The organism is Methanoculleus nereidis, assembly GCF_032944295.1.
GTDB classification, from domain to species: domain Archaea; phylum Halobacteriota; class Methanomicrobia; order Methanomicrobiales; family Methanoculleaceae; genus Methanoculleus; species Methanoculleus nereidis.
Genome location: NZ_JABFFQ010000001.1, coordinates 610480 through 664286, shown reverse-complemented (window position 1 = coordinate 664286; position 53807 = coordinate 610480). Strand labels below are relative to the sequence as shown.

The 53807-nt window shown below is 63.1% G+C and carries 60 protein-coding genes and 2 tRNA genes (2 of these 62 only partly in view); 32 read left to right on the top strand and 30 right to left on the bottom strand.

Annotated elements, in window-relative coordinates:
* Both HL657_RS03555 and cbiT read right to left on the bottom strand, forming a co-directional pair.
* Window positions 1–366: the 5' portion of a cobalt-factor II C(20)-methyltransferase gene (locus HL657_RS03555; protein ID WP_317295446.1), read on the bottom strand. 252 nt of this gene lie to the left of the window's left edge; the window shows 366 of its 618 coding nt (coding positions 1–366); it begins with the start codon at window positions 364–366; its stop codon lies off the left edge, out of view.
* Complete coding sequence (gene cbiT, locus HL657_RS03550; RefSeq protein ID WP_317295445.1) at window positions 357–887, bottom strand: precorrin-6Y C5,15-methyltransferase (decarboxylating) subunit CbiT; 531 nt, start codon at window positions 885–887, stop codon at window positions 357–359. Before cbiT ends, HL657_RS03555 begins: the two co-directional genes overlap by 10 nt.
* A gap of 188 nt (window positions 888–1075) precedes the next feature.
* On the opposite strand from cbiT, the gene HL657_RS03545 reads away from it, so the two are divergent.
* Window positions 1076–1252, top strand: a complete 177-nt coding sequence (locus HL657_RS03545) for a 4Fe-4S binding protein (RefSeq protein WP_301677028.1) — start codon at window positions 1076–1078, stop codon at window positions 1250–1252.
* Window positions 1242–2438, top strand: coding sequence for an NAD(P)/FAD-dependent oxidoreductase (locus HL657_RS03540; protein ID WP_317295444.1), 1197 nt, complete (start codon window positions 1242–1244; stop codon window positions 2436–2438). Before HL657_RS03545 ends, HL657_RS03540 begins: the two co-directional genes overlap by 11 nt.
* On the opposite strand, the gene HL657_RS03535 is transcribed toward HL657_RS03540, so the two are convergent.
* On the bottom strand, window positions 2430–3095 hold the full coding sequence (locus HL657_RS03535) for a potassium channel family protein (RefSeq protein ID WP_317295443.1): 666 nt from the start codon (window positions 3093–3095) through the stop codon (window positions 2430–2432). The two genes, HL657_RS03540 and HL657_RS03535, sit on opposite strands and share 9 nt — an antisense overlap.
* A gap of 53 nt (window positions 3096–3148) precedes the next feature.
* Between HL657_RS03535 and rnhB the strand changes: the two genes are divergently transcribed.
* Together rnhB and HL657_RS03525 are read left to right on the top strand one after the other, a co-directional pair.
* Entirely contained in the window at window positions 3149–3778 is a 630-nt protein-coding gene (gene rnhB / locus HL657_RS03530) for a ribonuclease HII (protein ID WP_317295442.1), read from the top strand.
* Window positions 3779–3817: 39 nt separating this feature from the next.
* Entirely contained in the window at window positions 3818–5149 is a 1332-nt protein-coding gene (locus HL657_RS03525; protein WP_317295441.1) for a site-2 protease family protein, read from the top strand.
* Between the two features lie 464 nt (window positions 5150–5613).
* Here HL657_RS03525 and HL657_RS03520 read toward each other — a convergent pair whose 3' ends face one another.
* From HL657_RS03520 to HL657_RS03470, 11 genes are all read right to left on the bottom strand, one after another.
* Window positions 5614–6705, bottom strand: a complete 1092-nt coding sequence (locus HL657_RS03520) for an SPFH domain-containing protein (protein WP_317295440.1) — start codon at window positions 6703–6705, stop codon at window positions 5614–5616.
* A 1-nt stretch (window position 6706) separates the two neighbouring features.
* Window positions 6707–7165, bottom strand: a complete 459-nt coding sequence (locus HL657_RS03515; RefSeq protein WP_317295439.1) for an NfeD family protein — start codon at window positions 7163–7165, stop codon at window positions 6707–6709.
* 50 nt (window positions 7166–7215) lie between these two features.
* The gene (locus HL657_RS03510; protein ID WP_317295438.1) at window positions 7216–7827 is read right to left on the bottom strand and encodes a hypothetical protein; all 612 of its coding nucleotides are present in this window, start codon (window positions 7825–7827) and stop codon (window positions 7216–7218) included.
* Window positions 7828–7858: 31 nt separating this feature from the next.
* Window positions 7859–8833: a phosphatase PAP2 family protein gene (locus HL657_RS03505; protein ID WP_317295437.1), complete on the bottom strand. Its 975-nt coding sequence runs from the start codon at window positions 8831–8833 to the stop codon at window positions 7859–7861.
* On the bottom strand, window positions 8830–9045 hold the full coding sequence (locus tag HL657_RS03500; RefSeq protein WP_317295436.1) for a hypothetical protein: 216 nt from the start codon (window positions 9043–9045) through the stop codon (window positions 8830–8832). Before HL657_RS03500 ends, HL657_RS03505 begins: the two co-directional genes overlap by 4 nt.
* Window positions 9046–9105: 60 nt before the next feature.
* Window positions 9106–10284: a hypothetical protein gene (locus HL657_RS03495; RefSeq protein ID WP_317295435.1), complete on the bottom strand. Its 1179-nt coding sequence runs from the start codon at window positions 10282–10284 to the stop codon at window positions 9106–9108.
* Window positions 10285–10532: 248 nt separating this feature from the next.
* On the bottom strand, window positions 10533–10787 hold the full coding sequence (locus HL657_RS03490) for a DUF3303 domain-containing protein (protein WP_317295615.1): 255 nt from the start codon (window positions 10785–10787) through the stop codon (window positions 10533–10535).
* A gap of 81 nt (window positions 10788–10868) precedes the next feature.
* Window positions 10869–12062 (bottom strand): ABC transporter permease, encoded by a 1194-nt coding sequence (locus HL657_RS03485; protein WP_317295434.1) that lies wholly within the window; start codon window positions 12060–12062, stop codon window positions 10869–10871.
* Window positions 12063–12074: 12 nt separating this feature from the next.
* Complete coding sequence (locus HL657_RS03480) at window positions 12075–13274, bottom strand: ABC transporter permease (protein ID WP_317295433.1); 1200 nt, start codon at window positions 13272–13274, stop codon at window positions 12075–12077.
* A complete protein-coding gene (locus tag HL657_RS03475; RefSeq protein WP_317295432.1) occupies window positions 13274–13948 on the bottom strand; it encodes an ABC transporter ATP-binding protein in 675 nt (224 codons plus the stop codon). Before HL657_RS03475 ends, HL657_RS03480 begins: the two co-directional genes overlap by 1 nt.
* On the bottom strand, window positions 13945–15081 hold the full coding sequence (locus HL657_RS03470) for a COG1361 S-layer family protein (protein ID WP_317295431.1): 1137 nt from the start codon (window positions 15079–15081) through the stop codon (window positions 13945–13947). Before HL657_RS03470 ends, HL657_RS03475 begins: the two co-directional genes overlap by 4 nt.
* 129 nt (window positions 15082–15210) lie before the next feature.
* Here HL657_RS03470 and HL657_RS03465 point away from each other — a divergent pair, with 129 nt between their 5' ends.
* On the top strand, window positions 15211–16833 hold the full coding sequence (locus tag HL657_RS03465) for a putative manganese-dependent inorganic diphosphatase (protein WP_317295430.1): 1623 nt from the start codon (window positions 15211–15213) through the stop codon (window positions 16831–16833).
* A 16-nt stretch (window positions 16834–16849) separates the two neighbouring features.
* Here the strand turns inward: HL657_RS03465 and HL657_RS03460 are convergent, their stop codons facing one another.
* Both HL657_RS03460 and HL657_RS03455 read right to left on the bottom strand, forming a co-directional pair.
* Complete coding sequence (locus HL657_RS03460; RefSeq protein WP_317295429.1) at window positions 16850–18175, bottom strand: NAD(P)/FAD-dependent oxidoreductase; 1326 nt, start codon at window positions 18173–18175, stop codon at window positions 16850–16852.
* Window positions 18176–18184: 9 nt separating this feature from the next.
* A complete protein-coding gene (locus tag HL657_RS03455) occupies window positions 18185–19153 on the bottom strand; it encodes a hypothetical protein (RefSeq protein ID WP_317295428.1) in 969 nt (322 codons plus the stop codon).
* 284 nt (window positions 19154–19437) lie between these two features.
* On the opposite strand from HL657_RS03455, the gene HL657_RS03450 reads away from it, so the two are divergent.
* Window positions 19438–20184, top strand: coding sequence for a DUF128 domain-containing protein (locus HL657_RS03450; RefSeq protein ID WP_317295427.1), 747 nt, complete (start codon window positions 19438–19440; stop codon window positions 20182–20184).
* Here HL657_RS03450 and HL657_RS03445 read toward each other — a convergent pair.
* The gene (locus HL657_RS03445) at window positions 20178–20969 is read right to left on the bottom strand and encodes a TrmB family transcriptional regulator (RefSeq protein ID WP_317295426.1); all 792 of its coding nucleotides are present in this window, start codon (window positions 20967–20969) and stop codon (window positions 20178–20180) included. The two genes, HL657_RS03450 and HL657_RS03445, sit on opposite strands and share 7 nt — an antisense overlap.
* Before the next feature lie 64 nt (window positions 20970–21033).
* Here HL657_RS03445 and HL657_RS03440 point away from each other — a divergent pair, with 64 nt between their 5' ends.
* Window positions 21034–22320, top strand: a complete 1287-nt coding sequence (locus HL657_RS03440; RefSeq protein WP_317295425.1) for a COG1361 S-layer family protein — start codon at window positions 21034–21036, stop codon at window positions 22318–22320.
* Entirely contained in the window at window positions 22317–23039 is a 723-nt protein-coding gene (locus HL657_RS03435; protein ID WP_317295424.1) for a glucose-6-phosphate isomerase family protein, read from the top strand. Before HL657_RS03440 ends, HL657_RS03435 begins: the two co-directional genes overlap by 4 nt.
* A 449-nt stretch (window positions 23040–23488) precedes the next feature.
* Here the strand turns inward: HL657_RS03435 and HL657_RS03430 are convergent, their stop codons facing one another.
* Entirely contained in the window at window positions 23489–24382 is an 894-nt protein-coding gene (locus tag HL657_RS03430; RefSeq protein WP_317295423.1) for a TIGR00269 family protein, read from the bottom strand.
* 49 nt (window positions 24383–24431) lie between these two features.
* Here HL657_RS03430 and HL657_RS03425 point away from each other — a divergent pair, with 49 nt between their 5' ends.
* From HL657_RS03425 to thiL, 3 genes are read left to right on the top strand one after another with little or no spacing between them, the layout of a single operon-like run.
* Complete coding sequence (locus tag HL657_RS03425) at window positions 24432–25289, top strand: RIO1 family regulatory kinase/ATPase domain-containing protein (RefSeq protein WP_317295422.1); 858 nt, start codon at window positions 24432–24434, stop codon at window positions 25287–25289.
* Window positions 25286–27235: a DUF460 domain-containing protein gene (locus HL657_RS03420; RefSeq protein ID WP_317295421.1), complete on the top strand. Its 1950-nt coding sequence runs from the start codon at window positions 25286–25288 to the stop codon at window positions 27233–27235. The genes HL657_RS03425 and HL657_RS03420 overlap by 4 nt, the downstream gene beginning before the upstream one ends.
* Window positions 27228–28094 carry a thiamine-phosphate kinase gene (gene thiL / locus HL657_RS03415; RefSeq protein ID WP_317295420.1) on the top strand — a complete coding sequence of 289 codons (867 nt, stop codon included), beginning with the start codon at window positions 27228–27230 and terminating at the stop codon, window positions 28092–28094. Before HL657_RS03420 ends, thiL begins: the two co-directional genes overlap by 8 nt.
* Window positions 28095–28223: 129 nt before the next feature.
* Here thiL and HL657_RS03410 read toward each other — a convergent pair whose 3' ends face one another.
* Complete coding sequence (locus HL657_RS03410; protein ID WP_317295419.1) at window positions 28224–29009, bottom strand: YhfC family intramembrane metalloprotease; 786 nt, start codon at window positions 29007–29009, stop codon at window positions 28224–28226.
* A 68-nt stretch (window positions 29010–29077) separates the two neighbouring features.
* Between HL657_RS03410 and HL657_RS03405 the strand changes: the two genes are divergently transcribed.
* Window positions 29078–30184, top strand: coding sequence for an acyltransferase family protein (locus HL657_RS03405; RefSeq protein WP_317295418.1), 1107 nt, complete (start codon window positions 29078–29080; stop codon window positions 30182–30184).
* On the opposite strand, the gene HL657_RS03400 is transcribed toward HL657_RS03405, so the two are convergent.
* Window positions 30156–30479, bottom strand: coding sequence for a C-GCAxxG-C-C family protein (locus HL657_RS03400; protein WP_317295417.1), 324 nt, complete (start codon window positions 30477–30479; stop codon window positions 30156–30158). The two genes, HL657_RS03405 and HL657_RS03400, sit on opposite strands and share 29 nt — an antisense overlap.
* A gap of 11 nt (window positions 30480–30490) precedes the next feature.
* On the opposite strand from HL657_RS03400, the gene HL657_RS03395 reads away from it, so the two are divergent.
* On the top strand, window positions 30491–32269 hold the full coding sequence (locus HL657_RS03395) for a CotH kinase family protein (RefSeq protein WP_317295416.1): 1779 nt from the start codon (window positions 30491–30493) through the stop codon (window positions 32267–32269).
* Window positions 32270–32663: 394 nt separating this feature from the next.
* On the opposite strand, the gene HL657_RS03390 is transcribed toward HL657_RS03395, so the two are convergent.
* The 4 genes from HL657_RS03390 to HL657_RS03375 all read right to left on the bottom strand — a co-directional run bounded on the left by HL657_RS03390 (window position 32664) and on the right by HL657_RS03375 (window position 35032).
* Window positions 32664–32735, bottom strand: a tRNA-Ala gene (locus HL657_RS03390).
* A 22-nt stretch (window positions 32736–32757) separates the two neighbouring features.
* Entirely contained in the window at window positions 32758–33771 is a 1014-nt protein-coding gene (locus HL657_RS03385; protein WP_011843316.1) for a transcription initiation factor IIB, read from the bottom strand.
* Window positions 33772–34109: 338 nt separating this feature from the next.
* Window positions 34110–34754 (bottom strand): histidinol phosphate phosphatase domain-containing protein, encoded by a 645-nt coding sequence (locus HL657_RS03380; RefSeq protein ID WP_317295415.1) that lies wholly within the window; start codon window positions 34752–34754, stop codon window positions 34110–34112.
* A 5-nt stretch (window positions 34755–34759) separates the two neighbouring features.
* Window positions 34760–35032 carry a signal recognition particle subunit SRP19/SEC65 family protein gene (locus HL657_RS03375; protein ID WP_317295414.1) on the bottom strand — a complete coding sequence of 91 codons (273 nt, stop codon included), beginning with the start codon at window positions 35030–35032 and terminating at the stop codon, window positions 34760–34762.
* 55 nt (window positions 35033–35087) lie between these two features.
* On the opposite strand from HL657_RS03375, the gene hypB reads away from it, so the two are divergent.
* Window positions 35088–35735 carry a hydrogenase nickel incorporation protein HypB gene (gene hypB, locus HL657_RS03370; RefSeq protein WP_317295413.1) on the top strand — a complete coding sequence of 216 codons (648 nt, stop codon included), beginning with the start codon at window positions 35088–35090 and terminating at the stop codon, window positions 35733–35735.
* 105 nt (window positions 35736–35840) lie between these two features.
* Window positions 35841–36218, top strand: a complete 378-nt coding sequence (locus tag HL657_RS03365; protein ID WP_317295412.1) for a 30S ribosomal protein S8e — start codon at window positions 35841–35843, stop codon at window positions 36216–36218.
* Between the two features lie 11 nt (window positions 36219–36229).
* Here the strand turns inward: HL657_RS03365 and HL657_RS03360 are convergent, their stop codons facing one another.
* Both HL657_RS03360 and HL657_RS03355 read right to left on the bottom strand, forming a co-directional pair.
* Window positions 36230–36568, bottom strand: a complete 339-nt coding sequence (locus tag HL657_RS03360) for a DsrE family protein (RefSeq protein WP_317295411.1) — start codon at window positions 36566–36568, stop codon at window positions 36230–36232.
* Window positions 36565–38004, bottom strand: coding sequence for a bifunctional metallophosphatase/5'-nucleotidase (locus HL657_RS03355; protein WP_317295410.1), 1440 nt, complete (start codon window positions 38002–38004; stop codon window positions 36565–36567). Before HL657_RS03355 ends, HL657_RS03360 begins: the two co-directional genes overlap by 4 nt.
* An 89-nt stretch (window positions 38005–38093) precedes the next feature.
* On the opposite strand from HL657_RS03355, the gene HL657_RS03350 reads away from it, so the two are divergent.
* Window positions 38094–38516: a hypothetical protein gene (locus HL657_RS03350; protein ID WP_317295409.1), complete on the top strand. Its 423-nt coding sequence runs from the start codon at window positions 38094–38096 to the stop codon at window positions 38514–38516.
* Window positions 38513–38980 (top strand): DUF2240 family protein, encoded by a 468-nt coding sequence (locus tag HL657_RS03345; RefSeq protein WP_317295408.1) that lies wholly within the window; start codon window positions 38513–38515, stop codon window positions 38978–38980. The genes HL657_RS03350 and HL657_RS03345 overlap by 4 nt, the downstream gene beginning before the upstream one ends.
* A gap of 34 nt (window positions 38981–39014) precedes the next feature.
* Here HL657_RS03345 and tsaA read toward each other — a convergent pair whose 3' ends face one another.
* The gene (tsaA, locus tag HL657_RS03340; protein ID WP_317295407.1) at window positions 39015–39536 is read right to left on the bottom strand and encodes a tRNA (N6-threonylcarbamoyladenosine(37)-N6)-methyltransferase TrmO; all 522 of its coding nucleotides are present in this window, start codon (window positions 39534–39536) and stop codon (window positions 39015–39017) included.
* A 153-nt stretch (window positions 39537–39689) separates the two neighbouring features.
* Between tsaA and HL657_RS03335 the strand changes: the two genes are divergently transcribed.
* On the top strand, window positions 39690–40688 hold the full coding sequence (locus HL657_RS03335) for a radical SAM protein (RefSeq protein ID WP_317295406.1): 999 nt from the start codon (window positions 39690–39692) through the stop codon (window positions 40686–40688).
* Between the two features lie 80 nt (window positions 40689–40768).
* Here HL657_RS03335 and HL657_RS03330 read toward each other — a convergent pair whose 3' ends face one another.
* Both HL657_RS03330 and infB read right to left on the bottom strand, forming a co-directional pair.
* Window positions 40769–41167 (bottom strand): 30S ribosomal protein S6e, encoded by a 399-nt coding sequence (locus tag HL657_RS03330; protein WP_317295405.1) that lies wholly within the window; start codon window positions 41165–41167, stop codon window positions 40769–40771.
* A 116-nt stretch (window positions 41168–41283) separates the two neighbouring features.
* The gene (gene infB, locus HL657_RS03325) at window positions 41284–43065 is read right to left on the bottom strand and encodes a translation initiation factor IF-2 (protein WP_317295404.1); all 1782 of its coding nucleotides are present in this window, start codon (window positions 43063–43065) and stop codon (window positions 41284–41286) included.
* A gap of 363 nt (window positions 43066–43428) precedes the next feature.
* Here infB and HL657_RS03320 point away from each other — a divergent pair.
* The 14 genes from HL657_RS03320 to HL657_RS03255 all read left to right on the top strand — a co-directional run bounded on the left by HL657_RS03320 (window position 43429) and on the right by HL657_RS03255 (window position 53091).
* Window positions 43429–43501, top strand: a tRNA-His gene (locus tag HL657_RS03320).
* Between the two features lie 379 nt (window positions 43502–43880).
* Window positions 43881–44003: a hypothetical protein gene (locus HL657_RS03315; protein WP_317295403.1), complete on the top strand. Its 123-nt coding sequence runs from the start codon at window positions 43881–43883 to the stop codon at window positions 44001–44003.
* A complete protein-coding gene (locus HL657_RS03310) occupies window positions 44000–44257 on the top strand; it encodes a type II toxin-antitoxin system HicA family toxin (RefSeq protein WP_317295402.1) in 258 nt (85 codons plus the stop codon). The genes HL657_RS03315 and HL657_RS03310 overlap by 4 nt, the downstream gene beginning before the upstream one ends.
* On the top strand, window positions 44247–44501 hold the full coding sequence (locus tag HL657_RS03305) for a type II toxin-antitoxin system HicB family antitoxin (protein ID WP_067078521.1): 255 nt from the start codon (window positions 44247–44249) through the stop codon (window positions 44499–44501). Before HL657_RS03310 ends, HL657_RS03305 begins: the two co-directional genes overlap by 11 nt.
* A 174-nt stretch (window positions 44502–44675) precedes the next feature.
* A complete protein-coding gene (locus HL657_RS03300; protein WP_317295401.1) occupies window positions 44676–44954 on the top strand; it encodes a hypothetical protein in 279 nt (92 codons plus the stop codon).
* Window positions 44955–45005: 51 nt separating this feature from the next.
* Entirely contained in the window at window positions 45006–45128 is a 123-nt protein-coding gene (locus HL657_RS03295) for a hypothetical protein (RefSeq protein WP_317295400.1), read from the top strand.
* 96 nt (window positions 45129–45224) lie between these two features.
* Window positions 45225–46613: an Nramp family divalent metal transporter gene (locus tag HL657_RS03290; RefSeq protein ID WP_317295399.1), complete on the top strand. Its 1389-nt coding sequence runs from the start codon at window positions 45225–45227 to the stop codon at window positions 46611–46613.
* Window positions 46614–46652: 39 nt separating this feature from the next.
* Window positions 46653–46838 carry a hypothetical protein gene (locus HL657_RS03285; protein ID WP_317295398.1) on the top strand — a complete coding sequence of 62 codons (186 nt, stop codon included), beginning with the start codon at window positions 46653–46655 and terminating at the stop codon, window positions 46836–46838.
* Window positions 46839–47048: 210 nt separating this feature from the next.
* On the top strand, window positions 47049–48044 hold the full coding sequence (locus HL657_RS03280) for a TIGR03885 family FMN-dependent LLM class oxidoreductase (protein WP_317295397.1): 996 nt from the start codon (window positions 47049–47051) through the stop codon (window positions 48042–48044).
* Window positions 48045–48086: 42 nt separating this feature from the next.
* Complete coding sequence (locus HL657_RS03275; RefSeq protein ID WP_317295396.1) at window positions 48087–49058, top strand: TIGR03885 family FMN-dependent LLM class oxidoreductase; 972 nt, start codon at window positions 48087–48089, stop codon at window positions 49056–49058.
* Window positions 49059–49062: 4 nt separating this feature from the next.
* Entirely contained in the window at window positions 49063–50979 is a 1917-nt protein-coding gene (locus HL657_RS03270; protein WP_317295395.1) for a glycoside hydrolase family 15 protein, read from the top strand.
* An 86-nt stretch (window positions 50980–51065) separates the two neighbouring features.
* Window positions 51066–52370, top strand: coding sequence for a serpin family protein (locus tag HL657_RS03265; protein WP_317295394.1), 1305 nt, complete (start codon window positions 51066–51068; stop codon window positions 52368–52370).
* Between the two features lie 75 nt (window positions 52371–52445).
* Window positions 52446–52739, top strand: coding sequence for a nucleotidyltransferase family protein (locus HL657_RS03260; protein ID WP_317295393.1), 294 nt, complete (start codon window positions 52446–52448; stop codon window positions 52737–52739).
* Window positions 52732–53091, top strand: a complete 360-nt coding sequence (locus HL657_RS03255; protein ID WP_048112727.1) for a HepT-like ribonuclease domain-containing protein — start codon at window positions 52732–52734, stop codon at window positions 53089–53091. The genes HL657_RS03260 and HL657_RS03255 overlap by 8 nt, the downstream gene beginning before the upstream one ends.
* A gap of 75 nt (window positions 53092–53166) precedes the next feature.
* On the opposite strand, the gene HL657_RS03250 is transcribed toward HL657_RS03255, so the two are convergent.
* On the bottom strand, window positions 53167–53807 hold the 3' portion of the coding sequence (locus tag HL657_RS03250) for a TrmB family transcriptional regulator (RefSeq protein WP_301676731.1). 112 nt of this gene lie beyond the right edge of the window; only the last 641 of its 753 coding nucleotides appear in the window; the start codon falls outside the window, past its right edge; its stop codon occupies window positions 53167–53169.

Here is a 53807-nt window from a genome sequence, read left to right as displayed (position 1 = left end):
CGCGGTGATGGAGCTGATCCCGGGCTCGGTCGCAAACGCGACTTCCGGGTAGCGGGCAGCGATCACCTCGCAGAGCCGTGAAAAGGTCGAGTAGAAGTTCGGGTCCCCGATGATCCCGAAGACCGCGAGACCATCCATTGCGTGCGGCGCAATCCGGTCGGCGTTCTCCTCCAGGCACTTGCGGATGTAGTCCTCGTCGTTCGTCATCGGAAAGTTGAGGACGACGGCGTCGGGCCGGTACGACCTTACCAGGTCGTAGGCGAGGTTTCCCGGGACAAAGACCGCCGCAGCTTCGGAAAGGAGCCTGACCGCCCGCAGGGTCAGGAGTTCCGGGTCGCCGGGACCGAGCCCCACGCCTACGAGCATCCGGCACCCCCGACGACGATGTAGACGGGGTTTATGGGTTTGAACATCACTCCGCCGGCGATCCCGGCCGACCGGGAGACCTGAAGGTGGACGGCCTCCTCAAAGATCCCGAGGCGCTGCATGCTCGCTATCGCCTCATGAAGCGTCCCGACCATAACCGCGTTCACGACGATCCTCCCCCGCACCCGATCGGCGAGGAGGTCAAGGACCTCCGGCAGGCGGCCGGACCCCCCGACAAAGGCGGCGTCGAGCGCCCCCAGATCCGGGAGGATATCCACCGCGTCGCCCTCGAAGAATTCGACGTTTTCAGCGTCGGCGCGAGCGGCCTCGGCCCGGGCATAGGCGACCGCCTCCGATCGCCGGTCGATCGCGTAGACCCATTCCGCAACCCTTGAAGCAGCGATGGCGATCTTCCCGGTCCCGCACCCGACATCGGCCACCCGGTCGCCCGGGCGGATGCCGAGTTTCGCGAGCGAAACGGCCATGACTTCGTCCTGCGTAGGTCCACCCTTCAGTCCCATAGCATCCCCATTAACCAGATAAATTTGTGCTAACTCCTATTTAATGGAGCAGTGAGCCGTCTCGCCGCCCGGGCCGGGGCAGCACGGGACGACGGGCCGCCAGTCATGCGTCCAGGCGGATATGCCGGTGCAGCAACTGCTGCGAGGAGCATAAAGGTTTTTGCGACGACGACGACATTATGAGTACAATGCTCAGGATAAACCGAGACAAGTGTGGATATTGCGGCACCTGCGTTGCAGTCTGTCCCGAGGACGCGCTCGAGCTGATCGACGCCTACCTCAGCCTTGAGCGGGAGTGCATCGGCTGCGGGATCTGCGCGCGGGCGTGCCCGCTTGGAGCACTGGAGGTCGTCCATGAAGAGTAACTACGACATTCTCGTCATCGGAGGCGGCCCCGCCGGCGCTCTTGCCGCGAAGACGGCGGCGAAAGCCGGGAACTCGGTCTGCCTCATCGAGAAGCGTCCCGCCATCGGCACGCCCGTCCGGTGTGCGGAGGGGATCGGCAAAGAACTCCTGAAGGAATATATCAAGCCCGACCCCCGCTGGATATCCGCCGATATCGAGAGTGCCCGGATCATTGCCCCGAACGGCACCGCCATCAGGCTCGACCAGGACAGAGCCGGAAGCGAGGTCGGTTACGTCCTCGACCGGAAGGTCTTTGACCGTGAACTCGTCTGGCAGGCGGCCGAGGCCGGGGCGGACGTGATCGTCAAGACCCGGGCGACCGCACCGATCATGGAGAACGGGGCGGTCCGGGGCGCGAAGGTGCTTTCGGCCGGGACACCGGCCGATATCCGGGCCGAAGTGGTCATCGCCGCCGACGGCACGGAGGCGCAGTTCGCCCGCCGGGCCGGGCTCGAGACCGTCGTGCCCCTCCGTGAGATGATGAGCTGCGCACAATACCTGATGACCGACATCGATATCGACGCAGGCTCGACGGACTTCTACCTGGGCAACGAGATCGCACCCGAAGGTTACCTCTGGATCTTCCCGAAAGGTGACCGGACGGCAAACGTCGGGATCGGCATCACGGGCAGGAAGAGCCGCGACGGGTCCCGGGCGAAGGACTACCTGGACCGGTTTGTCGCGAAGAGCTTCCCAAACGGCAAGACGATCGAGGCGATCGCGGGCGGCGTCCCGGTCTGCCGGCCGCTCGCCTGCACGGTCGCCGACGGCCTTCTCGTCGCCGGCGACGCGGCAAGGGTTGTCGACCCCATCACCGGCGGCGGGATCGGGAACGCCATGTACACCGGAAGGCTCGCCGGCGAGGTGGCTTCAACGTGCATCGAGGCGGGCAACTGCTCAAAGGAGTCCCTGATGCCTTATGACACCGAATGGCGTGCATCCCGGATGGGCACGATTCTTGAGCGGAATTACAAGGTCAAAGAGTACTTCATCACCCTCGACGATACGAAACTCAACACCCTCGCGGACTCGATTGCAAGCATCAGCTTCAGTGAGTTCTCGGTCGCGGCACTCATCAGGGAACTGATCAAGCGCAACCCGAAGATGCTCCTCGAGCTGAAAGCGCTCAAAGACACTCTAGCCTGACCGTATCAGCTGTTTGTTGAGTGTCTTCAAGGTCTCCGCTTCCGCCTCCTTTTTTGTGAACACCGTGATGACGTCGCCGGGCCGGATACGGACGGTGCCGCTCGGGATGATGAGATCGCCCCCGGCACGCCGGATAGCGATGAAGACGAAGTCCCGGACCTCGAGATCCCGGATCTCGTGATCGACGATGGGCGCGCCCTCTTCGGCGACGATCTCGAAGATGGTGCCGCCGGGAATCGAGGCAACCTGCTGGAGGTTCGGGCTTTTTGCCCAGTAGTAAAGACGGGTCGCCACCAGCTCGTCGGGATTCTCGCTGATCCTCACCCCAACCTCGTTAAAGAGGTCGGAGTGCTCCTTCTGGTTCACAATCGAGACGACGTTTCCAACGTTGTAGCGTTTCGCAAGCCAGCAGGTCATCAGGTTCACGGCATCGTCGCTCGTGGTGGCGACCAGGGCGTCGGCTCGGTCAATCCCAGCGTCCTGTAGCACCGATTTGTCGGTTGCGTTCCCGGTTATGGCGAGAACATCGTAGTGCTCCAGGATATCGCTCGCACGTTCTTCGTCCTGGTCGATCACCACCACAGAGTCGCCTGCGTTCACGGCAATTGCAGTCAGGTTCCGCCCAATTCCGCCAAGGCCGACGATGATCGTGTACATCCATCTGGATTCAATCGTCTGCATTGAAATACCTTGCGAATAAACCAGAGGATGTGATCTGCGGGGTAGATGAAGCGGGGAAGGGTTCAGTAATCGGTCCGATGGTAGTCGCCGCCGTCGGATGCCGGGCGACCGAGGACCTTGCGGCTCTCCCCATCCGGGACTCAAAAGCCCTCCGGCCGAAACAACGCGAGGTGCTTTACGAGGCCCTCTTCCGCGATTTTTCGATCGCCATCGTAACCATCGATGCCGCCGGAATCGACGAAGCCCGGAGCAGGATAACCATGAACGAGTGTGTGGCCGAGCTCCACGCCGAGGCGCTTATGGGGCTTCAGCCGGAGTGTGCCTACGTGGACGCCTGTGACGTGAACGCGGAACGCTACGGCCGGACGGTCGCCTCCCATCTCGATTTCCCCTGTGAGATCGTCGCCGAACACCGGGCGGACGCCCGGCACAAGATCGTCGGCGCGGCGAGCGTCGTCGCGAAGGTCACCCGCGACCGGGCGATCCGGGAACTTGAGCAGCAGTACGGGAAGATCGGGAGCGGCTACCCCTCCGACCCGACGACCATCGAGTTCCTCCGAAGTTACATCCATGACTACGGGAGCCCGCCGCCCTGCGCCCGCCGGACCTGGAAGACGGTGACGAACCTCTACCAGAAGACGATGCGGGATTTCTCATAACGCGGAAGATTTTAACCTCCCGCGCGCCAACCGTGAGTGATGAACTGGCTCCAGATACTCCTCCTTCTCGTCGCGGCATACCTCCTGATTGCCTACTATATCCGCGACCGGGGGCTGTTTCGCGATCACGTCATGTTCTTCGGCCCCATCCTCGCCATCAAGACTGACCGGGTCGGTTTCTTCGACTGGTTCCGGAAGTTTAAGACCCCGCTCCGGGCCTACGCGACGCTCGGGGTCGTCATGGTCGTGGTGGTCTCGGCCTTCATGACGCTCGCCCTGATCCTTGCCGTCCCCCAGTATCTGGTGCATACCCCGGAGCCGACCGGAATCTATGATCCGAGAAACATCCTCGCGATACCCGGGGTCAACCAGGCGATACCGATCACCGCGGCCGTCATCCTTGGCCTCCTCTTCACGATCGTCATCCACGAGTTCGGCCACGCGATCCTCGCCCGGGTCGAGGATATGCGGGTGCGGAGCATGGGCCTTCTCATCGCCGTCGTCCCGATAGGGGCGTTCGTCGAACCCGACGAGGAAGACGTCGAGGCGGCCAGGGGGATGCCAAAGATTCGGATGTTCGGCGCTGGAATCACGAACAACATCGTCATGGGCCTCGCCTGCTTTGCGGTGATGTTCCTCCTCGTGGGAATGGCGACGCCTCTTGCCGTCCCGCTCGTCCAGGGGGTCTACCAGGACTACCCGGCTGCCGACGTGGGGCTCCCCGGCTATTCAGTCATCACGGGCATCAACGGTGTTCCCGTGACCAGCCAGGAAGAGGTGTCGGCAATGATGGAGGGGACGCAGCCGGGAGATACGGTCACGGTGACGGCCGAAAAAGACGGGGTCGAGAGCACCTACACGCTCACCCTCTCGGAGTGGCCGGAAGCCCTCGCCGATGACCGGGACTCCGGATTCATGGGGGTCTATTACTACAGCGCACCCGCGGTGAAGGAGCATATCGGAAACATCGCGGACCTCGGCCTTCTCGCGCCGCTCTACCTGACGATAGCCCCGATCGACGCCTTCATCCAGGGCAACACCCAGCAGCTTGCGATCCTGCTCACCAACACCCCCGAGCAGATGGCCTGGGAGGAGCCGTTCCCCCTCTTCTGGGGCACGGTCCACCTTCTCTTCTGGACCGGGTGGTTCAATCTACTGGTCGGGATGTTCAATGCCATCCCGGTCGTTCCGCTCGACGGCGGTTACATGATGAAGGAAGGGGTGGAGCGGTTCTTCGAGCGCCGGGGCTGGTCTCAATATGCGCAACGGGTCGTCGCTTCGATCAGCGGCTTTGTGACGGTGATGCTGATCCTTCTCATCACGATGCCGATGATCGTCGCGGCGATGCGGTTCGTGCTGACGATGGGGTAACTACCCTCTATTTTCCCGTCAGGACAGCGGCACTATCGCGACCGGGCATGGACCGCGGCCAGGACAATTCAGGCTGAGTGAACTACCCCGCCCTGAAGGGCGCGGCTTCCTGCTTCATCGAACTTGCCTCGAAAAGGGCTTACGCGATCTCCACAGGCGTTGATTATTCTGTTTGTGCAGTCCCTGCCCTACAGCAAATTGTACATTCCGGTTGCTTGGTTCTCGCAACACAGATATTGTCTATTAGCAGAAATGAGGAGAAAAAAACTATCGTCTCGAAACGTATTTCAGGAAGGGCGGCTCCGCTTTCATCCCCACCCTGAAGGGTGGGGTCTTCCCGCTCCGCCCCCTTCACCCCCGCAAGATAAAAATGTGAGAGCCGGCCGATAGCAGCCGGGTGAACGATCGGCCGATCGAGACGGCCTGAAGGCTTTTGCAGGCAGGAGTGCAGGAAGTTCGAGGCCTTACAGCCCCTCGTCCTCCCCCATCCCGATCAGGTCCCGCGACTTCTTCTGCATCTCCACGTCGATGTCGGTCTCGATGCTCTTTACCGCCTCCTCTGCGGTCCGGACCACATCCCGGCCCGGGACCTCCCCAAGGATATCCTCCGGCGGCAGTTCCGTCCCTTCCGGAACCTCCGGGGCCTCGGCGGTGGCGCCGAGGTACTCCGCGGCCTGCTTGACGACGCTCGAGAGCTCGAACGGGAATATGATCTTCGTCGCCTGGCCCTCGGCCATCTGCTTCAGGGCGTCGAGCGAGAGGACCGTGATCGCCCGCTTATCAAGCGGCCGGGCGCCGACCGAGAGGATGCGCAGCCCCTGCGCCTCGCCCTGAGCCTGCAGGATCCTTGATAGCCGTTCGCCCTCGGCCCGGAGAATCTTGCTCTGCCGTTCACCCTCGGCCTCGAGGATGATGCTCTGCCGGCTCCCCTCCGCCCGAAGGATCGCCGCCCGCTTTTCGCCGTCCGCACGGAGGATCGCCGCACGCCGCTCACGCTCGGCCGCGGTCTGCTCGGTCATCGCCTGCTTGACCGCACCCACCGGGTCGACCTCCTTGATCTCCACCCGCTCGACTTTGACGCCCCAGGCGTCGGTCTCCCGGTCCAGGATGTCACGGAGACGGGCGTTGATGACATCCCGGTTGTAGAGGACCTCGTCGAGTTCCATGTCGCCGATGATCCCGCGCAGGCTCGTCTGCGCCAGCGCCACCGTCGCCGACCGGTAGTTCATCACCTCAAAGTAGGCCTTCTCGGGATCGATAACCCGGACGTAGACGATCGCATCGACGTTCGTCGGGGAGTTATCCTTCGTGATCACCTCCTGCCGCGGGACGTCCATCACCTCTGTGCGGAGGTCGAGTTTCTTGACCACCGTGATCAGCGGGACAACCCACCGAAAGCCGGGATTCATCCTCCCGACGTAGCGTCCCAGGCGGATCTGGAGGCCCTGTTCGTAGGGCTGTACGATCACCACACCACGGGCAAAGATGATGATGATGACGATGATAAGAAAGACCGTGATGAGCCCGGTCCATGGGATTTGTCCGGTTAAAAGCATTTTACATAACCTCCTTCACGACGACGTGTACCCCTTCGGAGCGCACGACGATAACCCTTCTCCCGGCTGGGATACTCCCGGACTCGGAACGGGCGCTCCATTCCATGCCCCCGAGCTGCACCTTCCCTGCAAGTGTCTCCGGATCGATCGGGGCGACCACCATCCCCTCGAGGCCGACGAGCGAGTCCCGGGAGAGAGTCGTCGGCGGCTCCCGGCCGGGTGTGAGGCGGCCATAGAGCCAGACGGTAACCGAAGCTGCACCAATTGCCGCGAGAACCCCGACGATGAGGCCGGTGGGGGAACTGAGGATATCGATGCCGAGGAGGAGGAGGACCCCGAGGATGATCAGGACAGTCGCAGGGACGGCGATGAAGAACCCGGGCTGGTAGACCTCCACCAGGAGCAGCACCGCCCCGAGCACGATCAGAATCCAGCCGAGAGCGATCCCCTCTGCAAGCATAGAGAGTGAGTCGGCTTTCGGCTATAAAAGCATGCTGAGTGGATGCTACTTCACCCGAGGTTCATCACCGGCGTGATCCGCGGCGGCACATGCCGCTCCACCGTGAAAGGGACGGCCCCGGGCGGGACGATGCGGATCAGGAACTTCTCGCCGGGCGCAAGTGAACGTGCGGGGTAGAGGAGCAGGTCGAACCGCTCCCCGGGTTCGAGGAGGGTGTCGCCGTCCACCTGCCGGAACGGAATCATGTGCTCCGTTCCGACGATCATCCAGTTCCCGGGCCATACCGGCGTCTCCGCAGTCCTCGCGAGGCGTTCGGCCCCGTCCCGGGTGGCAATCTCGACCACAGCCCGGCTCCATATCGACGCCCCCCATATCGCCGACGAAGAGGCGAACGCTGCAGGAGACCGATCCCATCCGTAACGGGTCGGACCGACTGAGATGAGGTCGACGCCGTCGACGGTTCCGCCCGCGAGCGCGTAGCCGTAGACCTCGCCGGAGACCATCAGGCATCCCCCGGTCTCCTCGAAGGCGGAATAAACGAAGCCCGCCGGGTGGCCGGGGGGAGCATTCAGGGCGTGGACCGCAAACACGGCAACCATGACCGCCACGATGCAGAGGATGATCCCTTCGAGCACCGTGAGACCGCCGTCAGCCGGGTCCACACAGGATTTTGCGCGCAGGGAGTGTATACCCCTACGCTCCGCCCCGGAGCGTATTTGCGCAGGCGAAGACCGCCGGAGCGCCGAACGAGACCCAGGCACCGGCGACGGCGGCCCGGAGGTACTGGAGGATGTAAGCAGCCGCAGCGGGGTCCTGGGGGACGAAGAGCCCGAGCCCGTACCAGATCGCCCCGGTGACCGCGATCCCGAAGATGTAGCGGAGCAGGCGGACGGACCCCCTCTCGACGGCGCACATGCTTCCACGGTGGCGCTCTGCCGCCGCACCGGCCGCAAACCCAAATAAAAGCCCCGATGCCGTGACGGCGTCCCGGAGGAAGAGCGGGCGGATGGGCTCCCCCGACCGCTCAAGCGCCCCGGCCGTCCAGAACGCGGGGACCTCCCAGTTCCCGAGAGCCGCGAGAGCGGCAAAGGAGGCCAGAGCCAGGGCGAGGGAGCCTGCGAACGCAACGAGCACCTGCCGGGAGAGCGGGAGGGCGGCGACCCGGCGGCCCACAGGTTCCTCGAGAGCAAGGAATCCGAGGAGGACGGCGGCACCGACCACCCAGCCCGCGATGACGTCGGCCGGGAAGTGGACCCCGAGAACGACCCGTGATCCACCGATAAGGAATGCCATCACGGCCGCGAAGACCCAGAACCACGCGCGCCGGGCGTCAAAGGCGAGCAAACCCCAGAGCGCCACCGCCCCTTGCGCATGCGCGGACGGCAGCCCGAACGACGGGTAACTCCCGAACGCCCTGACTTCCGGGCTCACCCAGTAGGGACGGGGGAGGTGGAACGCGACTTTGAGCGCCTCGTTGAGCCCGCCCGATATCCCCATGAGGAGACCGAGACGGAGGCCGAGGCGCGGGTCCCAGCACCAGTAAAAGATCGGGATGACGAGCAGGTAGAACTCCGGTTGTCCGAGGAACGAGAAGAACTGCATCGGGATCTCGAGCCACGGCGCCTGAGTCTGGAGCGCCTGAATGAAGGCGATCTGGGGATCGGTCATGTCCCCCACCCGATCTCAACGTTCGCGAGCAGCCGGGGCATCGCCTCCGCGATCCCGCTGATGATGATCTCCCGGTGCTCGCTCCAGGTCATCTCCTCGGCGAGCGCCGTGTAGACTGCAGTCGTAGAGGCAGGGCTTACCACCGCGATGATCGGTGTGACCGCGATCAGGGTGAACTCGACAAACCCGGCGGCCTCCGCCATCAGGTCCATCCCGGATCACCGCACCCCGGTTATCATATGAGCCCCATGGGAGGGGGACGCATAGGTACTTTACGGTCTCTCAGCCATGCCGGTTTCGGGAACGTGGACTGCAGGAAATGCGTCGAGGAGTTCCCGCGTCAGTTCGGCCCCGATCGACGGCTGGACGGATTCAAGCCAGAGGAAGAACCCGGCCATGTGGGGAGTCCGCCGGCTCTCGAACTTGAACCCGCCTGCCTTGCTCGGCACCATCTTGAGGTATTCCTTCTTGTTACGCGTCCGCAGATAGATGATCGGCCGGTATTCCGGGATGTTTACCGCCAGGATGACCTTTGAGAACTGCTTCTGGATCGAATCCGGGTCGTAGGTCTTTCCCTTGATACGGATGGGATACCGGGCATCAAGCATCCGGAGAGCGGATGGGTAGAGCCCCCCGAAGAGGACCTTCTTTACAATCGGCGGGATCTCGTCGGGGGTGCCGAGTTCGCCGATGCCTTTCTTTGAGGTGACGGCAGCGATGATGCTCTGCATCCGTTCGTCGTGCAATTTCTTGTAGTCGAACGGCCGGCGCGGGGGGATATCGGTTATCGAGACCAATTTTTCGTGCCGGATCTTCCGGACCGGGCTCCGCTTCAGGTCCCGGGGGCGGATCAGGGCCTTTAAGTCCTCACAGGTGGGGGTGGTGAGGAGGGCATTATCAGGCTCCTTGAGGAGACGGCGAACGACGGCCGTCCGGGATATGTCGACCGAGGAGATGAGGAGGAACGGCACGGTCGGCTGCCCGTAGAGGTAGCCGAAGAGCTGTTTCTTGTAGTGAATCTCCGCCTCGAACTCTTTTAAGTCGGCAGGAGAGGTGATGATCTCACCAAACGTCAGTGCCCCGGTGTGGTCGACGAGCATCATGTCGACTTCGGCGAGGTCCTGGCCGTTTCCCCGGACCTTGATATCCCCGATGTTCGAGTAGAAGAGCCCGTTCTGGCCGAGTTGCGCACGCCGGACCTTTCCTGGCCCGTCGGCTCCCCGGGCCACGACGGAGAGGATGAGGTCGGTCTTGAGCGAGAGGTCGAGGATCATCTCATAAACGATCGCCTCGAACCACCGCCCTTCGGCGGTCCGCATCTCGGGGATATCCTCGGAGAAGAGCTTTTTTCGATCCGCAGGGCGCAGGTGGCGCAGCGCTCTCATGATGATCGCCCGCGTCGGCTGGAGCGAGCTGAAGTTTTTGTCGAGCCACGTAATCATCTGCAACATTCGTTTCACACAGCTGGGTATTGCTATCGTATTGGGGACCGGATGGGGGTCGGAGCACTTCCTGACAGGGAAGTCTATCATCCTATAAGTGCTCATAGAGTTTCCGGTCTCCTGCACTATGAAATTACGCATGGTCTCACCGCCGCGAGGGGGTTCACCACGCCCGGCCTCGCGGCAGGGTTAGGAAGGGGGCGAACTCGAACAGGGTGGGAAAAGAGTGGGGTTCCGGTGTCGGGCAGAGCCCGGGATCAGACCGCCTTGATCGCTTCGTCGAGCGTCATTGCCGGCACGACGTGGGCAACGCCGTACGAACTGAACGGCGCGGTGATCTTTAAGATGGAGCGCTCGTCCGGCGCCTCGAAGATGGCAACCGACATGTGCCTCCCGATGAGGAGGTAGCGCTGGAGGACATTCACATCCGAGGGGAACTTAAAGTGCTTCCAGAGTTCCAGAACCTGGTGCGCGTGCTCCGGTTCGAACTGATACCACAGGACAAACAACATCGTCTTCACCGACTTCCCCATATCACCTCAGGTATAAATATCCTGCACCGGGGGGCGGCCACCCACCCCCGGACGAGCCCGTCACTCGTAGCGGAGCGCCTCGATGGGGTTTAACTGCGCCGCTTTCCACGAGGGGTAGAACCCGGCGACGACACTTGTTCCGATGCCGAAGGCCATCGCAAAGGCGACATAGCCGATTACCACGGAGATGGGGATGGCGGCCTCTCCCGAGACAGCGAAGTCGGCGAAGAGGTCCCCTACGGAGGCTGAGGCGTAGTAGGCGACCACCGAACTGATGGTGCCGCCGATGATGCTCCCCAGGATCCCGAGGATCAGGCTCTCGTAGAGGAACATCCGCAAAACCTCACGTTTCCGCGCCCCGATGCTCCGCATCAGCCCGATCTCCGCCGTCCTCTCCGTGACCGATATGATCATGACGTTTAAGATGCTCACGCTCGCGACAAGGAGCGATACCCCGCCGATACCGAGGAGGAAGATGTTCATGGCGTCGATGGTCTCGTAGTAGATCTCCAGGATCTCGCGTGAGTCCAGGATGTCCACGACCTCTCTCCTGCGGTTGATCTGCTGGTCGATGGCGGCCTTAACGTCCTCGATTGCGGAGAGATCGCTGACCTTCACGACGACCCGGCTGTAGTCCTGGTCCCCGTGCCGCTCCGTGTACCAGTCCTCCGTGACGATGACGGCGTAATCGGGGTTGATGTCGATGCCCATCCCCCGCTCCGCCGCGATCCCCACAACGCGGATGCTCTCGCCCCCGACCTCGATGCGGCTCCCCGGGTGAAGGTCGAATTCATCGGCAAGGAGCGAGCCCACCATCACCCCCGAAGACCTTCCCTGGGGGTAGAGGCCCGCCTCCCGCTCGAGCAGGAAGGGGATATCGGCTGCGGGCATGGCGTGTATCGTCACGTAGCCGCTCGTATCCCGCACCCGCAACCGATCTGATGCGACGATCATGGGGACGACGCGGTGCTGTCCGGCGGCCTTCTCTATCAGCCCCACGTTCCTCGTGGAGATGCTCGCCGTAAGGGTGTTCCGGGGGTCGAACGGGTCGCCGCTCGATGCTGCGAGGTGGGGGGTGACGAGAACGGTGTCGCTCACGTCCGAGACCATACCCCCGATAAGCGTCGAGAGACTGCTGCCCATGATGCCGAGGGAGGCGATGGCGACGACACCGATGATGATGCCGACCGTTGCGAGGACCGAACGGACTTTGTGCCGCCTGAGGTTACGCATCGCGAGCTCGATGAAGAACATGCCCTGCCACCCCTATTTCTGCCTCATCGCATCGACCGGAGCGAGCTGCGAAGCTCTCCACGCCGGGTAGAACCCGGCGGCGATACTTGTTCCGATACCGAACGCCATCCCGAAGACGATGAACCCGACCGCGCTCTGGTCGAAGACCGTGAAGTTCTCGCCGAAGGTCGTCCCGGTCGTGGCGACCTCGATCGCGACGACGCTGATCAGGTAACCGAAGATGGTGCTCAGAACGCCGCCGAAGACGCTTCCGATGAGTCCGAGGATCACCGCTTCGTACAGGAACATCCGGAGGATCTCCCGTCGCAACGCCCCGATGCTCCTCATGACACCGATCTCCCGGATGCGCTCGGTCACCGAGATGTACATGACGTTTAAGATGTTGACGGCGGCGATGACGAGGGCAATCCCGCCGATGCCAAGGAGGAATACCGTAATCTGGTCGTAGATCTCCTCGTACTGCCCGAGCATCTCCCGCGAGTCAGATACGTCGACCACCTCCTCGCGCCGGTTGATCCGGCTCTCGACGGCGTCCTTTACGGCGTCGATCTCGTCGACGTCGCCTACCCGGACGATGACCAGCGGGTAGGCGTCCTTCGCCCCGAAGTGGCTCTCGTACCAGCCTTCGGGAACGACGATCGCATAATCCGGGTTGATATCGAACCCCATCCCCCGTTCCGCAAGCACGCCCGCCACCCGGATGTCCTCGCCCCCGATCGCGATCCTCGAACCCGGGGCTATGCCATACTCCCGGGCCAGGTGGATCCCGACGAGCGCGGCCCCCTGGTTCTGCCGGAGGTGCTGCCCCTCCGCGATCTCGAGCAGGATAGGGATATCGTCCGGTGCGAGCCCGATGATCTGGGCATACCCGCTCTCGCCGCGGCCGAACTCAACCTCGTCCGCTCCCTGGAGCACCGGGATCGTCCGGTGCGGGTTTGCCGCCCGCCGGATCTCCTCGACCTCGCGGGCGGGGATGGCGGCGTCCACGACCGTCCGCGGATCTCCGGCAAAGGTCCCGCCGAACGCGGTGTGCGGCGTGATCACGACGGTGTCCCCGACGTCGGTGATGATGTTCGCGGCGAGGAGGTTGATGCTGTTGCCCATGACGCCCATGGAAGCGATGGCGACGACGCCGATGACGATCCCGATGATCGATAGGCCTGAGCGTACCCAGTGCCTCCGCAGGTTCCTGACCGCGAACGAGAAGAACACTATGCCAGCCTCCCGTCGACGATCCGGATCGTGCGGCGGGCGTATGCGGCGACGTTGGGGTCATGGGTCACCATGATGACCGTCTTGCCCTCTCTGTTCTCCTCCGCGAGAATCTCCATGATCGCCGTCCCGGTCTTCGTGTCCAGGTTCCCGGTCGGCTCGTCACAGAGGAGGAGGTCGGGGTCGTTGACGAGCGCCCGGGCGATCGCGACACGCTGCTGCTCGCCGCCCGAGAGCTCGCCCGGCCTGTGGGTAAAGAGAGCGTCGTTGAGGTTCATCGCCCGCATGACCTCGACCGCCCGGCGCCGGCTCTCCTCCCGGTCGGTGGTGAGGATGAGGGGAAACTCGACGTTCTCGACCGCCGAGAGCAGCGGGATGAGGTTGAACTGCTGGAAGACGAACCCGATGCGATCGCGCCGGAGCCGGGTGAGGTCGTCGTCGTTCAGTTGCGAGATCTCCTGCCCGGAGAGGTAGATCTTCCCGGCTGTAGGAACGTCGAGACAGCCCATCATGTTCAGGAGCGTCGACTTCCCCGACCCCGAGGGCCCCATCACGGCGATGAACTCGCCCGGATCGACGGTGAGGGAGACACGGTCGAGCGCCACGACGTCGCCTGCCGGGAGGGGATAGATCTTGCTGACCTCCTCGAACCGGAGGATGGGCTCGCCGCTCATCGCCGCCTCCGGATATACCAGAGGGCCGCGAGGCCGGCGGCGATGGCGACCAGCGCCACAGCGGCAATGGCTGTAACGGGTAGCCCGGCATCGGGGCCCTCCTCCGCGGTGCGGTTTTCGAGCGAGATCGGCCGCTCGACGGAGTAGGGGTTGCCGTCGTTGTCCCGGTACTCGATGACGAGCGGGATCTCCTCCACGCCGGCACCGGCTCGGAACGTCACCTCGAACGTCGAGATGTCGTCGGGATCGAGCGTTCCAACGACGTAGACCCGGAACGGGTCGACGGGCGTCGCCGGAGCCCCGGGGGTGATCAGCACCGACCGCGCGGGTTCAAGCCCCGCGTTCATGACATCGCCCGTCGCCCGGTAGATCTCTCCCTCAACCGCGACCTCGACGTTGGTGATGACGGGGTCTGCCTGCCGCTTGTCCTCGCCGAACGCGACCGGCAGCACGAGGTCAGCGGTGTGGGTGTTGATCCCGTTGCGCCAGACCACCCGGAACGTGATGTTCATCTCTGCGGCGGGGGTCAGGTTGAAGGCGACCGTTCCGGACGCATCGGGTTCCAGGGTCCCGATGAACGCGCTACCCGGCGTGACGGAGAAGTTCGCGCCCTCGGGGATCACCTGGACGCCGGACGCGGCGTTCGGCCGTGGGTTGCCGACCTGGACGGCGATGGCGGCCTCCCTCCCGGCAGCGAAGGCGTCCGGTCTATCGGCCACCGACGCCTCAAGCGGGGTACCGTCGACCAGGACCGGGACCGGGTGGCCGAGGGTCCCGTTCTCCCGGAGGTCAAGGGAGAAACGGGGGTAGTAAGTCCCGTCGGGAGCGTCCGCACGGACGGCGAAGGTGAATGTCCGGTTGAGGCCCGCCCCGAGATCCCCGACCGAAAGGTAGGGTTCACCCGTCGGGACGACACCGTCCCCGTAGAGGCGGGCCCCGCCGAGCGGGACGGTCGAGGGGCCGGTATTCCACACGGTGACCGTGACGGTCCCCGCGTCGCCCGGCATCAGGACCGCCGGGTCGACCGCAACGGACGTCACCGTCACGTCTCCCGGGGCTCCCGTTGCCGGGGAGACGAGGAGGCATGCCAGGATGAGCAGGGCCAAAACAGACCAGGGGCGATCGGATCCCACGCAGGAGAATGGAGAGAGCCTCTACTTCAACGTTACCCCGCACCGCCCGGGGACCGGCATAAAACCTTTGACGGCAGAGGACGATACCTCTGGAGACAACCGTTCCCCCTTCGGGGATCCGAGGAGAGCATGGGACAGAACAAGATCGTTATCATCGGCCACAAGCAGCCCGACACCGACAGCATCTGCAGCGTCATCGGCTACGCCGAGCTCCGCAATCGTGCCGAGCCTGGAAAATATATCCCCGCCCGGTGCGGAGAGGTAAGCCCGGAGGCGAAGTTTGCACTCGAGACGTTCGGCGTTGAGGCACCGGCCTACGTAGCAAGCGTCGAACCCACCGTATCGGACATACCGCTCGACACCCGGAGCGTCCGCCAGGACGTCCCGACGGTCGACGTCGCCGCCCTGATGGATACCTACGACATGCGGAACATGCCGATCACGGACGGGGACGAGACCCTGGTTGGCCTCGTCAGCGAGTACGGCCTCGCCCGGGCATACGTCCGGAAGAATCCACGGGAGCAACTCTCCCTCATCCCGATGCCGCTCGAGACCCTCGCCCGCATCCTCGACGCCCGGATCGTCGTCCCGGCGCGCGAGACGCTCGGGGAAGGCCGGGTCTACACCGTCATCGACGCCCTGCACGTCACCCTCTCGCGGATGACGCCCGACGATATCGCGATCGTCGGGGACAACGAACCCGCCCAGCTTGCCCTGATATCGGCGGGGGTCGCCGCGCTCATCATCGCCGAAGGAGCGCCGGTGGGCGAGCGGGTGATCGACGCCGCGCGGGCGAGGGGCGCCTCGGTGCTCTCGACGACGCTCGACGCGTTCAGCGTCGGCAAGATGATCAGCCTCTCCCTCCCCGCGAGCATGATCATGGAGACCGACGTCCCCACCGTCCGTATGGAGGATTCGCTCGAGTATGCAAAGAGCGTCGTCTCGAACTCCAAGTTCAGGACGGCCTGCGTCGTCGGGGAAGGGGGAAGGCATATCGGGCTCGTATCCCGGACGACGCTGATGCAGGAGGTTCAGAAGTCGGTGATCCTCCTCGACCACAACGAGTATTCCCAGGCCGTGGACGGGATCGAGCAGGCGGATATCCTCGAGATCATCGACCACCACCGTCTCGGCGCGATCTCGACCTTAAAACCGGTGCGATTCCTCAACGATCCCGTAGGATCGACCTCGACGATTGTGGCGAACAAGTTCGTCGAGGCCTGCGTGGAGCCCACGCCGTCGACCGCCGGGCTCCTTCTCTCGGGGATCCTCTCGGATACGATGGTGATGAAACTCTCGACGACCACCCCGGCGGATATCCGGGCGGCCGACTACCTCGCGGGTATCGCCGGGGTCGACCCGGCCGAGTACGGGCCGGAACTGATCCGGAAGGGCATGGATCTCGATGCGCTCCCGAAGGAAGAACTCCTCACCCGGGACATGAAGCGCTACAATCTCTTTGGGCGGAGCATCATGGTCTCGCAGGTGATGACGTCGTCGTTTTCGTTCGCAGAGACCCATGCCGACGAGATCCGGGCCGAACTCGACCATCTCCGGACGACGATGGGGGTCGACTGCTTCTTCGCCCTCTTCACGAATGTCTTTAGTAACGCAAGCGACCTCTTCGCCGCCGGGGACGAGGGCTGCATCACCAAACTGGAACTGCGGGATCAACCCGTCCGGCTCGACGGCGTCATGTCCCGCAAAAAGGATTTCATCCCGAAGTTCGGGCAGATGTTCCGGCAGCTTTAGGGCCGCCGGGACGAACTCACTCGTTCTTCTTTTTGAACATCCCCGCAGCGTAGCGGGCGAGCCCGTAGACACCGTCGGTCGAGGGATGGACCTCGACAATCTCGTCGAAATCGTCAACGGTGATGCCCCGCTTCATCAGGTAGCCTATGTAGGAGAGGAGAATCGACGCGCCGGGGACGGCGGCGGCCGCCCCGATGAGCCGGCCGGTTCCGGGATCGACCCGAACCTGGGCAAGTCCCGCCCATCCGCCCGCAACATCCCAGAATGAACCGGGACCCGCGGGAGCGGGGGCCGAGAGGGTGATGCCTCCGTCGCCTTCACCGGTCGCGGCAAAGGCGTAATCGTAGCGGAGGCTCATCGCCTGCGGAATGCCCTCGTAACTCATTACTGTATCGCGGCCGAGGATGTTCTCGGCCGCCACCACACCCTCCCTCCGGGCCGCGGGGGTGAGGTAGGGCGGGCCGATGACGTCGCCGGCGGCGTAGACCCCCGGAACACTCGTGCGCATCCTCGAGTCGACGACGACGGCGCCGTCCGGCCCCATCCTGAGCCCCTGAAGTGATTCCGATCGGGGAACGAGCCCGGTGGCGAGCAGGACGGCATCGGCCTCGAGTTCCTCGCCGTCGGCGAGCATGACCGAGCGGACCCTCCCTGCACCCTCGATGCCTGCGACGGCGGCCTGCTCACGGACGCCAACCCCGGTGAGATCCCGCAACGCAGCGGAGCGCATTTTCGGATCGAGATCGCCAAGCAGCGCGTGCCGGGTAACGATCTTGACGTCAGACCCGAACGCCGCGAATATGTGGGCGAACTCCGCTGCCACCACCCCACCACCGATGACGACCATGTGGCGGGGGAGATCTGACATCGTGGGGAGTGTCTGGTAGGTGTAGACGCCCAGGAGTTCGGTGCCGGGGATGTCGGGGATGGCCGGCCGCGACCCGGTGGCCGCGAGGACCGCGTCGGCCCGGACCTCCTCGTCGCCGACGAAGACCCGGTCCCCCTCCAACCGGCCAACGGCTCCGTAAATGACCTCGACCCCCACCTGCCGGGTCTCGGCGTCCAGGACCGAAGAGAGTTTCTCCTGGACTTCGCAGATCCGTCTCTGGATCGCAGGGTAGGAGACGGTCGGGACCGAATCGAGGATACCGAGATCCTTCTGGGTCCGGGCGTACTCGATGAGCCGGGCAATGTCGTTTAAGGCGCAGATGGTCATGCACCGCTCGTGGAGGCACTGTCCACCGATGCTGCGCTGCTCGATGAGCCGGACCTCCTCCCCGGCCTGTGCAAGGTGCATCGCCCCGAGCCTTCCCGCGGGCCCGCCGCCTATGACGACAATCATGATTCTTACCTACAGCAGTTCGACGCCCTCGTCCATCGGCATCGAGAGAACCTCGCCGGTGAATCCGTTGACCTCGACGATCTTGCTCCCGCCCCGTACCTGCCAGACCGGGACGTAGACGGTCTCGAGATCGACCTTGATGTTGTTCCGGTCGGGTTTGAGGGTCTTCTCCTCATAGAAGATGGCGTCGCCCTTCTCGTAGCGGAACCGCACACGCTGGGTGAGCCGGTCGATGACGTCCCGGACGATCTGCTCCTCCACGTCCTCCCGCACGAGCCGGGCGGGCACGATCTCAGAACCGAACGGGACCGACCCGTGCTCGATGTCGTCGAGGTTAATCTCCATCTTCAGGCCGTTGATGGCGTTGATGGCTCCGGCCCCCTCGGCGTCGAAGGAGACCAGCCGATCCTTTATCTCGCGCTCGCCGGCGCTCACGTAGCGGTAGTTCCAGTACGGGATAAACCGGCACTTCGCCAACCCGTGCAGCCCGGCGATGCCGCAGGCACGCTTCTCGGCGACCTGCACCGGGAGGTGGGGTAACTCAGGCCCCTCTTGTGGCTCCTCCTCCACCGCTGCCGCAGGGATGGTCTCTACCGGTTCGCGCCTGATCACCGGGGCCGGGCGGCCGAAGTCCAGGACCAGGCTCTGACCGAGCACCTCCGCAAGCGCCGCACGGCCCGCGTAGAGGACGAACTCGTCCGGCCCCCAGTGGATGCAGTCCTCCGTCTGCACCGCCGGATCGAGGGTGAAGAGCAGTTTCCTGCAGATCCAGTCGTCGTCGCCGGTGCGCAGGCGGTAAGTCATCGAATCGAAACTCTCAATCGCCTCCGGGTCGTCCGAGCAGAGCGCCACCAGGGCATCTTCGCTCCCGACGGCGGAGAGATCCAGCGGGTCGCCGACCTCCTCGACGTCGTAAGAGGCCGCGATCAGGATCCGTTTCAGCACGTTCCGGGCTTTTTCCCGAGTCCCACTCTCCATTCATCGTACAATACCACAGGGAGCTAGAACAAGCTTTCCCTTTCGCAATCGGGCAGGCCACGGGTGGACCAGGGCAGCGCGGCGGCAATGATCGGGAACACCGGGAAATACAGTTGAACTGTCTCATATACGGTTCCGGTGGCGGGATCATCTCAAATAGGTTAACTGCAACTGACCGGCGCAAACCGGGTTTGCGCCAGCACCACCCCACCCATCCATTGCCGGCCGAATTCCTCGAACTCGGAAAGCAATTCTTTTTCTCCTGCCGCACAAGAGATCTGGTAATGCATGTCCCCCTGAAGTTCACCAATCACCGTATCGAGGAATACGCGCTCAGGGTGACTTACAGTCCAGAAGAGGACACCGGAAAGATCATTTACAACCTCTCGCTCATCGAGAGCCGCGACCTCGAGTTCACACTCTCCATTATAAAAGAGGCTCATAAAACAGGTATCACCATCAGCGACCGGATCCTGGTCGCCGGGCCAGGAGAGCAGGTCGCCGGCTACATCGTGCAGGAGGGACAGCACGCCATCTGCACGATGTGCAGCATCACGCTCGACGCCCTCCTCCTTCGGCGCGGCATCCCGGCGAGCCCCATCGGAGGCGGGATCGTCGAGGTCGACGGGAGGGTTGCGCGGCGGTTCACGAGCATGATCCTTTACCGCGACACCACGCTCGACCCCCTCGAGGTCCTCATATCCCAGGAGACCACATCGATCCTCGACGTTATGCACCACGGGAGCGGCAACATTCTTGCGAACATTCGGGAGTGCCACATGGAGGCCGAACCGCTCATGGGGACGGTGCTCGACGAACTTTCGGCCATGGGATTCTCCGGCATCCTTGACATCGGCGCCCCGAACGTCCCCCTGCTCGGGGTTCCGGTGAGCCCCCAGTATGTGGGCGTGGCGATAGTCGGGGGCACAAACGCGATGGCGGCCGTCAGGGAGGCCGGAAGACCGGTGGTGACCCGGGCGCTCAAAGGGCTGATCGATATCCGGGAGATGGACTACCTGGACGATTATTGAACCGCAGCCTTCGCCCATTCCATGACGGTGGTGATATGCCGCCGCACAAACAGGACGAGCCCCGCAGACTCCGAATAGAGAGCGGAGGGCTGACCTTCGGCTCCTTCCATCCAGAGCAGCGCCCGCGTATCGTCCACCAAAAAGACGCCCGATCTCTCGTACGGCAACAGTTTCTTCGCAAGGAAGGGGGTTTCACAGAGAGCGGCAAGGGGAAGGAGATGAAGCCGGAACCGGGAAGGCTGCTCGCCTGTCCAGTGGTCGGTGACGATCTCGACCGGCACGGAGCCGGGAACGGGATCGAGCAGCGAGAGCACGCTCCGCTGGAGGAGATCCCCCGTCGCGAGCAACTCCACGCTCCGCTCCGCACTCTTAAACATTTCTGCAAGGCGGGTCTTGATGTTCTCTTCGCCGTAAATGGTCCAGATAAGTTCCTGGTCGCCCCGGCTTTCCGGCCCCTTCTCGCGGTAGAGGGCGTCGAGGGCCGTCCGGGCACTCTGGGCGTCGCTCTCTATCCGGCGCATCAGGTTCTCGACGCCCTGGTCGGGAGGAATCGCGGCGAAGCGTTTGGGTGTCGTGTGCGAGACGCTGACCAGTTCCTTCTGGACGAGCCGGTCGAGAACCGGGTAGACGGATGCGCGCGGCACGCCCGAGATCTCGTGAACTTCCGTTGCGGTCGCGCCCGCCGTCCTGAGAAGCCCGATATACACAAGGGCTTCGTACTTGGTAAGTCCCAGTGATTTGAGAGATTCGAGGAGGGGAGTTGGAACATCCCGGGGAGCCTTCATTCCATTATGTATATATACGGTTTAGCAATAAATGTTGTTGCTAATATAACAACAAGGTGAAGAGATGCGTTGGCAATACATACCTGTACTGATGCTCCTGCTGGCACTCCTGATTGTCCCGGGGTCGGCGCAAGGCGCCAAGTACCTCTATGGGAGTCCTGATCTGTCGGCAACAATTTCCGGCACCAATGAGTTTGCACCGGGTGCCGAAACCCCGCTCACGATCATCATATCCAATAGCGGCCTGAATACCCACAAGATCGTCGGTTCGACGCTCATCACCCCCGACGACCAGCCAAACACCGCGAAACTGGTCACTGTGGGGCTCAAGGGCACTGATACACCGTTCACTGTCAAAACGGATCCCCAGTTCTTGAGTGACATTATGGGCGGGGCCGCCGCGACCGCCACATTCAATGTGAAGGTGGCAGATTCCGCGGAACCGGGCACCTACGTGCTGCCGCTCGAGGTGACCTACACCTACCTCGCGGATGCGGAAGAGTACGGGGGTGATCTCCTCCGCTACAACTACCAGCCGAAGACCGAGACTCTGCCGCTAACCGTGCAGGTCACGCCCGATCTCCAGGTCGAGATCCTTGACATGCGCACCGAATCGTTGAACGTCGGCACGGAAGGCTACGTCTACATGACCTTGAAGAACGTCGGCCACGACACGGCAAACAAGGCAATCGCGATGGTCACGAGAAGCGGCGCGAGCCCGCTCATCCCCACCGACGGGAACGCTTATGTCGGAACGTTCGAGCCGGGAGAGACGGTTGACGTGAAGTTCAAGGTCTCGGTCGCCGATACCGCCGAGCCGCAGTCGTACCCGCTGGACGTCGCGGTCACCTACGAGGACTACGAGGGCAAGACAGTGACCTCGCGGCCGGCGACGATCGGCCTTCCCGTCGGCGGCAAGATCGCCTTCGAGGTCGTCTCGCCGGCATCAACGCTCTACCTGGGTCAGAAGAGCATCCTTGAGGTCGAGTACAAGAATTCCGGGGCGGCGACAGTCTACAACGCACAGGCCCGGATCAGCGCCGTCGACCCCTTCACCAGCAGCGACGACACTGCCTTCCTCGGCGACCTCGCCCCGGGCCAGACCGCGACGGCACGGTTCGAGGTAAATGTCGACAGCGACGGGACCGAGAAGGAGTACGGGATTGACTCCGAGATCCGCTACCGCGACGACCTCGACAACAGCAAAATATCGGATACCATGAAGGTAAAGGTCGCGCTCGAGAAGAGACAGGGCGCTTTCTTTACCAATCCGGTCTTCCTCATCGCCGTTCTGGCCGTCATCATCGGAGCAGGGTATTATATATTCGTGTACCGTAAGAAACAGAGATGAACGGGTACTGGGACGGACCTAAACCGGAGCCGCAGGTAAGGACAATCGAGGAGATGCGCGAGGTTCTCGCAGATCCCGGCTGCACCTCCGATCAGCCCCTCTATTTTATGTACCGGGATCTCGCGAAGAGCGAGAGCGACCGGGAGTGGCTCCGGCAGCACCGCATCCGCTACGATATCACCGTCATTCCCGCCCGGACGCTCTGCGGGGAGTACGTCAAGACGAAGGGCCACTACCACACCGAGAACCCGGCAGGAGAACTCTACCCGGAGATCTACGAGGTGCTCGAGGGGACAGGGCACTACTTCCTCCAGACCCGCAATGCCGACGACGTGGTGATGATCGAGGGCACCGCCGGCGACAAGATCCTGATCCCGCCGGGGTACGGCCACGTGACGATCAACCCCGGAAAGGAAGATCTCGTGATGGCAAACCTCGTCTCATCGGAGTTTTCGAGCAACTACGGACCCTACGTGGAACTGCAGGGCGCCGCCTACTACGAGATGGAGGGCGGGGCGCTGGTGAAAAACCCCCGCTACACCGACGCCCCGCCGGTGCGCTACTGCAACCCGGTGGAGGTCCCGGAACTCGGGATCGATAAAGAGACAGGGCTCTACGACCTCATCGGGCGGCCCCGGTCGGTCGCGTTCCTGAATCACCCGGAGCAGTTCATGGAGATCTTCGCCGACGTGACCGGCGGGTGTCTCGCGATGCGGTAGAGGGTAAGGGCAGAGTCTCAGCCGGCACTAAAATCCAGTTCTTTTTGCGACGTTATGCAATCTATACACGAATTTCCACTGGCTTGTACATCTTCAACCAGTCGTCGGTTCAAGACATTTGGTTTTCTCCTGCTCCTGCCCCCGCACCCAATGGTGCTCAAGCTCCATTTCTTCGGTATGTCGCACCTTCCGTCTTCTCCAGCGATGTCCCCATGGGACATCGCCTATCGCCACGCACTGCCCGCCCCCATGGGGGCGGGAGGAGCGCGAAGCGCGGGCGGTGGGGGTCAAAGGTAGAGCCTTACGGGGTAGAGACAGGGGAGGGGGGCTCGCCCCCCTTCCCGTCAGCCCCTCCCCCAATGGCGATAGCCCCACGGTCCACCGTACCAGGCGGTTTCATCGTCTGGACAGTTCCGCTCCATGCCATAGATAAGTGCGTCCAGTCTCTGTCAACCCCCCTTCCGAACCTCATCAAGCACCTGGCATGTCCGGCAGATCTTCCCGCACGGCTCGCCGCACCGCTCGCAGATCCGAAGCCCCTCCCCCTCGGGTCTCTCCGCCCCCCGGAGGGCCTCGCCGAGGTTCACGAGCGAGTACTTCGTCGCCGGGTGGCGGTAGGTGTAGTCGTCGAGGATGCCGCGGACGTCGCCCCGGAGAGCGTCGCCCGCGTAGGGGCAGCCCGCAAGATCGAAGCCCTCGACGTGGAGGAAGGCGTACAGCGCCACCTCGCGCTCCGGGATATACATGAACGGCTTGATCCGGGGAACCATCCCCTCCACCTCCCGCATGGGCCGGGTGAGCCGGTCGGCATCCCCCCGAAGAGCGTTCATCAGGACCGACTGCGCCTCGTCGTCCAGGTTGAAGCCGTAGGCGAACTTCGTGACGCCATGCTCGCGGGCAATCCGGTTCATCAGCGCCCGGCGGAGCACGCCGCAGTAGGAGCAAGATAGTCCCGTTCCCTTCCGGCTCACGATCTCGTCGAGCGTGATCCCGTATTCATCGGCAAACGAGGCCGTCACCCAGGGGACGCCGATCGTTTCAGCGATCTTCCGTGCCCGGTTCGGGTCGCGGTAGCCCCTGATCCCCTCGTCCACTGTGATCGCCATCAGCCGGACGTCCCGGCGCTCGCCGAGGAGCCGGTGGAGGAAGAAGAGGACGGCGCTCGAATCCTTGCCCCCCGAGAGCGCCACCGCCACCGTATCGCCCGACTCGATCCAGCGGTGCTCCCGGATCGCCCGCTTCGCCTTCGCCTCGAAATCCCGGTTGAAGTGGTGCTCGCAGAGGTGCAGCCCCGAGTATCGCTGGAAAATGACCGCGTCGCGGCGGCACTTGCTGCACTGCATGCTTGCTCGATCATCCTTTTATCACGGCATCACATAAATTGTGTAGAAGATGCCTGTTCCTGCAGAATACGTGCGATCCCTGCACGCCTACGAACTCCGGATCCTGCTCGCCCTCGAACGCCTCATGCGCCGGTACCAGTGGGTGCCGCTCGAGGTGCTCAAGTCAGCCACCAAATTCTCGGAGTCCGAACTCTCCTACCGTCTGGGCAGGCTGATGGCCATGGATATGGTCAGGTACGAGAAGACCCCCTACGAGGGCTACGCTCTCGTCTTCAACGGCTACGACAGCCTGGCCCTCCACTCCCTCACCCGCCGGGGCACCGTACAGGCGCTCGGGACGCTGATCGGCGTCGGGAAGGAATCGGAGGTCTACGAGGCGATGGGGCTTGGCGTCGTGGTGCTCAAGTTTCACCGGGTCGGGCAGCGGTCGTTCCAGTCCGCCCGCGTAAAGCGCGGCTACATGCCGGATTCCGGGCACTGCCCCTGGATATTCGCCTCGAGCAACTCGGCGAAGATGGAGTACGACGCTCTAAAGACCCTCCATCCCGCCGTCTCGGTGCCGCTCCCCATCGACCAGAACCGGCACGTCGTCGCGATGTCGTTCGTCCCCGGCGTCAACCTCTCCCGGGCGACCGTTGCGGAGCCGGAGATCATCCTCAACGAGATCCTCGACAACGTCCGGGAGGCCTACCGCCTCGGCATCATCCACGGCGACCTGAGTGAGTTCAACGTCATGGTCGACGAGAGGCAGTGCTGGCTGATCGACTGGCCGCAATGGGTGGAGACCGCCCACCCGAACGCCGGCGAGATCCTCAACCGGGACATCGAGAACATCCTCCAGTACTTCAAACGGAAATACGGCCTCGAATACGCCTTCGACGAAGCACTGGCAAGGGTGGTGGAGTGAAGGTCTTCGGGATCGACATCATCAAAGGTTCGGTTCGTTCCCGTACCCGGCGGCCCGTTTACGCGCTCGCCCGGGTGGAGGACGGCGAGGTCCAGGGTGTCGAGGAGGTGACCGGGTTCCGGCTCCAGCGCCTCCTCGCCACCGAAGAGCCCGACATCCTCGCGGTGGACAGCCTCCAGGAGGTCGCCGCCGACCAGCGCGAACTCCACGTATTCCTCCAGTCGCTCCCGCCGTCGACGAAACTCGTCCAGGTGACCGGCGGCGAGAAGAAAGAAAGCCTCGGGAAGGTCGCCGCCCGCTACAACATCAGTTTCAACAAGTTCGACCCCTACGCCGAGGCCCGGACAACCGCCCGGGTGGCCGCGCTCGGGGCCGGCGTCGAGGTGATCGCGTTTGAGAACACCACCGATATCGTGGTGAGCAGGCACCGCTCGCCCGGACGGGGCGGGTGGAGTCAGAACCGCTATGTCCGGAAGATCCACGGCGCTGTGCTGCAGAAGGCCCGGGAGATCGAGGGGCGGCTCCGCGGTGCCGGCCTCGACTACGAGAAGAAGGAGACGAAGGCCTTCGGCGGGTATTCACGGGTCGCATTCCGGGTCAAGGCCCCCCGGGAGATGGTTCCAGTCCACTCCTCCCGCGGCGCCGACGTCCAGGTGCGGGTGGCAGGAAGGCAGCTCGACCGGATACGGTTCGAACCCCTCTCCGGCCGTCCCCGCTACCTGATCGTCGGGCTCGACCCGGGGACGACCACCGGGATCGCCGCCGTGGATCTCGACGGAAACCTGGTTCTTCTCACGAGCTCCCGGCAGATGACAATGTCCGATATCGTCGAGGAACTCTACCGTGCGGGAAAACCACTCATCGTCGCCTCCGATGTCCAGCAGATACCCTACTCGGTCGAGAAGATCCGGCGGGCGTTCAACGCCATCCCCTACACCCCGAAGCAGTCGCTCTCGGTGGAGGCGAAGTACGACCTGACCGCCCAGTTCTCCTACACAAACGACCACGAGCGCGACGCCCTCTCGGCAGCGCTGGACGCCTACCGGAGCCTCCAGAACAAGTTCAGAAACATCGTAAAGAGAGTGGGGCCGGGGTTCGACCTCGACGAGGTGCGGGCGCGGGTGCTCCGCGGCCAGCCGCTCGACACCGTTCTTGCAGACCTGCAGGGGGTTCCGGCGGCGAAGAAGGAGGCGGAGCCTGAGGCACCCGTCCCTGAGCGCCCGGTTGAGGACGAGCGGGTGATAGCGCTCGACGGGATGGTCAAAAGGCTCCGCAGTTACGTAGAGGAACTGCAGGATGACCTCCGCGAACGCGACCGGGAGATGGAGCGGCTGCGCCAGGACGTGCGCCGGGCCCGTTCCGCAGCCGAGCGAAAGATCCGCCGGGACGCGGAACTGGCGGCGAAGGACGCGACCATCGAGAGCCTGCGCGAACAGCTCCGGGGCGAGCGGCGGCGGTCCCGGCGGCTGAAGAAGCGCCTGGAGCGGATGCAGAAGGTCGCGAAACTCGAGATCTCGGAGGACTACACCCCGCTCAAGGTGCTCGAATCCCTCACCCGCGAAGCGGTGCGGGCCCTCCAGGAGGAGATCGGCATCGCCGGAGGAGACGTCCTCTACGTCCCGCGGACGCACGGCTGGGGTCGCGGCGTGGTGAAGGACCTCGCGGGAACGGGAGTGCGGGCGCTGGTCGTTGGCGGGGAACCGCCCGACCCGCACCTGATCCGGGTCGCCCGCGAGATCGATCTCCCCCTCCTCCCCGCGGAGACCGTCAGGCCGGAGATCCGCGGCAGGACCGGGGCGGCACTGACCGGAGCAGTCGAGGAGGCGATCGCGGAATGGAAGGAGGAGCAGAAGGAGTTCCGGCGCGAGCAGGAAGCCGAACGGGTCGAGTATCTCTTCAAGGAGTACCGGAGCGAGCGGGAGAAGGAGGTGCGCCGCGGTGGATGAACGAGGCCTGCACCGGCTGATCGGGACGATCATCGACCCGGAGCGGCTCGAGGACGACTGCGCCGTCATCCCCTGCGGCGATCGTCTCATGGTCGCGAGCACCGATATGCTCCACGAGACGACCGATTTCCCGGCCGGGATGAGCGACTGGCAGGTGGGCTGGATGGCGACGGCGGTCACGCTCTCGGACATCGCGAGCATGGGCGCGGCACCGGGGCAGGTGCTCCTCGCGGTCGGCCTTGATAAGCCAGAACGGCTCCACGGGATCATGGAGGGGGCACGGGACTGCTGCACGGCGTTCGGCGCTGAGCTTGTGGGCGGGGACCTCGACGCCCACCGGGAACTGACGATCGTGAGCACGGGGCTCGGGCTCGTCGCCCCGGAGCACCTGGTCCAGAGACGGGGAGCGCGGCCGGGCGACGTTGTCGCGGTCACCGGCCCGCTCGGGGAGGCCGAGGCCGCTCTCGCCGGCTACGACCGGCATAGGAAGGAACTCCTCGAACCGCAGCCCCGGGTCCGGGAGGGACAGGCGCTCGGCCATGCCGGGGTCTCGGCGATGATGGACATCTCCGACGGCCTTGCGCTCTCCCTCCACGACCTCCTTGCCGTGAACGACTGCGGATTCTCCGTCGATACCGCCCGCCTTCCCCTCCCGGCAGGCGTGCCGGAGGAGGAGGGGCGGGAACTCGCGCTCTACGGCGGGGGGGACTTCGAACTCCTCTTCTCTGCCCCGCCGGGCATCCTCCCGGTCCCCGGGGTCGAGGCCCGTGTCATCGGCGAGGTCATACCGGAGCGGACGGTCCTCGCGGACGGAAAACCGCTCGAACGCCGGGGATATCTGCATGAGTGGAGCGGGTAGTATACCAGGCCATCTTTATTTGAGGGTATACTTACGCGATACATGCGGCGGATCGCCAATACCCACAGTCTTGAAAGAAGAGCGGTGAAGTGAACGGGGGTGCTCGGGTTAGAAGAGGCGCAGGAGCGCCTAAGAGACGGATCGCGCCCCCATCCGCCGCCACTCCCAGAGAATATACGCGAAGCCGATGACTGCAAAGACGAATACCGCGGCCTCGGTCACCAGGATCCCCTGAGTCGGGGCGAGATAGACGGCGGCGGCGTCCACTGCGGCGTGCCAGATGACGGCAAGGGCGAGGAGCGCCTTTCTGCCGTAGACAACGGCGGCAAGCACCATCAGTGACCAGGCGATGTGCAGGGTGATCGTCATCATCCGCTCGGCGAGCCCGGGCAGGATGTCGAGCGGCGTGAGGGCCTGGACAGCCTCGATCTCTGCCTGGAAGGCCGGGTCGTCGGGAAGGAAGAGCATCGACCCCTCGCCGGTGAAGAGGATGTAGGAGACCATGCCTGCAAGGACGACCAGCGCGACGATCATGCTCTCGACGCCGCCCCACCCGGTCCCGAAGAGGAGGCCGTTCTCGCGGGTGAGGGGGATCTTCTGCCGCCCGAAAAGGTAGCGGTAGACGAGGTAACGGCCAACCTCCTCGAAGAGCCCGGCCATGAGGCCGAGGTAGACGGCAAGGACCGCGAGGGCCGTTGTCGTGCCGAACGGGAGGACGGCGAGGTAGAGCGGGGTCTGCGTCACGATGACGAGCGGCGCGTGGACGATCTGCACGATGATGAAGAAGAGGGCACCGAGCCCGAAGACACGCCATGAGAGGCCGAACTTTTTGACGAACCAGTAACCGAGCACGAGCGGAACGGCGATCTCGAGCAGGGCGACGGCGGCGAACGTGGCGACGACGAGCGGATCCATTGGGGAGGATATTTTGGCTAAATATTTAACGATTGTCACTGTACAGTGAGGAAAGGATCCCGATAGCCATGAAAACAGAGCACCCGGGAGCGGTCACTGAAGCCGGGAGCATTCCGGGAGGCCGGTTCTCCAACAACTTCGACTTCCTGCGGTTCGCGGCGGCGGCGATGATCGTCGTCGCGCACGCCTACGCCCTCAGGCTCGGCTACGTCGGGATAGGGCTGTACGACCCGGTCATGCTCATAGGGCAGGCAGCGCTCGCCGCCCTCCTCGTCACCAGCGGATACCTGATAACGGCGAGCTGGGAATCGACCGCATCTCCGCTCCGGTTCGCCTGGAAACGGTCCCTGCGGGTCATTCCGGCTCTTGTCCTCGTGATCCTCGTCACGCTCTTCGTCATCGGCCCGCTGATGACGTCCCTTTCCCCGGGCGAGTACTTCGCCGCCCTCTTCTCCCCGGCAGGTCTCGCCACCGCCCCGTTTTTCGAAGACGGATCGGCGATAGGCCTCTTCCAGGGCAACCCGTGGACCTACGTCAACGGCTCGCTCTGGACGATACCCGTCGAGGTCATGATGTACGGGGTCGTCGCGGCCCTCGGGATAGCCGGGCTCCTGCACCGGTGGGGCGCCATCCCCGCCCTCGCCGTCGTAAACACCCTGGTCTGGATATACTGGTTCGACGACCCCCGGATGGCGAAGGTCCGGTTCACCCTCTACTTCCTCATCGGTGCCTACCTCTACCTTCACCGGGAGCGGATCGCCTACCGGCCGGTCATCGCCGGGGCGCTGCTCCTTCTGCTCGGGCTCACGACCCCGACACCCTACGTGACCGTCGCCGGGGTGATCGCCATACCCTACCTCACCATCTACGCCGCCCACCTCCCGGTTCCGTTCTTGAACACCTTCGGGAGACCGGGAGACTTCTCCTACGGCATCTACATCTACCACTACCCGGTTCAGCAGGCACTGATTCAGGTCACAGGGAACGCGCTCCTCCTCCCGGCGCTCTGCGGGCTCTCGTTTTCGGCGACGTTTGCTCTCGCGTTCCTCTCCTGGCACGTTGTCGAGCGGCGGGCTCTTGCGGCAAAGAGCCTTGGTTCCGCCGATCTGCGGCGGGTGCTCGGGTTGCCGTCCCTGCCGGCACCCCTCACCGCCTGGTGGGTCGCCCGGAAGTGACGGGTGTGAGGACCTCTTCGAGGATCTCGACCGCGCCGTTGACGTAGCGGGGGCAAAGGGTCCGTGTGAGGGGGCGGGCCCGGGCAAGCCCTTTATCGGTCGAGATGTCGCACCCGAGGAGTTCGGTGCAGGAGACGGTGCCGTTCTTCTGGACAGAACGGGCGATGAACTCCCGCGTGAGGACGTAGGTCAGATCCTTCGCCTCTTTTTCGTCGGGATTGGTGCTCCCGAATAAGAGCCCGGTGCTGCTTCGCCCGCTCCCCCACCGGGGAACCTTAATGTTGTCTGACGGCATGACTGCGGCCCATGGCGATGGAATCTGCGGGTCGGGCTGCGGCCGGCATGCTTATCGTGCTGTCTCTAACAGCCTTCATCATACCCACAGCAGCGGGACAGGAGACCGTGAGCAGTCCGGATTCCGGCGTGCAGGACCTGTACCTCTACATGGGCTGGAAGGATCTCGTCGAGCTGTATACCCGCCCGGATACATCCGACGAGCGGCTGGACGGCTACGTAAGGTTATCGCCCGACGGCGAGGATATCGAACTGGAGGGGGTGCGGTTCCGGGGCACTTCTTCGCGGGAGTTGCCGAAAAAATCATTTAATGTCCAGTTTATCGAACCTCAGGAGTTCCTCTTCGGCAGCAACGACATGAACCTGAAAGCCACCTACACCGATCCGACGATGATGCGGGAGAAGGTGTCGATGGACCTCTTCCACGCTCTCGGGCAGCCGGCACCGAGGACGAAGTACTTCGACCTGTACATCAACGGTGTCTACGAAGGCCTGTACGTCCACGTGGAGCGGGTCGACGCCGATCTGCTCGAAAGCAACGGCCTGAACCCTGCAGGGACACTGGTCGCCGACGATTTCCGGGGTCATTACTATCTCCTGCCGGAGGTCAACCGCCTCTCGGTCTTCGGGTATCCCATCGACGAGCAGGACGATCCGGAAGCGTTTCTCGCAGAGACCATGGACAGCCGGGGTGAGCCGGACTGGGGAGCGGTCCGTGATCTTGTCGCCTGGGTCTACCGGACTCCTCCCGGCCCGGAGTTCGAAGAAGGCTTTATCGAACGGTTCGACGAGGAGAACTTCATCGACTGGCTGGCAATCCATTACCTCATCGGTGACCTCGACTCGTTCGGCGACGACTACTGGCTCTACCTGGACACCGACAATCCGGGTGCGGAATGGAAGGTCATACCCTGGGACAAGGATCTGACGTTCGGTTCGCATACCCGGAGAGGCACTACGGTCAACGACTATTTCGGGTACGAATCGGCGATAGCAAGCGGCTGGGACAACGACCTGGTGAAAAAGTTCCTCGAGACTCCCGCACTCCGTGAGCGGCTCAATCTCCGCATGGCGTTCCTGATGAATGAGGTCTTCACCGAAGAGTACTATGCCGGGCAGCTCGATGCGCACGAGGAGGAGATCGGGGACAGGCTGAATGTCACGCCTGCAGAGGACGCGTTCGCGCTGCACCCGCAGAACCACCATGGTGACCTCGGCTACCTGGCATACCACACCGAAGCGATGCTGGATTTCGTGCGGCTCCGGTACCGGTTCATCGAGAGAGCGATCACGCCCGGCTCCGGGGAGCCCTATACCGCCTCCGCCGAGATACCGGCGGGGCCGGCGGAGAGCACCGTCTTCTTCACCGACCCGGGCGGGTGGGTGATTGCGACCTTCGAGGTCTCGGAAGTGACGGAGCCGGGCACGATCACCGCTGCGGTGAACGGGACGCCGGAGAACCCCGGTATCGATCGGCGCTGGCAGTTCGATGCGGGCGACGCTGACGTCAGCGGCGAACTGACCCTCTACTATAGGAACGACGTCGAATCGTGCTGCTTCCCGATGGAGAACTGGTTCGTCAGCGACGCGGCGGTCGGGGACGATGATTATTCGCAGTGGGACCTGGAGATGGTTCAGGAGGACGGAGCCGGGAACCGGACGGCACTCGACACCTACGTCAACCCGTATTCGAACAAAGCGTCCGCAGATGTCTCGCTGCGGGGAACGACGCGGTTCGAGGGGGTGCTGCCGGAACAGGAGGAGCCGGAGAGGAACTTCACCTGGGGGTAGGCGAGGAGCGTCCCGGGCGCGAAGGGGCTGCGCCCCGCTCAAAACCCCCGGCGACCTGCGGTCGCCTGAGAACCTATGAAATACTCGTGAAAAAATAAAGTCACAAAACACAAGAATGGACCCGGCGGGATTTGAACCCGCGGCCTCTCTGTCCCAACCGAAGGGGCTGCGCCCCTTTCGAAACCCCCGGCGACCTGCGGTCGCCTGAGAACCTATGAAATACTCGTGAAAAAATAAAGTCACAAAACACAAGAATGGACCCGGCGGGATTTGAACCCGCGGCCTCTCTGTCCCAACCGAAGGGGCTGCGCCCCTTTCGAAACCCCCGGCGACCTGCGGTCGCCTGAGAACCTATGAAATACTCGTGAAAAAATAAAGTCACAAAACACAAGAATGGACCCGGCGGGATTTGAACCCGCGGCCTCTACGTTGCGAACGTAGCGATCTACCCCTGATCTACGAGCCCAAGGGTGTGAAAGGATATGAGATCAGAGTATGATCTCGATATCTAATTTTTCTGCCAGTTCCTTATATCTGTTCCTGATCGTGACCTCGGTTACGCCCGCAACCTCGGCGACCTCGCGCTGGGTGCGCCGCTCTCCACCGAGGATCGACGAGATGTAAATGGCGGCCGCAGCGACGCCCGTAGGCCCCCTGCCGCTCGTAAGCTCCCGTTCTCCGGCCTGCCGGAGGATCTCGACCGCCCGGCTCTGGACCTCACCCTTCAGGTTCAGGCCCGAGCAGAAGCGCGGTACGTAGTCGATCGGTGACGTCGGCAGGAGTTTCAGGCCGAGCTCACGGGAGATGAACCGGTAGGTGCGGCCGATCTCCTTACGGGATACCCGGGATACCTCGGCAATCTCGTCAAGCGTCCGGGGGACGCTGCACTGCCGGCACGCCGCATACAGTGCGGCAGCCGCGACGCCCTCGATACTCCGGCCGCGGATCAGGTTCTTGTCCACGGCGTCGCGGTAGACGACCGCAGCGGTTTCGCGCACGTTCCGGGGCAGGCCGAGCGCAGACGCCATCCGATCCAGTTCCGAGAGCGCGAACGCCAGGTTCCGTTCGGTCGCGTTCGAGACCCGGATACGCCGCTGCCACTTCCGGAGCCGGTAGAGCTGGGCGCGGTTCTTGCTCGAGATCGCGCGGCCGTAGGAGTCGCGGTTCCGCCAGTCGATCATCGTCGAGAGACCCTTGTCGTGGATCGTGAACGTCATCGGTGCGCCGACACGGGAGCGCTTCATGCGCTGGTCGTGATCGAATGCGCGCCATTCGGGGCCGCGGTCGATGAATTCCTCGTCGAGGACGAGACCACAGTTCTGGCACACGAGCTCGGCACGCTCGTAGTCATGAACGAGCTGGCGGCTGCCGCACTCGGGGCAGACGGACTGAACGCTCTCCTCGGTGCGCTTCTTCTCCGTCTCCTTGACTTTCTGCTCCCCTCTTTTCTTCAGGGCCTCGCGCTGCAACTGCAGCTGTTTTAATTTTTCTACTTCTGCCATCGATTATACACCTATTTTGCAAATATCTTCTCGCCAACCTGTACGGAGCAGCCATTGTAGCAGAGAACTACGGCATAGGGAGATGATATATTCCCAAAGATGTCAACTACCTTCCCTACGGGTTTCAACCGGCGATCTACTGCCTCACCGTAGAGGCGGGGCAACTGTGCAGCATCACATCGCAAGATTAACAAGCGATTGCCGCAAACACTTACTGAACGTCCGATTAGCCGCAAACTGCAACCTCTAGGGGATACTATAGTTGGAAGTATTTAGTAACATATATATATTGACACTAAGGATATAAAAATGTTTTGCTAAAATATAAATACCACATCTCACTTCTGAAGAAGCCGATTTATATCCAGAGAGAGAGCCTCCCGGGATTCAGCCTCCGTCAATCCAGCGCCGAGCGCTACGACCCACCGGGTTTCCTTTGACATTAGATCAGACGGCGCATGCGTATCGGAATCGACCACAAGCCGGCAGCCGGCTTCCCGCCCCACCCGCACCACGTGACCGTTGGTGCGGTTGTGCCCCGCCCGGGAAGTTATCTCAAGCGCTACCCCGTGCTCCCTGGCCGCGCGGACGTCTTCGACCGCTATAAGTCCCGGGTGAGCAAGCACGTCCACGTATTCGCACGTGCAGGCAGCATGGTTGGTCCCGGGGGTGACCGGTTCCACCACCGTCTCACCGTGGACCACGACGATGTCGGCACCGAGCCGTTTTGCTTCGCGCGCAAACGCCGGGATCAGGGGCGGCGGGACATGGGTGAGTTCCACCCCGACGAGCAGGTCCACACAGTAGCACCGTGCTGATTCCCGGCACCTTCCCACCGCCTCCACCAGATGCGCGAGGTTGGAGGCGTCCGCGTGGTCGGTGATGGCGAGGGTGTCGTAGCCGAGCACAGCAGCCCGGCGGAGCAGCTCCGTTGGGAGGAGTTCGCCGTCGGAGAGGCTAGTGTGAGTGTGCAGGTCGTACATCGTGGTCACTTCCGGCCGACAAGACCGCGGGCAACCTTCCGGATCAGGTCTTCCTTGCTCCCATCCCATTCCGCCACGATCCGGCCCTCGCGCTCCGCCCACCGTGCGGGGTGATGGTGCTCCTCCACCCGGTGCGGGACCTTCATCTTCCGGAGAACAGCCTCGATGGCGGGAAGATCCGGGGACTTTACGCCGAGACTTTTTGCGACGCGGCGCCCCTCCCGCCGCTCGAGCGTTGCGTCGAAGTAACAGGGGTACAGGATGCGTTCAGCGCTCATTGTTGTATGATCTGGGTAGTTAACCTATAAACAGATCATGATCACAGTACCTACCATGCATCATATCGACGTCCATGTGGAGAAGGACATCTATGACGTCAACAACCGCATTGCAGACGCCAATGCAAACCTGCTCAGGGGTCACGGCATCCGGGCATTCGACCTCCTCGGCGCCATCGGGTCCGGGAAGACCGCCCTTATCGAGCGGCTCGTGCCGCTGATCCGGGAGCGGGGGCTCCGGGCCGGTGCCATCGCCGGAGATGTCTATGGCGACGACGATTTCAGGCGGATCGTCGCCCTCAACGTCCCGGCTTACAACGCGAACACCGGGAAGGAGTGCCACCTCGACGCACACCTGGTGGAGCACGCCATCGAGCACCTTCCGCTCGACGATATCGACATCCTCTTCATCGAGAACGTCGGCAACATGGTCTGCCCGACCGATTTCCGGCTGGGCGCCGAGAAGAGAATCGTCGTCGTCAGCTCGACGGAAGGAGACGATGTAGTAAACAAGCACCCGATGATGTTTCGGAGCAGCAACATCGGCGTCATCAACAAGGTCGACCTCGCCCCGTTCGTCGGCGCCGACCTCGACCGGATGGAGGCGGATATGCGTCGCTACAACCCGGAGATGCGGGTTTTCCGGACGAACATGAAGGCCGGGGAAGGGCTCGAGGCGCTGCTGGACGCAATTCTCGCGTGATCAGCAGAGTTAAATATCCCGGTCTCGAATAGTTATAGCACTTTAACGAGAGATCGCTACCCCCTGAAGGGTATCGCGTCCTCAACAGAGTATTTCGGTGGTCACATGCAGTGGCAAGGAAGATCAGTACGGAAGCCGTCGGGTGGACGCTATCACACCTCCCAGGGCAAGAAGAGAACGGAGATCGGAAGAGCTCCGGCAGAGACGCACATCGGTGAAGAACGCAGGAGAATTGTCCGCACCTTCGGCGGCAACCAGAAGGTCCGGGCACTCCGGGTAGACTACGCGACGGTTTCGAACCCCGCAACCGGCGAGACCAAAAAGGCGAAGATCGAGACGGTCGAGGCGAACAGCGCCAACCCGAACTACGTCCGGCGGAACCTCCTGACGAAGGGCGCCATCATCAAGACCGAGATGGGGCGCGCGCGGATCGTCAGCAGACCGAGTCAGGACGGCGTCGTCAACGCCGTGCTGCTCGCATAATATACCCTTTTTTACGGCCGGAGATAGTGCCAGCCTTCGGCCTGCCTGACGACCAGCTCCACGATCGCGGACGGGACGGTTCCAACGTAACCGGGGAAGTCTTTCTCCGACAAATCCCGGGAACGGAGAGTATTCTCGCAGACGACGAACCGGACACCCCGATCCGCAAGTTGCGCCATGAGCGCCGCCTGCGGGCTGCCGGTGCGTAGAGGTTCCACCCCGTCGGCATGGGCGACCACCTCAACCTCGACACCTGCAAGATCTTCGAGGAGGTTCTTTGTATTCCGCAGCACAAGGGCCGCCTTCTCGCGCTCGTCCAGGTGGACGACGACCCGCGGGGAGGGGGTCATATCGCCGTCACGCTCCCGCGAAGTTCGGCGCTGACGGGGCCGCCCGAGAGATAGCGTTCGAGCGCCTCGATCGCCCGGATATCGAGCTTCTCCCGGTTCTTCCCGTACTTCGGCGGCACGCCTTGCCCGGTGACGAACGCCGCGCGGTAGACGGCGTCCGGGTCGAGTCTTTTGCCGCCCGCAAAGAACTCCTGGATCCGCAGGCCGGCCGGATTCTCTATCTTGCAGTAGAGGTTGACCCCCATGCACCGCTTCACGTAGCCGCCCATCTGCTGGTAGGGGTCGCGCGAAAAGGTCCGCTCAAGGTTCTCCTCCATCATCGCCTTAAGTTCCCGGCCGGTGATCTCGGTCGTCGAGACCGGGGGGTTGACCGGGATGATATCCCAGAGATCGTTTTGTGTGACCGGGCCGGGCGGCACCGGGGCGCCGTAGCGCCAGCCGTTCGAGAACGCCATCTCTGCACCCGTGGCGTCGATGAGCGCCTGCAGGAGCAGGTTGTCCATCGTGGCCTCGAGAACCGTGTTCCGGTTAAGACCCGTCCGGGTCTCCCCGACGACACGGGAGAGGTACTCGCGGTGGGGTTCCACGATCCCCTCGACCATCTCCTCGACCTCCGGGTGAGGCCGGATCTCTTCACCGACAACGATGAGTTCGTGGTCGAACTTCTTCACCCGCCGGTTCTCGACCGTAAGGTCAAGCCGCCCGAGGAAGGAGGCGTGACAGCCCGACTGGATGATGACGGTGTCGTTGACGACCGCTGGTTCAAAAAGCCGGTTGTGGGTGTGCCCCGAGAGGAGGACGTCGATCCCGTCCGTCTCGCGGGCGAGTTTCACCTCCTGCGGAAACCCGAGGTGCGATATCACCACGACGAGATCCACCCCCTCCTCTTCGCGGAGCCGGGCGATGTGTCCGGGGAGTTCGGCGTTGCCGAGAGAGAAATGGATCCCTTCCGAGAAGGAGTCCGGCATCACCTTGTCAACGATGGTGGCGGCGATGCCGACGACGCCCACCTGCAGGTCGTCGGTCTCGCAGACCGTATACGGGGGAAAGACCGGGTCGCCGGTCGCATCGTCGTAGCAGTTGTCGGCGAGGACCGGGTAATCGAGCCTCCCGGCAACCTTCCGGAACTGCTCCGGGCCGTAGGCGAACTCCCAGTGGGCGGTCATGGCATCGAAGGCGAGAGCGTTCAGGACCGGGACGAGCGCTTCGCCTTCCGACCGGACGGCAGGGTAGGTCCCGTGGATGGTGTCGCCGCAGTCGAACGCGAGCACAGTTCCCGGCCGCTCGTCACGGGCCTCTTCGAGGAGGGCGGCAATCCGGGCATACCCGCCTGCCGTCCGGTACACCGGCGGCCCGCCGGCATAGAATAGTTCCTGGTGCGGTTCCAGGTACCCGTGCGAATCGTTCATCTGCAGAAGCGTGAGGTGGTCGGTCATGGGTGCAGGGATGGGAAGATGTGCCAAAAACCTTTGTGTCTCCGGCGGGATCACATCCTTTTTACGTTCCGCAGACCTCAATTCTAGTGATGCGCAGGATATACCATCGTTTCCCCCAATCCATCGACCTCGACTTTGAACTTGTCCGGCCGTTCCGGGAGGTCCTCGCCTGCATCGCACGGATGCACGACACCCACACGACCGTACGGGGCGCCGACGGCCTCGTCAAGGAACGGATGCTCGTTCAGGTCGCGGACGGGCGGACGCAGTTCCTGGACCTCGACGCCCTGGTGCCGCTCGCCGAGAGGGTCTCCGAGATGGCGGACTTCCGGATCGACCTGCAGAGGACGCTGCTCACCCCCGAAAAGAGGCTGCCGGTCAAGGAGAACGTCTTCTTCCTCCGGATCGTCGATAAGGGTCCGGTGACGGAGTGTTACGTCGCGAAGGAGGGCCGTAGCGGGGATCTGGACGCGATGGACCTGCGAACGATGCTCAAGGGTGCCTGCGAGTGAGTGTCAAGATTGCGGTTGCCGCGCCGTTCAAGCACATGCGTAAAGATCGGCTGCAGAGGAGCGAGTTCGTCTTTTATATCGCCATCGACCGGAAATGGATGAACAAGGAGCAGGCGAATCAGCTCCTGGACCGGGCGAAGGCGGAGGGGCTCATCGAGGTGGACGGAGGAGCCATCCGGCCGCTCTTCGACGTTGCCGAGGTCTCGATACCGCTCGGGTTCAAGCCCACCTCCGACGTCCTCGCAGCGTCGGAGAGCCCCTACGAGGAGCTGATCGGGCGGATCGCCGCCGCGACGGAGAAGCCGCCCCAGGAGGTCGTCGCCGAACTCCACCGGATCGTCGCCGACAACTTCGACGGCAATCTCCGGGTGGAGGCGGCGGTGGTCATCCTCGCGAAGAAATACGGGGTGGCGTTCGAGGACAAACTACCCGCCCTGGAAAAATCGGTCGCGAAGAAGAGATAGGCCCCAATCCTTTTTTCTGCCACACAGAAACAATTCACGCCTGCCGGTCGTTCACCTCTTTCATGAGCCCGTCCATCCACGCGGGGATCCGCACGCCGCCTTTCGGGTACTGGGCCGGGACGTAGGGTTTGATGTCGATGACCGGGCTGCCGTCGACGGCGTCGAGCCCGGTAACCTCGAGAACGTTTCCCCGCCGCGTGTGCAGCGCAACAATGGTCGCAAGCACGGGGTTGGGACGGGCGGGGCTGCAGGTCGAGAAGATCCCCTTTAACGGGATGTCAGTCCTGCCCATCGGGTGCACGCGGTCGACGGACCTGCTCTCCTCCGGCACTTTATGCCCCCAGTACAGCACCGTGATATGGGAGTAATCCTCGATGCCGTCAAGCAGCGCGATGCGATTCTCGTCGATAACAATATCCGAGACGGCCTCTTTCACGCTCCTGACATGATCCCTGCTCGCGGCAGGCCCTTCCCGCGTCGAGATGCCGTCCCTGCCGGCGACGAGAAAGGGTTCCTGCACGGTATTTCGGACGAACCCCACGGGCCGCAGGATCATGCCGCCGGGGCCAGGCGATTGTGTTTGCATGTTCGTATATTGGCATGCTCTCGCGAATAGTTGCACCGAAGGTAACATAGACAGTTCGCCGCTCCCCACCCCCATCGTGTCAGCGTCCCAAAGGCTATCGTGCATGTGCAGCCAGGGAATAGTATGGATGATCTCGAGTCCTGCCGCCTCTGCGAGTGGAGGTGCGGTGCCGACCGCCTCCGCCGAGAGCGAGGGGTATGCCGCGTCGGCCGGGCGGAGGTGGCGGCGACGATGTGTTCGGGCTCTCTTGCGAGTTACATCGTCACCCTGCTCGGGTGCTGTTACCGTTGCCTCCACTGCAACGCTTACCGGATCTCGCAGTACCCCGATCCCGGGTGGCACTACGCCGGTTATGTGCCCGCGGCGGCGCTGGTTGCCGACGCCCGGGAGCGGATTGCCGCTTACAGGGGGCCCCGTATCCGGACGCTCGGGTTTACGGGCGGCGACCCGATCATCCACCTCCCCTACATCGAAGAGGTGGCGAGCGAGGTGAAGCGGCAGGGCCTCGATCTCGGGATCGGGATATCGACCGGCGGGTTCGCGACGGAGGCGGCGATGGAGCGGATCGTCGGCCTCTGCCGGACGATCACCCTCGAGATCAAGGCGTGGTCGGACCCGGTTCACCGCGCCCTCACGGGAGCGCCGGTGGGCCCGGTGCTCAGGAACGCGGAGTACCTTGTGCGCGAGGGGAGAGACCGGATCAGGGTCTTTCGGACGGTCGTGATCCCCGGCATGACCGATAGGCAGGTGGGCAGGATCGCGGTGTTCATCGCCTCGCTCGATCCGGGCGTGTCCTACCGGCTCATCGGTTTTCGACCGAACAACGTCCTCTACTACCACCCGGGGCCGTCGAGAGAGGTGATGGAGCATCTCTGTTCGGTCTGCCGTGAGGCCGGGCTCGAGGACGTGGCCTGGAGCGGCTACTACCCCGAGACGGTGCCGGACGAGGTTGCCGCCCGGGCGGCAGGGCTCACCGCTGCATATGGTGGAGAAGCCCAGGCGGCGCTCACCGCCGCGTACGCCGCGGCGTGCGGGTGCCCGACCCACCCCCGCGACTGCGGGGCATGCCTCCTCCGCGACCGCTGCCCCGCCACGCTCAGGGAGCCCTGGCGCGGCCGGTAGAGCAATTACCCCTCACGTGGCGGATCGTCCCGCGGCCTCTGCGGGAACAACGGATTTCAAGAAAAGATTGGGGTGCTGATTTATTCAGCAGCCGCCTCGGGCTGGCTAAAGTATTCTGCTAAGGGTTTTGGACCGCTCTCTTTGACGGCGGCGTTGAGCTGGACGATATCGGCGCTGATCTCGTTGCCCCGCACCGATTTCCTGCGGCGCTCCCCGTCCATGACCGGGTGGAACCCGACGCCCTTGGAGAGGAGAAGCCTCCTCCTTGACGGGCCGGGCAGGTCGCGACGTGCAGGAATGCCGGTCTTGTCCGTGGCGCCGGTGATCTTGACCGTGTAGCCCGTAAAGCCGAGGATGCCCCCGTCGATCTCGTCTCCGATACGCTTGCCGATGAGCGCTCCTGCGGTGGGACCGGTCGCATCGATCTTATATGAACGTCCGGTCTCCGGGTCTGATAGTATGATTTTGAAATCTGCCATGTTGACGACTCCTTCGAAAGTACCTATACAATTTGAGAATATGGTATTAAAAGACTACCTCTGCAGGGTTCGAGGGGAGCGGCGGGCGAAAGAGACCCGCGCGTTCCCCGAACGGGTCACTTCCCCCAGAAGGGGTCTTCCCGGCGTTTGAGGGTGGTGAACTCCTCCAGAGCCTCGCGCAGGCTCGGGCTTAAGTTATCGATCATCTCCCGCTCAATCACCTTCACGTGCCGCTCCGGGATATCCACGTAGAGGTCGTCGTCGACGTTGATCTGGCGGCCGACCGTCGGCCCTTCGATCGAGATCGCCACCTCCTTGCCCGCTTCCGCCTCCTGAACCGACTCGTTTTTTGCCTGGATCTGCTTGATGCGGCCGACCTTCTTGCCACTCGGGAGGGCGAGGTCGACCCCGCTCTGGAGTTTCCCCCCGAGGACCCGGACACCGACCACCGCCGGGTTGCTCTGGCGGAAGACGCAGTTGGGGAGGATCCGGATCTTGGCGGGCATGATCAGCTTCTCGAACTTCTGCCGCTCGAGTTCCTGCTTCTTCTCGTCGCGCCACTCGACGTAGTCGTCGATGAGTTGGTAGATGACCCCGCCCTCGAATATGCTGACGTGGGACATCGCCGTATCCGCGAGGGCGTCGACCGCGTCCGGCAGGACAGGGGTATTGAAGGCGATGATCGCGCTGTAGAGGGGGTCCTTGATCGTCCCCGCCTCGATGACGTCGTGGCGGGTGACCGGCCCCACGGTCGCCCGCATCACCTGGATCTGGTGACCCTCGAGTTCTTTCGAGAGGGCTTCGAGAGCACCGATGGTGTCCGCCCGGATGATGACGCCGACGTCGGAGAGGTTCACCTCGACGTCCTGGACTTCACGCCGGACCTGCTCGATCACCTCGTCCCGGTTGCCGCTCCGGATGGCCCGGAGGGGGGAGCCCGCGATGACCCCGTCGAGTTTCGGGGCGGCGACCTTGATACCCGCAGCGGCGGTGACGGATTTGACGCGCTCGAACCGTTCCTCGATCAGGATCTCACTCATCGGGCGGGGTTTTAAGAGGGAGCGTACTTTCGTCTCGATGATCTGTTCGTTCCCTGCGACGACGATCTCGTCCCCGACCTTGAGGGTGCCGTCGTAGAGGATCAGATCAAGCGTCATCCCGAGCCCCCGCTCCTCCTTCACCTCGAGCACGGTGCCGGCGCCGGGGCCGTCGGCGCTGACCTTGAGGCTCTCGGTCATGTAACGCTGGGCAAGCCCGATCAGCACCATGAGGATATCAGGGATGCCTTCCCCGGTGATGGCGCTCGTCGGCACGATGCAGATGTTCCGCGCAAAGTCCGAGACCCGGTCGAACCGTTCGGAGTTGAACCCGAGGTCGGAGAGTTTGCCGACGAGTTCATACACCTTCGTCTCGACCATACCCTGGACGCGCTCGTTCTGCTGCGCAAACGTCTTCAAGAACGGCTGATTCTCCTGAATGCGCCAGCCGTGGATGCGGTCGACCTTGTTCGCTGCAATCACGAACGGCGTCTTGTAGTTGCGCAGGATCTGGAGCGCCTCGATCGTCTGGGGGCGGAAGCCCTCGTTGATGTCCACCACGACGATCGCCATGTCGGCAAGCGCCCCGCCGCGCGCACGCAGCGTGGTGAAGGCATGGTGCCCGGGGGTGTCGATGAAGAGGAGGCCCGGGACGTTGACGCTGACCTTGCTCAGGGCTCCGCCCATGCGGGTGACTGCGTCGATGGGAACAAGCGTGGCGCCGATGTGCTGTGTAATCTCGCCTTCTTCGGTAGATACCACAGACGAGCCCCGGATCCGGTCCAGGAGTGATGTCTTGCCGTGATCTACGTGGCCCATCACGCAGACGATGGGGGTCCTGATCGTTGATTCCTTTGCCATGATAATCACCTTCCGGTATATACTATATGGACGAATAAACCCGAAAAATCCGGAATATTGACCGCCTTTTTCCCGAATCACGCCAGAGTCAGGGTGATTCCCCTACCCCCGGGGCGTCGCTCGGCGCCCGGAACACTGGTACGTTATAGAACATGGCGTCTATTAATAATTCACCCCGGCATCTATCCTTCATAGCCAGAGGCGGCCGAGCCGGGCGGCACGGCTGCCGGACACTCCAGAAATCGCGTGACCGCCGGCAAGCCCGGCCGGATATGCGCCCCTGATTTCCCAGGAGGTACGTAACGCGGGCTCGGTGAAGAGATACTTTAATCAAATCCGACTGCCAATTGTTATGAGTACCTTGCCAGGGTGGGGTAGTCGGTTATCCTAAGGGACTGTGGATCCCTCGACCCGGGTTCGAATCTCGGCCCTGGCCTTCTTATTTTCCCTCACAACTGCTTACCGTGATTTCTGCAGGAGATATAAGCATCTGCTGTCTGGATTAGTTTGAATCGGCTATTCCTCAAGAACGCCTATCCATCCAGGCCCTCCAAATAGCCTTCAAAGACTGTCGAACATCGGCAGGATTCTCCGATCCCGGATATTGCGTCGTAAAATTGTTATACACCATGCCAGGGGTGCTGCTAGATGTACTCGTTCACTTTCACCCTGACCGCGGCGCGGGTTCATATAACCGCTCTCTGATTGCTTACTCATGAGGCAGAGAGACTCATCGCTACGACCAGACGCTCTTGCGCGACCGCGAGGTCTTCGAGTTCACCCATATACCAGACAAACTCCACCGCTGCGACGGGGTGGATACGCAGGAGGCGATACGCAAGGGCGTGCTCGAGAACCTGGAGCTCGTGCGGATGCTGCAGAACGAGTTGATCGAGGAGAAGATCAGGCGAGGTGAACTGCAAGGGTGCTCCGCATGAACCGGCGTGAAATCTACGAGCATCTGAAGCACAACCCGAAGAACGTGCGGTTCGAAGACCTCTGCCGTGCGGCGGAGGTCTTTGGGTTTCACCGGAAGGGCGGGAAAGGCAGCCACATTGTTTACGTGCGCGACGGGATTCCTGAGATCCTCAACTTCCAGAACGTGAAGGGTAAAGCAAAGCCGTACCAGGTAAGACAACTTCTTAAGATCATTGAGCACTATACTCTGTTGGAGGGCGAAGATGCCGCATAAATACGCGATCGAGATCTTCTTCAGCGACGAGGACGAGGGGTTCATCGCCGTCGTCCCGGAGCTTCCCGGCTGCTCCGCGTTCGGCGAGACCGAAGAGGAGGCACTCCGCGAAGTAAAGGTAGCTATCGACCTCTGGCTCGAAACCGCCCGGGAAGAAGGGCGGGAGATCCCGGAGCCGAGCGGCCGAGAGCATTTGCGGGATATTCTTGCGGGAAAGGGCGTTGCCCGCGAGCAGATGGTGTGACAACTCTTTTTGAGGGATGGGAAGGGGTCTCTCCTCTCAAACAATTCGGCACCTTCAGGTATCAAGCACTAACGCTATTCTACAGGGCGAACAGGCACACGCAATAGCCCTGCAACACTCAGTTCAGCAATAACCAGAGCAGCCCAGAGATACGTCCACCTAGAAGGGAGATACATGAGTGATCCTGTTTATCTCGTCTCAGAAGACGACACACTGGTACCAATGAGGAGACGCTCTACGAGTATGAGGCTGATCTGCAGGGGCTCGTTCACCGACGAAAAGACGCTTCGAGAGTTCTTCCATATGCTTAACGCGATCCCCGGTGTTCAGGTACCTGGTGATGGACATCCCCCTCTCCCCAGGATTCCACTCCGCGCCCTGATAGATGAAACAGGGTATCAGCAGTTCATTGAGGTTGTAGAGTGGGCGTATCAGAAGCTCGGGCAACAGTGATCACGTAGCCGGATCGCCCCGGTATACATCAGTCGTCGACCTGTCCCGGATATGCCGCAGCTACCCGGGTGCTGGCAGGTCGCCGGCGGTATCGTTGCATACATCTGGGCCCGGCTCTTCATCAAGCGGCTCTCCGACGGCACTTCTCCGGGGCAGCCCGCAGCCGCCGCCTGAGAACAACCCCACTTTTTCCCACCGGGCCCGGCCTCCGCGGGTTAGGTCACCGCGGCAAGACTTATGTATGCCCGGACCCTGCAGGGCAGGATACCCATGACAGACGAAGAGCGGTCCATTGTCCCCCCGGCCCCCCGCGGGCGGGAGGTCGTCAAATGGATAGGGCCCGCGATCATCTGGATGATCTCGGCCATCGCGACCGGGGAACTCCTCTTCACCCCGCGAATCGCCTCGCTCTACGGCTATACCGTCCTATGGACGATTATTCTCGCGATATTCCTCAAGGCGCTGCTCGCCCGCGAAATCGGGCGATACGCGGTCGTGACGGGAGGATCGCTCCTCCAGGGAATCAAGAACCTCCCCGGGCCGAAGAACTGGGGTGTCTGGATCATCATCCTCCCGCAGATCTTCGTCGCGGTCACCACCATCACCGGCATGGCGGGGGCCGCGAGTTCGGCGATCATCCTCGCCCTTCCCGGAGGGTTCGTGGCGTGGGCAATCATATTCCTGCTGATCTCGCTCGTCCTGGTCTTCTTCGGGAGGTACAAAGGTGTCGAGAACGCCTCCATCGTGATGGCCATCGTCATCATCGTCGCCCTGGTGATCACCGCAGCCTTCGTCTTCCCCGGCGCCGAACCGCTCGCCGCCGGCCTGGTGCCGGCCCTCCCCCCCGACGTCGACTTCGCCGAACTCCTCCCCTGGATCGGGTTCATGATGTCGGGGGCCGCCGGCCTCATCTGGTACTCCTACTGGCTCACGGCCCGGGGCTACGGTTCCGCCTACTACACCGTCCACAGGCGGGGAGGGGAGGAGGCGGTCATCGAGGAAGAGGACCTGCCGGATATCGGGCACCTCTCTCCGACCGAGACCGGGCGGATACGCGACTGGATCCGGATCATGACCGTTTCCACGACCATCGCCTCGAGTATCGTCCTCATCCTGCTCATCGCGCTCCTCATCCTGGGCGCCGAACTCCTCCAGCCGCAGGGCCTCCTCCCCCAGGGCCCGGAAGTGACCGCGGTCCTCTCGGTCCTCCTCGGGGACGTCTGGGGGGCGCCGGGAACATGGCTGATGATCCTTGCCGCGTTCTTCGCCTTCTGGAGCACCATCGTCGCGAACCTCGACGGCTGGACCAGGATGCTCGGCCAGGGATCGATCTTCATCGCCCGCCAGGTGAAGACTGCGGGGCGATGGATCTCGATGCGGTTCTACCGCTACGTCTACCTGCTCGGGCTGATGGGAGTCCTGCCGCTCATCTTCATCGTCGTCTGGCCGGAACCCGTCACCTTTCTCGGCATGGCGGGGATCGTCGAGGCGATCCACATCCCAGTGGTCGCGTTCGCGACACTTTACCTGAACCGGCAGACGCTCCCGGGGGAGTTCCGACCGTCCCTGGGTGTTACCATCCTGACGTTTGCCGTGGGCGTATTCTTTGCAGCCTTCTCGGTCTACTACATCGCCATCGAGTTCCTGGGACTGGCGTGAACCGCCCCGCGCTCACCGACACGGGCGGCATGCCGCGTGATGCGGCACCTTCTTTACGCCCGGGAAGAGAAGGGTGCCCCCCGGTACGGGGGAGGGGATGATGGGATGAAACTCGACCTGAAAGCGTTCGCCCTCTCGGGAGGGCTGTTCTGGGGGTTCATCGACGGGCTCGCAGCAGCGGGCATCTTCGGACTGCTCTACAACCATTTCGCGAAAGAGACGTGATGCCCGGCGTCCCGGGTAACCGCCCGGTTCGACGCCTCCCGCGGTTGAACCAGGGTGCCTGCTGCACCCCGGACCTCCGTTTCCACCAGGCATCACAGTCCTTCGAGCGGCAGCATCGCCGGTTCTCATCCCCACAGGTATCATTTAAATATCCGGGAACCCTGTCTGGCCACCGGTTCACAGGAGGCGGACCGATACGGAGGCGGTATCATGGCAGGATCAGAAGTGACGATAGGGTATCACGCATCGCACGAACAGTTTCCCCCGGGCGCGCTGCTGCACCTCGCACAACGTGCTGAGAAAGCCGGGTTCCAGAGCATGCTCTCGTCGGATCACTTCAACCCCTGGACCCCCGCCCAGGGGGAGAGCGGGTTTTCGTGGTCGTGGCTCGGTGCGGCGCTCCAGGCGACCTCACTCTCCGCAGGCGTCGTCTGTGCGCCCGTGCAGCGCTACCACCCCGCCATCGCCGCACAGGCGGCAGCGACCCTTGCAGAGATGTTCCCCGGCAGGTTCTTCGTCGCCGTCGGAAGCGGCCAGCTCCTCAACGAAGGGATCACGGGCGACGCCTGGCCCCCCAAACCGGAGCGCAACGACCGGCTGCTCGAGGCCGCGACGATCATGCGCAGGCTCTGGGTGGGTGAGACCGTGACCACCACGGGCCTGATACGCACCGTCGAGGCCCACCTCCATACCCGTCCTGCCGAACCGCCGGCGCTGATAGGCGCCGCCTTATCCCCCGAGACGGCTGAGTGGCTGGGCGGGTGGGCGGACGGCCTCATCACCACCGCAAGACCAGAGAAGCAACTCAAAAAGATCGTGGAGGCGTTCCACCGCGGCGGCGGGGCGGGGAAACCGCTCTACCTCAAGGTCGACCTCTCCTACGCCCGGAGCCACGAAGAAGCCGTGCAGGGGGCGCACGACCAGTGGCGGGCGAATATCCTCTCCGGGCCGGTGCTCGAGAACCTCCGGACGCCCGAACAGCTCGACGCGGCCGCGGAGTTCATCACCGCAGAAGAGGTCGCGAGCGAGGTGCGCACCTCGGCGGATCTTGACGAGCACATCGAGTGGCTGAAGACCGACATCGAGCTCGGATTCACCCGCCTGTACCTCCATAACGTCAACCGGGAACAGGAGGCGTTCATCGAGGACTTCGGCAGAGGGGTGCTGCCGGCCCTGACCCGACCGGCCCCTCTTCCGGCGGCATGACGGGAGGACCGGAGCACGACGGGAGTAATCGGAGGTCCAGGTATGGATAGAAACAGGATCGGCTACTACGCCTCCCACGAGCAGTTCGGGCCGGGGGAACTCCTCGAACATGTGAAAGCGGCAGAGTCCGCGGGGTTCCACTCGGTGCTCTCCTCAGAGCATTTCCATCCCTGGAGCGAGAGGCAGGGGGAGAGTGGGTTCGCCTGGTCGTGGCTCGGTGCGGCAATGCACGCCACGAAGAAGATGCCGTTCGGAATCATCACCGCGCCGGGCTACCGCTACCACCCGGCGGTCGTCGCCCATGCGGCCGCAACGCTCGCTGTCATGTTCCCGGGCCGGTTCTGGGTAAGCATCGGGAGCGGCGAACTGCTCAACGAGGGGATCATCGGCGAACGCTGGCCCGGCCGGGGAGAGCGCAACGACCGGTTGCTCCAGTGTGCCGGCGTGATGCGCGACCTCTGGGCGGGGGAGAGCGTCACCCGCGACGGCGCTGTCAGGGTCGAGAGAGCCCGGCTCTACACCCGGCCCCCGGAGCCCCCGCTCCTCCTGGCGGCGGCAAACGCCTGTAACACCGCAGAATGGGTCGGCGGGTGGGCGGACGGTCTCATCACCCTCGCAAAGCCGCTCTGCCGGCTCGCAGAGATCATCGACCTCTTCCGCAGGGGTGGGGGAGAGGGGAAACCGATCTACCTCAAGCTGGATCTCGCCTACGGACGGACAGACGACGAGGCGCTCCGGGGGGCGCATGACCAGTGGTGCAACATGATGGTCGGCGGTGGCCTCATCACCGAGCTCAGGACGCCGCGAGAGTTCGACGCCGCAGGCGAGTTTGTCAGGCCAGAAGACCTGCAGGAGAGGATCCTGGTATCCGCCGACCCCGACCGCCACATCGAGCGGCTGCAGGAGTTTCTGGACCTCGGGATAGACCGGATCTACCTCCATAACGTGACGAAAGACCAGACCGCGTTCATCGAGGACTTCGGGCGCGAGGTTCTCCCCGCGGTCGACAGGTGATCAGATGCCGAAAGAAGATTACAAACCTATCAACGATTATGCCGTCATCGGAAACCTCCGGACGGCGGCGCTCGTCGGGACGGACGGCTCGATCGACTGGTGCTGCTTTCCCTACCTCGACCGGACAAGCGTCTTCGCCGCCCTGCTCGATGCCCGGCGGGGCGGCAGGTTCAGAGTCTCGGTCCCGGGGATAGAACGCGGGCGGCAATGGTATGTCGAGGATACCAACGTTCTCAAGACGGAATTCTCCGGCAACGCGGGGAGGGTCACGGTGACCGACCTGATGCCGCTCTCCGGGGACATCGAGGGGCGCGCAGGCTCGTTTGCCCCGCCAGAACTCTACCGCATCCTTGAGTGCGTCCAGGGAAGCGTGGAGGCGGCGGTCGAGTGGTCGCCCCGGTTTGACTACGCCCGGGGGACGACCGGCGTTTCGCGGATCCCCGGCGGCTGGCTCGCGACTGACGGGAGAGACGACATGACCCTCTTCGGCCTCGAAGATGCCGGGGTCGTCGAGGAAGAAGAGGGCGGGCACACCCTCCGGGCGGAGATCCCAATGCGGGAGGGCGAACTGCGCGTCCTGATAGCCCGGTGGGGAACCGAGGACCTGACCTACGTCCCTGACAGGGCGGAGTCGGTGGAAGAGGAAACGACGGAGGTCTGGCGGGCGTGGGCGCACAGGAACGGGGCCGCCCGCGCAGAGAAGTGGGCGGGCGGCCTGCTCCCGCTCCTCGTCCGGTCCGAACTCGCTCTCAAACTGCTGACGAACACGGCGACGGGTGCGATCGCCGCTGCACTGACGACATCGCTCCCCGAGGATATCGGTGGCGTGCGGAACTGGGACTACCGGTTCTCCTGGATCCGCGACTCGGCCATGACGGCGCAGGCGCTGATCGCTCTCGGGCATGAGACAGAGGCGATCGAACTCCTCGCCTGGATGGAACGGGTCTCGGAGATGCATGCCGGGGAAGGGCTGGGGCTCCGTCTCATGTACAGCATCCACGGGTGGACCGACCTCGATGAAGAGGAACTCCCCCACCTCGAGGGGTACCGGGGCTCGCGCCCGGTCAGGATCGGAAACGAAGCCGCCACCCAGCTCCAGCTCGAGATCTATGGCGAACTCCTCAACACCGCGTACGAACTCGTCAGGCGGGGGTACGAACTCCCGGAAAAGGAGATGGCATTCCTCTCCAGGGTTGCGGACGAGGCGTGCACCCTCTGGAAAGAGCCCGACCACGGAATCTGGGAGATCCGGGGCGAGGAGCGCCACTACGTCTACTCGAAGGTGATGCTCTGGGTGGCGCTCGACCGGGCGGTCCACCTCGCCGACCGGTACGGCCTCCGGGGGGATCGGGATCGGTGGGCGCGGGGTGTTGCGGTGATCAAACAGCAGATCCTCGAGCAGGGTTACGATGCGGAAGTAGGCGCTTTCGTCCAGTCCTACGGGTCAAAAGACCTCGATGCTGTCAACCTCCGCATCGCGCTGCTCGAGTTCCTCCCCTTCGATGACGAGCGGATCCAGGGGACGATTGATGCGACAATAGAGGGGCTGATGGAGAACGATCTTGTCTACCGTTACCGGGTGGACGACGGTCTCCCGGGTGAGGAGGGAGCGTTCGGGCTCTGCACGTTCTGGCTCATCGACTGCCTCGCGCTCTCCGGCCGGATCGAGGAGGCGCGATCGCTTTTTGAGCGGATGGTAAACCGCGCGAACCACGCGGGCCTCTACCCCGAGCAGTTCGATCCGGCGACAGGAGAGTTCCTCGGCAACTTCCCCCAGGCATTCACGCATATCGGCCTTGTCAACAGCGCCCTCTACCTTGCCTACGCCGAAGGAAAACCGACTCCGGGACACTCCCTCATAGGGACGCCGGAGCACCGTGCGGAACTCGAGAGAGGATACATCCGAGAGGTGCTGCATTGAGGAAATGAACCGTCTGTCCGGCGAAACTTCGAAAAAATTCGTCGTTATCGCCAGGTATAATTATCCGGCACACCATACCGCACATCATGAATAGAAGGGTTATCGGCCTGCTGCTTCTCGCAGGCCTCATCGCGCTCGGCTGCATCGCTGCCGGGTGCACCGACATACCGGAAACGACATCCGGACAGTCGGCTCCTCCCACGGGGGAGGAGACGCCGGGCCCGTCTGCAGAAGGCGCCGGCAACGTCTCGGCAGGGAACAACCGGTTCGCGGCCGACCTCTACCGGCACCTCGCAAGCGACCCGGGATCCGCGGGCAAAAACATCTTCTTCTCGCCCTACAGCATCTCCTCGGCCCTCGCGATCACCTACGAGGGCGCCCGGGGCACGACCGCCGACGAGATCGGGTCGGTGCTCCACCTGCCACAGAACGAGACTCTCCGGCGTGCAGGGTTTGCCGGGCTTGATGCCGTCCTGAACAGCGGGGACGAGAATTACACCCTCCGCACCGCAAATGCTCTCTGGGCTGAGGAAACCTACCCGTTCCTCCCGGAGTACGTCGATACGGCCGCACGGTGGTACAGGGCAAATGTCACGAACCTCGACTTCATCAACGACCCTGAGGGGTCGCGTGCGACTATCAACCGCTGGGTGGAGGAGAAGACCGAGGATAAGATCCGCGACCTCCTTCCGGCGGGTTCAGTCGATCCGATGACCCGGCTCGTGATCACGAACGCGATCTACTTCAAGGGCACCTGGGTCAAGCAGTTCGACCCCGCCGAGACGACCGAGGAGGAGTTCCGGGTCGCTCCGGGGGAGACGGTGCGGGTTCCGATGATGCACCGGACAGATGAGGACGCAATCTACGGGTACGCGGAGACCGAGAGCCTCCAGGTGCTCAGGATGCCGTATGCGCACGCCGACGGAACGGAACTCTCGATGCTCGTCCTCCTTCCGCGGGAGGACAACCTGACGGCGGCAGAGGAGGCGCTGGATGCGGAGACGCTCGTGGACCTCCGGAAAACGCTCGCCGACCAGCGCGTCAGGGTCGTCTTCCCGAAGTTCACGCTTGAGACGACGTACAGCCTCCCGCAGGTGCTCGCAGCGATGGGGATGCCGACGGCTTTTTCCGATGCAGCCGACTTCTCGGGGATGGACGGGACAGAGGATCTCTTCATCAGCGACGTCGTCCATAAGGCCTTCGTCGACGTGAACGAGGAGGGTACCGAGGCTGCGGCGGCGACCGGCGTCGTCATGAATCTGGCGAGCGCACCCATGGAAGACCGGACACCCGTCTTCCGGGCGGATCATCCGTTCGTCTTCCTCATCGTCGAGGAGGATTCCGGCACGGTTCTCTTTGCAGGACGGGTCGTAAACCCGGAGGGGGCGTAAGGAGGCGGCGGTGACCGGCCGCCCACCCCTCTTGCAGCAACTCATTAATACCTCTCCGACAGAATACCAGTAACCATGCCGTCCCGGGAAGAAGTCTTCACGACTCTGCAACGGCTTAAAAGTGAGCTCTCCACGCGGTTCTCAGTCAGCCGGATCGGTATCTTCGGCTCGGTCGCACGTGGCGAGCAGACCGAGACAAGCGACATCGACATCCTCGTCGAGTTCTCCCGGCCGATCGGGTTCTTCACCTTCGTCGAACTCGAAGAGTATCTCTCGCTTCGCCTCGGCGCTCCCGTCGACCTGGTGACGCCTGACGCCCTTAAACCGCTTATCCGTGAGCAGGTAACCGCCGAGGTCGCGTATGCCTGAACGGTCGGACATCCGCCTTCTCTGTGGCGACATCGCCGAGGCCGTCGAGCGCATCCTCCGGTATACCTCCGATATGACCTACGATGAGTTTCTTGCCGATACCAGGACACAGGATGCGGTCACGAGGAACCTGGAGATCCTCGGAGAGGCGGTGAAGAACCTTCCGGAGCCGTTCAAAGAACGATATCCCGAAGTTCCATGGCGTTTCATCGCTGGAATGCGGGACAAACTTATCCACCACTATTTCGGCGTCAGTCTTGAGATTGTCTGGGAAACGGCGCATTCCGACATCCCGACACTTAAGGAACGGCTAAAGGCAGTCCACACTCCCGACAGGCAAAACGAGAGTTAACCATGGAGGCAGGGCGGGTGATCGCCGAAAGTTACCCAGGAAGGGCATGCCCCCCTGACCCAACCGGCCGCCCCCTCACGCCTCATTAAGCCGCTCGACGATCGTCTTCTGCATGTAACCGATGAGCGGCATATCCGAGCCGATCACCGCGTGCCGCCCGGATCCCGCGGTGGCGATGACGAAGAAGTCACGGCCGTCGACCAGTATGGAGCACTCATCCTTCCTCAAGCCCATTGCGGACTCGTTCACCGCCGGGGTCTCGAGGAGTTCGAGCACGGCACCCCTGGCCTCATAGATCGGAAGCCGGATGTCGACATAATCTTCCTTCTTCCGTACGACCACGTAGAGGTCGATCTTGCGCTTGAGCGGTTTGATGGCCGCATAGTGCTTCCGGAGAAACGCCGGATCGTAGCAGAGGATCACCATGCTCTTCTTTACCCGGCGGAAGAGCGAGGAGAGATGGTTCTCGATCGCCCAGCCGCTCCTGAGGATGAAGAACGAATCGGGAGGGAGACGCGGTTTGACCGAGAGGCTCTTTAACACCTCGCGGGTCTCGTCAAGGGTCTGGATGTAATCTTCTTTGAGCCGGTCGAAGACCACGTCGATCTCGAGCACGTAATAGGAGGTAGGGGATCCTTCCTCAACTGCGATGAAGCCCCGCTGGGCCAGGTCGTTTAAGATCTCGTAGATCCGTCCCCGGGGAACCCCGCTTGCTT

What these genes read in the sequence shown, in the direction of transcription:
- cbiT (WP_317295445.1), bottom strand. Translation starts at nt 887, where the DNA reads ATGGGACTGAAGGGTGGACCTACGCAGGACGAAGTCATGGCCGTTTCG.
- HL657_RS03545 (WP_301677028.1), top strand. Translation starts at nt 1,076, where the DNA reads ATGCTCAGGATAAACCGAGACAAGTGTGGATATTGCGGCACCTGCGTT.
- HL657_RS03540 (WP_317295444.1), top strand. Translation starts at nt 1,242, where the DNA reads ATGAAGAGTAACTACGACATTCTCGTCATCGGAGGCGGCCCCGCCGGC.
- HL657_RS03535 (WP_317295443.1), bottom strand. Translation starts at nt 3,095, where the DNA reads ATGTACACGATCATCGTCGGCCTTGGCGGAATTGGGCGGAACCTGACT.
- HL657_RS03525 (WP_317295441.1), top strand. Translation starts at nt 3,818, where the DNA reads ATGAACTGGCTCCAGATACTCCTCCTTCTCGTCGCGGCATACCTCCTG.
- HL657_RS03520 (WP_317295440.1), bottom strand. Translation starts at nt 6,705, where the DNA reads ATGCTTTTAACCGGACAAATCCCATGGACCGGGCTCATCACGGTCTTT.
- HL657_RS03515 (WP_317295439.1), bottom strand. Translation starts at nt 7,165, where the DNA reads ATGCTTGCAGAGGGGATCGCTCTCGGCTGGATTCTGATCGTGCTCGGG.
- HL657_RS03505 (WP_317295437.1), bottom strand. Translation starts at nt 8,833, where the DNA reads ATGACCGATCCCCAGATCGCCTTCATTCAGGCGCTCCAGACTCAGGCG.
- HL657_RS03500 (WP_317295436.1), bottom strand. Translation starts at nt 9,045, where the DNA reads ATGGACCTGATGGCGGAGGCCGCCGGGTTTGTCGAGTTCACCCTGATC.
- HL657_RS03495 (WP_317295435.1), bottom strand. Translation starts at nt 10,284, where the DNA reads ATGTTGCAGATGATTACGTGGCTCGACAAAAACTTCAGCTCGCTCCAG.
- HL657_RS03490 (WP_317295615.1), bottom strand. Translation starts at nt 10,787, where the DNA reads ATGTTGTTTGTCCTGTGGTATCAGTTCGAACCGGAGCACGCGCACCAG.
- HL657_RS03485 (WP_317295434.1), bottom strand. Translation starts at nt 12,062, where the DNA reads ATGTTCTTCATCGAGCTCGCGATGCGTAACCTCAGGCGGCACAAAGTC.
- HL657_RS03475 (WP_317295432.1), bottom strand. Translation starts at nt 13,948, where the DNA reads ATGAGCGGCGAGCCCATCCTCCGGTTCGAGGAGGTCAGCAAGATCTAT.
- HL657_RS03465 (WP_317295430.1), top strand. Translation starts at nt 15,211, where the DNA reads ATGGGACAGAACAAGATCGTTATCATCGGCCACAAGCAGCCCGACACC.
- HL657_RS03460 (WP_317295429.1), bottom strand. Translation starts at nt 18,175, where the DNA reads ATGATTGTCGTCATAGGCGGCGGGCCCGCGGGAAGGCTCGGGGCGATG.
- HL657_RS03455 (WP_317295428.1), bottom strand. Translation starts at nt 19,153, where the DNA reads ATGGAGAGTGGGACTCGGGAAAAAGCCCGGAACGTGCTGAAACGGATC.
- HL657_RS03450 (WP_317295427.1), top strand. Translation starts at nt 19,438, where the DNA reads ATGCATGTCCCCCTGAAGTTCACCAATCACCGTATCGAGGAATACGCG.
- HL657_RS03445 (WP_317295426.1), bottom strand. Translation starts at nt 20,969, where the DNA reads ATGAAGGCTCCCCGGGATGTTCCAACTCCCCTCCTCGAATCTCTCAAA.
- HL657_RS03440 (WP_317295425.1), top strand. Translation starts at nt 21,034, where the DNA reads ATGCGTTGGCAATACATACCTGTACTGATGCTCCTGCTGGCACTCCTG.
- HL657_RS03435 (WP_317295424.1), top strand. Translation starts at nt 22,317, where the DNA reads ATGAACGGGTACTGGGACGGACCTAAACCGGAGCCGCAGGTAAGGACA.
- HL657_RS03430 (WP_317295423.1), bottom strand. Translation starts at nt 24,382, where the DNA reads ATGCAGTGCAGCAAGTGCCGCCGCGACGCGGTCATTTTCCAGCGATAC.
- HL657_RS03425 (WP_317295422.1), top strand. Translation starts at nt 24,432, where the DNA reads ATGCCTGTTCCTGCAGAATACGTGCGATCCCTGCACGCCTACGAACTC.
- HL657_RS03410 (WP_317295419.1), bottom strand. Translation starts at nt 29,009, where the DNA reads ATGGATCCGCTCGTCGTCGCCACGTTCGCCGCCGTCGCCCTGCTCGAG.
- HL657_RS03405 (WP_317295418.1), top strand. Translation starts at nt 29,078, where the DNA reads ATGAAAACAGAGCACCCGGGAGCGGTCACTGAAGCCGGGAGCATTCCG.
- HL657_RS03400 (WP_317295417.1), bottom strand. Translation starts at nt 30,479, where the DNA reads ATGCCGTCAGACAACATTAAGGTTCCCCGGTGGGGGAGCGGGCGAAGC.
- HL657_RS03395 (WP_317295416.1), top strand. Translation starts at nt 30,491, where the DNA reads ATGGCGATGGAATCTGCGGGTCGGGCTGCGGCCGGCATGCTTATCGTG.
- HL657_RS03385 (WP_011843316.1), bottom strand. Translation starts at nt 33,771, where the DNA reads ATGGCAGAAGTAGAAAAATTAAAACAGCTGCAGTTGCAGCGCGAGGCC.
- HL657_RS03380 (WP_317295415.1), bottom strand. Translation starts at nt 34,754, where the DNA reads ATGTACGACCTGCACACTCACACTAGCCTCTCCGACGGCGAACTCCTC.
- HL657_RS03375 (WP_317295414.1), bottom strand. Translation starts at nt 35,032, where the DNA reads ATGAGCGCTGAACGCATCCTGTACCCCTGTTACTTCGACGCAACGCTC.
- hypB (WP_317295413.1), top strand. Translation starts at nt 35,088, where the DNA reads ATGCATCATATCGACGTCCATGTGGAGAAGGACATCTATGACGTCAAC.
- HL657_RS03365 (WP_317295412.1), top strand. Translation starts at nt 35,841, where the DNA reads ATGCAGTGGCAAGGAAGATCAGTACGGAAGCCGTCGGGTGGACGCTAT.
- HL657_RS03360 (WP_317295411.1), bottom strand. Translation starts at nt 36,568, where the DNA reads ATGACCCCCTCCCCGCGGGTCGTCGTCCACCTGGACGAGCGCGAGAAG.
- HL657_RS03355 (WP_317295410.1), bottom strand. Translation starts at nt 38,004, where the DNA reads ATGACCGACCACCTCACGCTTCTGCAGATGAACGATTCGCACGGGTAC.
- HL657_RS03350 (WP_317295409.1), top strand. Translation starts at nt 38,094, where the DNA reads ATGCGCAGGATATACCATCGTTTCCCCCAATCCATCGACCTCGACTTT.
- tsaA (WP_317295407.1), bottom strand. Translation starts at nt 39,536, where the DNA reads ATGATCCTGCGGCCCGTGGGGTTCGTCCGAAATACCGTGCAGGAACCC.
- HL657_RS03335 (WP_317295406.1), top strand. Translation starts at nt 39,690, where the DNA reads ATGGATGATCTCGAGTCCTGCCGCCTCTGCGAGTGGAGGTGCGGTGCC.
- HL657_RS03330 (WP_317295405.1), bottom strand. Translation starts at nt 41,167, where the DNA reads ATGGCAGATTTCAAAATCATACTATCAGACCCGGAGACCGGACGTTCA.
- infB (WP_317295404.1), bottom strand. Translation starts at nt 43,065, where the DNA reads ATGGCAAAGGAATCAACGATCAGGACCCCCATCGTCTGCGTGATGGGC.
- HL657_RS03310 (WP_317295402.1), top strand. Translation starts at nt 44,000, where the DNA reads ATGAACCGGCGTGAAATCTACGAGCATCTGAAGCACAACCCGAAGAAC.
- HL657_RS03305 (WP_067078521.1), top strand. Translation starts at nt 44,247, where the DNA reads ATGCCGCATAAATACGCGATCGAGATCTTCTTCAGCGACGAGGACGAG.
- HL657_RS03300 (WP_317295401.1), top strand. Translation starts at nt 44,676, where the DNA reads ATGAGTGATCCTGTTTATCTCGTCTCAGAAGACGACACACTGGTACCA.
- HL657_RS03295 (WP_317295400.1), top strand. Translation starts at nt 45,006, where the DNA reads ATGCCGCAGCTACCCGGGTGCTGGCAGGTCGCCGGCGGTATCGTTGCA.
- HL657_RS03290 (WP_317295399.1), top strand. Translation starts at nt 45,225, where the DNA reads ATGACAGACGAAGAGCGGTCCATTGTCCCCCCGGCCCCCCGCGGGCGG.
- HL657_RS03285 (WP_317295398.1), top strand. Translation starts at nt 46,653, where the DNA reads ATGCGGCACCTTCTTTACGCCCGGGAAGAGAAGGGTGCCCCCCGGTAC.
- HL657_RS03280 (WP_317295397.1), top strand. Translation starts at nt 47,049, where the DNA reads ATGGCAGGATCAGAAGTGACGATAGGGTATCACGCATCGCACGAACAG.
- HL657_RS03275 (WP_317295396.1), top strand. Translation starts at nt 48,087, where the DNA reads ATGGATAGAAACAGGATCGGCTACTACGCCTCCCACGAGCAGTTCGGG.
- HL657_RS03270 (WP_317295395.1), top strand. Translation starts at nt 49,063, where the DNA reads ATGCCGAAAGAAGATTACAAACCTATCAACGATTATGCCGTCATCGGA.
- HL657_RS03265 (WP_317295394.1), top strand. Translation starts at nt 51,066, where the DNA reads ATGAATAGAAGGGTTATCGGCCTGCTGCTTCTCGCAGGCCTCATCGCG.
- HL657_RS03260 (WP_317295393.1), top strand. Translation starts at nt 52,446, where the DNA reads ATGCCGTCCCGGGAAGAAGTCTTCACGACTCTGCAACGGCTTAAAAGT.
- HL657_RS03255 (WP_048112727.1), top strand. Translation starts at nt 52,732, where the DNA reads ATGCCTGAACGGTCGGACATCCGCCTTCTCTGTGGCGACATCGCCGAG.